Source organism: Siminovitchia jepli, from assembly GCF_047228825.1.
In the GTDB taxonomy this organism is placed as follows: domain Bacteria; phylum Bacillota; class Bacilli; order Bacillales; family Bacillaceae_C; genus Siminovitchia.
Genome location: NZ_JBFEGN010000004.1, coordinates 57672 through 109346 on the forward strand (window position 1 = coordinate 57672; position 51675 = coordinate 109346).

At 41.6% G+C, this 51675-nt stretch carries 45 protein-coding genes and 2 pseudogenes (1 of these 47 cut by a window edge); 36 read left to right on the top strand and 11 right to left on the bottom strand.

Annotated features, from left to right (window positions below):
• Positions 1 to 556 carry the 5' portion of an IclR family transcriptional regulator gene (locus tag AB1L08_RS03835; RefSeq protein WP_413063356.1) on the bottom strand. It extends 212 nt beyond the left edge of the window, so only the first 556 of its 768 coding nucleotides appear in the window; its start codon is at positions 554 to 556; its stop codon lies beyond the left edge, outside the window.
• Positions 557 to 712: 156 nt separating this feature from the next.
• On the opposite strand from AB1L08_RS03835, the gene AB1L08_RS03840 reads away from it, so the two are divergent.
• From AB1L08_RS03840 to AB1L08_RS03850, 3 genes are read left to right on the top strand one after another with little or no spacing between them, the layout of a single operon-like run.
• Positions 713 to 1645, top strand: coding sequence for a fumarylacetoacetate hydrolase family protein (locus AB1L08_RS03840; RefSeq protein ID WP_413063357.1), 933 nt, complete (start codon positions 713 to 715; stop codon positions 1643 to 1645).
• A 5-nt stretch (positions 1646 to 1650) separates the two neighbouring features.
• Complete coding sequence (locus AB1L08_RS03845) at positions 1651 to 2145, top strand: DinB family protein (RefSeq protein WP_413063358.1); 495 nt, start codon at positions 1651 to 1653, stop codon at positions 2143 to 2145.
• Positions 2146 to 2160: 15 nt separating this feature from the next.
• On the top strand, positions 2161 to 3273 hold the full coding sequence (locus tag AB1L08_RS03850) for a cupin domain-containing protein (protein ID WP_413063359.1): 1113 nt from the start codon (positions 2161 to 2163) through the stop codon (positions 3271 to 3273).
• Positions 3274 to 3456: 183 nt separating this feature from the next.
• Here the strand turns inward: AB1L08_RS03850 and AB1L08_RS03855 are convergent, their stop codons facing one another.
• From AB1L08_RS03855 to AB1L08_RS03875, 5 genes are all read right to left on the bottom strand, one after another.
• Positions 3457 to 3891, bottom strand: a complete 435-nt coding sequence (locus AB1L08_RS03855) for a hypothetical protein (RefSeq protein WP_413063360.1) — start codon at positions 3889 to 3891, stop codon at positions 3457 to 3459.
• 192 nt (positions 3892 to 4083) lie between these two features.
• Positions 4084 to 5358: a TRAP transporter large permease gene (locus AB1L08_RS03860; RefSeq protein ID WP_413063361.1), complete on the bottom strand. Its 1275-nt coding sequence runs from the start codon at positions 5356 to 5358 to the stop codon at positions 4084 to 4086.
• A complete protein-coding gene (locus AB1L08_RS03865; RefSeq protein WP_413063362.1) occupies positions 5355 to 5852 on the bottom strand; it encodes a TRAP transporter small permease in 498 nt (165 codons plus the stop codon). The genes AB1L08_RS03860 and AB1L08_RS03865 overlap by 4 nt, the downstream gene beginning before the upstream one ends.
• Positions 5853 to 5865: 13 nt before the next feature.
• A complete protein-coding gene (locus AB1L08_RS03870) occupies positions 5866 to 6903 on the bottom strand; it encodes a TRAP transporter substrate-binding protein (RefSeq protein ID WP_413063363.1) in 1038 nt (345 codons plus the stop codon).
• A 134-nt stretch (positions 6904 to 7037) separates the two neighbouring features.
• Positions 7038 to 7808 (bottom strand): IclR family transcriptional regulator, encoded by a 771-nt coding sequence (locus AB1L08_RS03875; RefSeq protein WP_413063364.1) that lies wholly within the window; start codon positions 7806 to 7808, stop codon positions 7038 to 7040.
• Between the two features lie 193 nt (positions 7809 to 8001).
• Between AB1L08_RS03875 and AB1L08_RS03880 the strand changes: the two genes are divergently transcribed.
• On the top strand, positions 8002 to 9177 hold the full coding sequence (locus AB1L08_RS03880) for an FAD-dependent monooxygenase (RefSeq protein WP_413063365.1): 1176 nt from the start codon (positions 8002 to 8004) through the stop codon (positions 9175 to 9177).
• A 206-nt stretch (positions 9178 to 9383) separates the two neighbouring features.
• Positions 9384 to 10301, top strand: coding sequence for an RpnC/YadD family protein (locus tag AB1L08_RS03885; RefSeq protein ID WP_413063366.1), 918 nt, complete (start codon positions 9384 to 9386; stop codon positions 10299 to 10301).
• A 120-nt stretch (positions 10302 to 10421) separates the two neighbouring features.
• On the opposite strand, the gene AB1L08_RS03890 is transcribed toward AB1L08_RS03885, so the two are convergent.
• Positions 10422 to 11180, bottom strand: coding sequence for an IclR family transcriptional regulator (locus AB1L08_RS03890; protein WP_413063367.1), 759 nt, complete (start codon positions 11178 to 11180; stop codon positions 10422 to 10424).
• Positions 11177 to 11953, bottom strand: a complete 777-nt coding sequence (locus AB1L08_RS03895; RefSeq protein ID WP_413063368.1) for an IclR family transcriptional regulator — start codon at positions 11951 to 11953, stop codon at positions 11177 to 11179. The genes AB1L08_RS03890 and AB1L08_RS03895 overlap by 4 nt, the downstream gene beginning before the upstream one ends.
• Before the next feature lie 311 nt (positions 11954 to 12264).
• On the opposite strand from AB1L08_RS03895, the gene AB1L08_RS03900 reads away from it, so the two are divergent.
• The 11 genes and pseudogenes from AB1L08_RS03900 to AB1L08_RS03945 all read left to right on the top strand — a co-directional run bounded on the left by AB1L08_RS03900 (position 12265) and on the right by AB1L08_RS03945 (position 23855).
• Entirely contained in the window at positions 12265 to 14448 is a 2184-nt protein-coding gene (locus AB1L08_RS03900) for a helix-turn-helix domain-containing protein (RefSeq protein WP_413063369.1), read from the top strand.
• 52 nt (positions 14449 to 14500) lie between these two features.
• Positions 14501 to 14693, top strand: a pseudogene (locus AB1L08_RS22550) (hypothetical protein); the annotation flags it as partial.
• Positions 14694 to 14717: 24 nt separating this feature from the next.
• Positions 14718 to 15350 carry a LysE family translocator gene (locus AB1L08_RS03905; RefSeq protein ID WP_413063402.1) on the top strand — a complete coding sequence of 211 codons (633 nt, stop codon included), beginning with the start codon at positions 14718 to 14720 and terminating at the stop codon, positions 15348 to 15350.
• A gap of 222 nt (positions 15351 to 15572) precedes the next feature.
• Positions 15573 to 16430, top strand: coding sequence for a 3-hydroxyacyl-CoA dehydrogenase family protein (locus tag AB1L08_RS03910; RefSeq protein ID WP_413063370.1), 858 nt, complete (start codon positions 15573 to 15575; stop codon positions 16428 to 16430).
• Positions 16414 to 17217 (top strand): enoyl-CoA hydratase/isomerase family protein, encoded by an 804-nt coding sequence (locus tag AB1L08_RS03915; protein ID WP_413063371.1) that lies wholly within the window; start codon positions 16414 to 16416, stop codon positions 17215 to 17217. The genes AB1L08_RS03910 and AB1L08_RS03915 overlap by 17 nt, the downstream gene beginning before the upstream one ends.
• Before the next feature lie 82 nt (positions 17218 to 17299).
• Positions 17300 to 19003: an acyl-CoA dehydrogenase FadE gene (locus AB1L08_RS03920; RefSeq protein ID WP_413063372.1), complete on the top strand. Its 1704-nt coding sequence runs from the start codon at positions 17300 to 17302 to the stop codon at positions 19001 to 19003.
• Between the two features lie 22 nt (positions 19004 to 19025).
• Positions 19026 to 20201, top strand: a complete 1176-nt coding sequence (locus AB1L08_RS03925) for an acetyl-CoA C-acetyltransferase (RefSeq protein WP_413063373.1) — start codon at positions 19026 to 19028, stop codon at positions 20199 to 20201.
• Positions 20202 to 20282: 81 nt separating this feature from the next.
• A complete protein-coding gene (locus AB1L08_RS03930) occupies positions 20283 to 20534 on the top strand; it encodes an AMP-binding enzyme (protein ID WP_413063374.1) in 252 nt (83 codons plus the stop codon).
• A gap of 60 nt (positions 20535 to 20594) precedes the next feature.
• A pseudogene (locus AB1L08_RS03935) lies at positions 20595 to 21451 on the top strand (3-hydroxyacyl-CoA dehydrogenase family protein).
• A 13-nt stretch (positions 21452 to 21464) separates the two neighbouring features.
• Positions 21465 to 22244 carry an enoyl-CoA hydratase-related protein gene (locus AB1L08_RS03940; protein WP_413063375.1) on the top strand — a complete coding sequence of 260 codons (780 nt, stop codon included), beginning with the start codon at positions 21465 to 21467 and terminating at the stop codon, positions 22242 to 22244.
• Positions 22245 to 22292: 48 nt separating this feature from the next.
• The gene (locus AB1L08_RS03945) at positions 22293 to 23855 is read left to right on the top strand and encodes a class I adenylate-forming enzyme family protein (protein ID WP_413063376.1); all 1563 of its coding nucleotides are present in this window, start codon (positions 22293 to 22295) and stop codon (positions 23853 to 23855) included.
• Positions 23856 to 24216: 361 nt separating this feature from the next.
• Here the strand turns inward: AB1L08_RS03945 and AB1L08_RS03950 are convergent, their stop codons facing one another.
• Positions 24217 to 25818: a response regulator transcription factor gene (locus AB1L08_RS03950; RefSeq protein WP_413063377.1), complete on the bottom strand. Its 1602-nt coding sequence runs from the start codon at positions 25816 to 25818 to the stop codon at positions 24217 to 24219.
• A gap of 208 nt (positions 25819 to 26026) precedes the next feature.
• On the opposite strand from AB1L08_RS03950, the gene AB1L08_RS03955 reads away from it, so the two are divergent.
• The 15 genes from AB1L08_RS03955 to AB1L08_RS04025 all read left to right on the top strand — a co-directional run bounded on the left by AB1L08_RS03955 (position 26027) and on the right by AB1L08_RS04025 (position 43924).
• Positions 26027 to 27220 carry a cytochrome P450 gene (locus tag AB1L08_RS03955; RefSeq protein ID WP_413063378.1) on the top strand — a complete coding sequence of 398 codons (1194 nt, stop codon included), beginning with the start codon at positions 26027 to 26029 and terminating at the stop codon, positions 27218 to 27220.
• 39 nt (positions 27221 to 27259) lie between these two features.
• Entirely contained in the window at positions 27260 to 28183 is a 924-nt protein-coding gene (locus AB1L08_RS03960) for a phosphate/phosphite/phosphonate ABC transporter substrate-binding protein (protein WP_413063379.1), read from the top strand.
• 27 nt (positions 28184 to 28210) lie between these two features.
• Entirely contained in the window at positions 28211 to 29005 is a 795-nt protein-coding gene (phnE, locus tag AB1L08_RS03965) for a phosphonate ABC transporter, permease protein PhnE (RefSeq protein ID WP_413063380.1), read from the top strand.
• Positions 29005 to 29850 (top strand): PhnE/PtxC family ABC transporter permease, encoded by an 846-nt coding sequence (locus tag AB1L08_RS03970; protein WP_413063381.1) that lies wholly within the window; start codon positions 29005 to 29007, stop codon positions 29848 to 29850. The genes phnE and AB1L08_RS03970 overlap by 1 nt, the downstream gene beginning before the upstream one ends.
• 18 nt (positions 29851 to 29868) lie before the next feature.
• The gene (phnC, locus tag AB1L08_RS03975) at positions 29869 to 30645 is read left to right on the top strand and encodes a phosphonate ABC transporter ATP-binding protein (protein ID WP_413063382.1); all 777 of its coding nucleotides are present in this window, start codon (positions 29869 to 29871) and stop codon (positions 30643 to 30645) included.
• Between the two features lie 70 nt (positions 30646 to 30715).
• Complete coding sequence (locus AB1L08_RS03980) at positions 30716 to 31822, top strand: AbrB family transcriptional regulator (protein ID WP_413063383.1); 1107 nt, start codon at positions 30716 to 30718, stop codon at positions 31820 to 31822.
• Positions 31823 to 31969: 147 nt separating this feature from the next.
• Positions 31970 to 33136 (top strand): 2-hydroxyacyl-CoA dehydratase subunit D, encoded by a 1167-nt coding sequence (locus AB1L08_RS03985; protein WP_413063384.1) that lies wholly within the window; start codon positions 31970 to 31972, stop codon positions 33134 to 33136.
• A gap of 24 nt (positions 33137 to 33160) precedes the next feature.
• Positions 33161 to 34486, top strand: a complete 1326-nt coding sequence (locus AB1L08_RS03990; RefSeq protein WP_413063385.1) for a 2-hydroxyacyl-CoA dehydratase subunit D — start codon at positions 33161 to 33163, stop codon at positions 34484 to 34486.
• Complete coding sequence (locus AB1L08_RS03995; protein WP_413063386.1) at positions 34483 to 35700, top strand: CaiB/BaiF CoA transferase family protein; 1218 nt, start codon at positions 34483 to 34485, stop codon at positions 35698 to 35700. Before AB1L08_RS03990 ends, AB1L08_RS03995 begins: the two co-directional genes overlap by 4 nt.
• 48 nt (positions 35701 to 35748) lie before the next feature.
• Positions 35749 to 37344 carry an ABC transporter substrate-binding protein gene (locus AB1L08_RS04000; protein WP_413063387.1) on the top strand — a complete coding sequence of 532 codons (1596 nt, stop codon included), beginning with the start codon at positions 35749 to 35751 and terminating at the stop codon, positions 37342 to 37344.
• A gap of 154 nt (positions 37345 to 37498) precedes the next feature.
• Positions 37499 to 38626 carry a CapA family protein gene (locus AB1L08_RS04005; protein WP_413063388.1) on the top strand — a complete coding sequence of 376 codons (1128 nt, stop codon included), beginning with the start codon at positions 37499 to 37501 and terminating at the stop codon, positions 38624 to 38626.
• A gap of 105 nt (positions 38627 to 38731) precedes the next feature.
• Positions 38732 to 39676, top strand: coding sequence for an ABC transporter permease (locus AB1L08_RS04010; protein ID WP_413063389.1), 945 nt, complete (start codon positions 38732 to 38734; stop codon positions 39674 to 39676).
• Between the two features lie 12 nt (positions 39677 to 39688).
• Positions 39689 to 40585 carry an ABC transporter permease gene (locus AB1L08_RS04015; protein ID WP_413063390.1) on the top strand — a complete coding sequence of 299 codons (897 nt, stop codon included), beginning with the start codon at positions 39689 to 39691 and terminating at the stop codon, positions 40583 to 40585.
• Between the two features lie 19 nt (positions 40586 to 40604).
• On the top strand, positions 40605 to 42692 hold the full coding sequence (locus tag AB1L08_RS04020; RefSeq protein WP_413063403.1) for an ABC transporter ATP-binding protein: 2088 nt from the start codon (positions 40605 to 40607) through the stop codon (positions 42690 to 42692).
• Positions 42693 to 42772: 80 nt separating this feature from the next.
• A complete protein-coding gene (locus AB1L08_RS04025) occupies positions 42773 to 43924 on the top strand; it encodes an MFS transporter (protein WP_413063391.1) in 1152 nt (383 codons plus the stop codon).
• 6 nt (positions 43925 to 43930) lie between these two features.
• Here the strand turns inward: AB1L08_RS04025 and AB1L08_RS04030 are convergent, their stop codons facing one another.
• Both AB1L08_RS04030 and AB1L08_RS04035 read right to left on the bottom strand, forming a co-directional pair.
• A complete protein-coding gene (locus AB1L08_RS04030; protein WP_413063392.1) occupies positions 43931 to 44626 on the bottom strand; it encodes a response regulator transcription factor in 696 nt (231 codons plus the stop codon).
• A gap of 465 nt (positions 44627 to 45091) precedes the next feature.
• Positions 45092 to 46159, bottom strand: a complete 1068-nt coding sequence (locus AB1L08_RS04035) for a DUF1646 family protein (RefSeq protein ID WP_413063393.1) — start codon at positions 46157 to 46159, stop codon at positions 45092 to 45094.
• A 455-nt stretch (positions 46160 to 46614) separates the two neighbouring features.
• Between AB1L08_RS04035 and AB1L08_RS04040 the strand changes: the two genes are divergently transcribed.
• From AB1L08_RS04040 to AB1L08_RS04060, 5 genes are all read left to right on the top strand, one after another.
• Positions 46615 to 47793 (top strand): ABC transporter substrate-binding protein, encoded by a 1179-nt coding sequence (locus AB1L08_RS04040; protein ID WP_413063394.1) that lies wholly within the window; start codon positions 46615 to 46617, stop codon positions 47791 to 47793.
• Between the two features lie 63 nt (positions 47794 to 47856).
• Positions 47857 to 48735, top strand: a complete 879-nt coding sequence (locus tag AB1L08_RS04045; protein ID WP_413063395.1) for a branched-chain amino acid ABC transporter permease — start codon at positions 47857 to 47859, stop codon at positions 48733 to 48735.
• A 12-nt stretch (positions 48736 to 48747) separates the two neighbouring features.
• Positions 48748 to 49773, top strand: coding sequence for a branched-chain amino acid ABC transporter permease (locus AB1L08_RS04050; RefSeq protein WP_413063396.1), 1026 nt, complete (start codon positions 48748 to 48750; stop codon positions 49771 to 49773).
• Positions 49770 to 50537, top strand: coding sequence for an ABC transporter ATP-binding protein (locus AB1L08_RS04055; RefSeq protein WP_413063397.1), 768 nt, complete (start codon positions 49770 to 49772; stop codon positions 50535 to 50537). Before AB1L08_RS04050 ends, AB1L08_RS04055 begins: the two co-directional genes overlap by 4 nt.
• A complete protein-coding gene (locus tag AB1L08_RS04060) occupies positions 50537 to 51262 on the top strand; it encodes an ABC transporter ATP-binding protein (protein ID WP_413063398.1) in 726 nt (241 codons plus the stop codon). Before AB1L08_RS04055 ends, AB1L08_RS04060 begins: the two co-directional genes overlap by 1 nt.
• Positions 51263 to 51675: the final 413 nt, after the last annotated feature.

The window sequence follows — 51675 nt, forward strand, 5'->3', positions numbered from 1 at the left end:
GTTTTTGAATGTTTGGCAATTCCACTTCCAGCTTTTGTTTTGCCTCATTTTGTAAATGTTGAAATCCTTGCTGTTTCCATTCCTTTATATCGACCTCCTCTTTAAAGGCCAGATAAGCTTTTCCGGCCGATGAAAGAACAGGGAGGCGTGTACCAATTTGCGCACCAATATTCAGGCCCGGCTGGCTGTTCCAAATGTTTGCGATGACAGGGCCGTCATGCGTCCATACGGACAGTAATGCGGTAAGCTCCAGCTCCCGGCTGATCTTTTTCAAATACGGAGTTGCCTTGTGAATCAAGTCAACACTTCCGATGGCTGCATTTCCAAATTCGATTAATTTACTTCCAAGTTGGTATGTACCCTGGCCTTTGTCCCGGTGCAGCAAACCTGTAATCGTTAAAGTATTTAAGTATTTATGCAAATTGCTTTTTGTGATTCCTGTAAGCTCCTGGATCTCGGAAAACTTCAGGGGGCGGTCTTCGCTGACAAATAATTCAAGTATGCCAATCCCTGTTTGCAATGATTGTATAACAGGGAGTGTTTTGTTTTTGTCCATCCCAAAAACACTCCTTTTAACTTTTGGAATTATCATGTCATAATTTTATTCATCTGTCCAATTGTTATATTTCCATATTGACAACTGAAAGCGGATACGATACATTTTAACTATGAGAACAATGTTACCTATAAGTGAATTTGAGGAGAGGATAAAATGAAGCTAGTAACTTTTACTCAAAACGGTTTTACAAGAATAGGCGCTATTGAAGGAGAACAAGTCATTGATCTGAATGCAGCTTTTAAAGCAAAATTGGAAGCAGAAGGAAAAATCCGGGCGGAAAAAATTGCTGAAGCGTATATTCCGGCAGATATGGAAGGATTCCTGCAAGGGGGAAAAGAAAGCCTTGCACTTGCAAAAGAAGCTGTTCAATATGCTTTGAATCACGAAAGTGCCGTTCAGCTTGTTTTCGGGAAAGTGGATGTAAAAATTGGCGCCCCTGTAACCAATCCCGGAAAAATGATCTGTGTTGGACATAACTACCGCGAGCATATCCTTGAAATGGGAAGGGAACTGCCGACACATCCGGTTGTTTTCGCGAAATTTGCCAATACGATTGTGGGACCGGAAGATGACATTCCATTTTATCCAATCTCCGAACAGCTTGACTATGAAGCAGAATTTGCATTTGTTGTGGGAAAGCGGGCCAAAAATGTGTCGCAGGAAGATGCATTGGATTACGTCGCAGGCTATACGATTGTCAATGATGTTACATACCGCGACATTCAGCGCAGGACAATTGAATGGCTGCAAGGAAAAGCGGTAGACGGTTCTGCGCCTATGGGTCCGTGGCTCGTTACATCCGATGAGTTGACAGATCCGTCCGGGCTTGAAATTTCCTTGTCTGTAAACGGGGAAGAAAGACAACGCTCGAACACTTCGAATCTCGTATTTACGGTCCAGCGTCTCGTTGAGTTTTTATCTGAATTGATGACACTTGAACCGGGAGATGTTATTTTGACCGGAACACCGGGAGGCGTAGGTGTAGCAAGGGAACCGCAAGCATTCCTGAAAGATGGGGATGTCGTGCGCATAGAAGTCGACAAAGTGGGTGTTCTTGAGAACAAAGTAAAAAGAGTGGAGGGGTGATTTCTATGGCAGGAGAAATTCAACAGCAAGCCATTCGTGATGTGAAAGCTGCAATCGACGAGATGGTGAACACGGTAAAAGACCTTCCTGAAGATACAATCCGCTGGAAGCCGTCAGCCGAAGAATGGTCGATCATGCAAGTGATTGCCCACGTAGCCGAAGCGATTCCTTTCTGGTTGGGTGAAATTCGCCAAATCATGCAAAGCCCCAAAGACGTATGGGGAAGGGACCATACGAATAAAATTCGTTTAGCAGCTGTAGATGAATCGACAGTAGATAAACTGGCAGTTGAAAAAGTACTCAACGATCTAAAACAGATTCCGGCTCAAACAGAGGAAACATTGAGCAAGCTGACAGATGAGCAGCTTCAGACTGTCGCGCCAAGCCGGAATCCGAACTTTGATGGAAAACCTGTCCAGTTCATTATTGACAAACTCATTGTCGGGCATATTCAAGGGCATAATGGACAGATTCAACGCAATTTGTCCAAGTTAAAATAAAAGGGGAGAATCACAATGGCTGAAAAAAATTCTTTTTTTGAAAGCACTTTGGTCCAGGATTTTAACAAAGATATTGAACAGTATCATCTTGGTCCGCTATGGAATGCAATCCCTGATTTAATGAAGCACACTCCCGAGCCGCATGCACAGGCATATCTTTGGAAATACGGCCTGCTGCGCAAAAAGTTGATGGAAGCAACAGAGATCTTTACTCCGGACCGGGGCGGGGAACGGCGCGCCATCTACCTGCAAAACCCCGGTTTGAATTACCGCAAACCGTGGGGGTGGGCATCTACGACGCAAACCTTATATGCGGCTGTTCAATTAATTTTGCCTGGTGAAGAAGCACCGTCCCATCGTCATGTTCAAAATGCGTTACGGTTTGTCATGGAAGGGGAAGGAGCATACTCCATCGTCCAAGGCGAACGGATTTTCATGAAACGCGGTGACTTTTTAACAACGCCAAACGGACTTTGGCACGGCCACGGACATCCTGGAGACAAACCAATGATTTGGATGGACTGCCTGGATATCCCAACGATCTACTATCTCGGCGGAACATTCTTTGAGCCATATCCGGATAAATTGGAGAAATCTTCTTTGCCGGATAACTACTCAGCGCAACGCTACGAAGGCGGAATGGTTCGTCCAATCAGTGACCGCTATGAGAAAAAAGCGCCGCTTGGCAAGTTTAAATGGAAACAAACTGAAGCTGCTATTCAAGGCTTGAGCCGATTTGAGCCGGATCCATTTGACGGATATGCAGTCGAGTTTATCAATCCCTCCAACGGTAAAACAGCTTGCCCGACCATTGCTGCCTGGATGCAAAAGCTGCCGAAAGGATTCCAATCAAAGGCCCACCGCCATACACATGCGTCCATTTATCATGTGCACGAAGGTTCCGGTTACACGGTCATTAACGGCGTCCGCTTTGACTGGGAAAAAGGCGACTACTTTGTCGTTCCAAACTGGGCTTGGCATGAGCACGTTGCAGAAGAAGACACGTACCTCTTCCAAACAAACGACTTGCCAATCCTCGAAAAATTTGGCCTCGAAAGAAAGCAGGAGCTTGATACGAACAACGGCCATCAAGAAGTCAAATCGGAATTTAAGCCTGTCATCGTTTAAGATTTTATCTCTGCCAACGTTTATATATAACATATTGAAATCCATTTCCGAAGCAACATGCTTTGAAAATGGATTTTTTTTACGGAAATTCCAGTATATATAATAGGAAGAAACTCGACTTTTATGTTGAAGATTTGCTGATGTCCGAAAGAGGCTATAACAATAATTTGTAAAAATAATAGGTTAAATGATTTGGCGCAGATCGGCAATGGCCGCTTCTTGGTCTATGGAGCGGCGTGACAATAAGTCAAGAGTCCGTTCGTGTCTTACTTGGGTTGTTTTTATTTTCTTGACTTCTTCGACTGTTTCCATGACGGCTATTTTAATGGCCGGAATTTCGGCCACATCCTCTTTTGTCGCCATCATTTCCTTTATTGAGGAAATATCCTGTTTCATACTTTGTTGTTCGGTTTCCATGCCAGCCATCTTAGTTTCCATGTTTGCCATTCTTGTTTCCATGCCGCTCATTCTTGTTTCCATGTCATTCATTCTTGTTTCCATGCCGCTCATTTTTGTTTCCATGTTTGCCATTCTTGTTTCCAGCATGTCAAAGCGGCTGTTCATTTGTGATTTTAAATCTTGGATTTCGGCAAGAATTTGTTTCATCAGATTTTCCATCGTATCCCCCCTTTTCCTCATTGCGGCTGCGAAATTGCCAGCATTCTTATTACCGCTATTATAGCATCCAAAAGCTTTCTTTTACAGACAAGTTTTGACATGTGATAGGGGCTTACATTATGAGGAAAAACTTTTTTTGCATCAAAAAAGGACTCTCCAGTATGGGGAGCCCCCTTTCAAGTTTCTATTACCCTATTTCGTTATCGACGGCAGCCAAAGCGTCAAATCAGGCCAATACGTAATGACCAGCAAGGCAATCAGTGATGCGATTAAATATGGCCAAATGGCTGCCACGAGGCGCTCGAGTTTGACTTGCCCAAGGGAGGAGGCAATGTAAAGACCTGCTCCTACCGGCGGAGTCAATAAGCCGATTGTTAAGTTGATACAGATGATGACACCAAAGTGGATTGGGTCAATGCCGTAGTTGGCGATTAACGGCGCAAAAATGGGTACAAGGATAATGAGTGCCGCAATCCCGTCCATAAACATGCCGACGATCAGAAGGAATATATTTACGATTAACAGGAAAAGCAGCGGATTTTCAGTTAATGACACCATCCAGGTGGCAATATTTTGCGGAACTTTTTCAAAAGAAAGCATCCAGCCAAACAGGTTGGCCATCGCTATCAGCAAGGTAATCGTTGCTGTTGTTACCGCTGTATTGATAAAAATGGAAGGAAGTTCCTTTATTTTTAATTCTCTGTAAAAGAAAAAACCTACAACAAGCGCCACCACGCAGGCAATGGCTGCTGATTCTGTCGGTGTAAACGCGCCGCTTAAAATTCCGACTACAATAATGACCGGAACAAGGAGTGCCGGAATGACTTTGAAAAAGGAGCTGAATATTTCCGAGAAAAGGGCGCGCTTTTGAGTGGGCCATTTTTGTTTGGTTCCGGTATACCCAATCAGAATGATAAATGAAATGGCCAGCAGGATGCCTGGAAAGACACCGGCCATAAACATGTCCCCGATAGAAGCGCCCGATTGGACACCGTAGATGATAAATAACATACTCGGTGGAATGATAGGCCCCAAAAGGCCTGCCGATGCTGTGGTGGCAGCAGCGAATTCCCGTGAATAACCCTCTTTTTCCATCGAAGGGACCATTGTCCGGCTCATCATGGCAATTTGGGCTGTTGCCGATCCGATAATGGAGGCAAGAAGCATGTTGGCAATGACGTTAACATACGCCAATCCGCCCCGGAAATGGCCTACGAGCGATTTGGAAAAATCGATCAGCCTTTTTGTAATACCGCCGGAATTCATTAATTCTCCGGCAAGCATGAACAAAGGGATTGCAAGCAGGCCGTAGCTTTCCAGTCCGGAATACAGACGCTGCGGAGCAGTGGCCATGAGCCCCATATTAGCCGACACAAAGATGTAGGCAATCGTCGTGATTCCGAGAACAAATGCAATCGGCACTTGCAGCAGCAGCAGAATAATAAAAATAAGAAGTGCAATTGTCACGCTTCATTCCCCCCTTCGCTGCTTTTGAAGTTATTAATGAACAGCTCAAGAGTGTGAATAATCATAAAGAAAAAGCTTACAGGAATGCTGGCATAGGCATAAATCATCGGCATCCCCATCGCGCTGGAACGCTGTATGGCGATGTTCGAAGAAGACAGCCATGTAAGGGATAAATAAAAAATATAAATGAGAAAAGCTGCCAGGACGGCTATCCCAAGACCGAACAACGTTTGGCGGAGCTTTCCTTTCAACTTGTCCATAAAGATGGAAACAGCTGCGGAATCTTGCCGTTTGATGCTCATGCTGCCGCCGATAAAAGTAAGCCAAACAAGAGAAAAAATAGCTGTTTCATCCGACCAGGTAAGCGGTAAGTTGAGGATGTAACGATAAAGAACGCCAGCTGATAATGAAATCAGCATGGCGGAACAAAGGGCAATAGCCAACAGTTTTTCAATTTGATAAACAATATTGCTTAATTGGTGTAACAGTTTCATTTATTTTCCCCCGTTACTTTTTTGCTTCTTCGAGGAAAGATTTGATGACCTCGGATTTGCCCTCATACTTATCAGTGATTTGTTTCGTGATGGCATCAAAGGAAGAAGGATCTTTCAATTCTTCGACTTTTACCCCAAGTTTCTTCAATTCTTCAAGGTTTTTGTCTTCCCGGGCGACGGCTTCTTGAATTCCCCAGTTAACAGCATTTGTCATCGCTTCCTTGACAGTTTTTTGGTCCTCTTCAGATAGACCGTCATATACCTGCTTACTCATAACAATGACCGTAGGGAATGTCATATGGTTCGTTAATGTCAAATTCTCGGCGTTTTCATAATACTTTTCCGTGACGAGTGCATCCAGATCAATGTCAATTCCGTCGATAACTCCGGTTTGCAATGAAGTATACACTTCAGAAAGAGGCATTGCAGTTGGCCCTGCACCTACGCCTTCCCAGAAATCCTGCATGGCCGGGCTGCCGATGATTCTGATTTTCTTGCCTTTTAGGTCAGCAGGGGAATTGACTGCTCCGTCTTTCAAAAGTACGTGGCGGTTACCCGCAAACATGAAGTCCAATCCGACCAGGCCTTGGCTGTCCAGTTCTTCAAGCATTTTTTTCGCTGCATCAGAATCTCTCATCGCCGCAGCTTCTTCCAGATTTTTAAAGGTAAACGGCATGAACCATGCGTTTAATGAATCTTGGCGTGTGCTCATGTAGGCATTTGTTAAAAATCCAAATTCTAATGAACCCGTTTCCAATTGTTGTACCATGTCTTTCTCTAAACCTAGCTGGGAAGCAGGATAGATTTCCACATTCATTCTGCCGTCAGACAGCTTTTCCAATTCCTCGCCAAACTTTTCGGCCGTTTTATGCCAGACGTGGGATTCTTGTGTCACATGAGAAATTTTGAATGTTTTTGTTTCCTCTTTTTTAGACTGATCCGCTGAATCACCGCTGCTGCTTTTTCCACCTCCGCAAGCCGCGAGCGCCAGTATTGCAGAAGCAATAAAAGATGTTTTTAAAAGCGCCTTCATTTTACTAATTTTGCTCACTTTCATTCCTCCTTGTGGTTCTGGGTGTTTAGCAAGCGAAACGCTCCTATTCACTTTTGGTGAACCATTTTCACTAATTGTATAAAACTATTAAACTGCTTGTCAATTCATTTTTCAATCTTTTTTTAAAAAAACTAGTACTTTTTTCCTTTATAACCAAAGGACTTTGAAATTATGAAAGCCGTCTTTTTCACGTATTCGCTAATTTCGTCCGTGGCATTCCTTGGTATCAGGGGGGTAAATCCTACTACAGTCAATGCCCCGATCAAGTCACTGTTAAAATCAAAAAGAGGGACGCTGAAAGAAGAAATATGCTTAATCAGCGGTTCCGTAGAATGCGTAAATTTTTCTTTTTGTATTTTTTTCTTTTCGGCCAGGAATTGGTTTCGTTCTTTTTCCGATAACGGTTTGAGTTCATTTTCCAACCATTTTCTTTGATCGCTGCTGTTTTTAAAAGTAGAGAATATTTTTCCTGATGAAGAAAGCAAGGGCAGAGTCGCACCCATTTGGGCTCCGATATTGATTCCGTAGTCCGCATTTCTAATGCTGGCGATAACAGGGCCTGTATGTGACCAGACAGCAAGTAAACTCGTCAGGGAAGTATGATCGCTGATTTCTTTTAAAAAGGGATTGACGCGGCCAACAATGTCAAAGTCGTTTAAGGCAGCGTTTCCATATTCTATCAGGCGATTTCCAAGCATGTACGTGTTTTCGGTTGTATCGCGATATAAAATGCCCGTTTGCGTCAACGTATATAAATATTTATACAGATTGCTTTTCGTCATCCCGGTCAAAGATTGGATTTCCGTAAATTTTAATGGCCTTCCCTCTTCAAGGAAGAGATCGAGGATGGAGATTCCGAGCTGCAATGATTGAATGCCTTTATGATTTGTTTGTTTTGTCATTTGTTTAATTCACCTTTTTTTGAATGATTTTGAACTTTAGTGTATCAGCAGCAGAAACAAAACAAAAGAAATTTTTTATAAAATAATAGATTGACAGTTTTAAAAAAATATTTTAAAGTTATCCATAACTAGTATACTTTGTTCCCTATTAGTGGAATAGATTGAAAAAATACATCAAAAAGGGGATCTTCATATGAGTAATGTAAGCGATGTAATGGTAGTTGGCGGAGGAATTGGCGGGTTGGCTGCAGCTTTGGGAATTGTTGAATCAGGAAAATCCGTTGCGGTTCTTGAGCAGGCCCCGGAATTTGGAGAAGTGGGTGCGGGAATTCAGCTTGCGCCAAATGCGATGGCTGTTTTGGATCGTTTTGGCGTCCTGGAAGATATTTTTGAATTGGCTGTTTTTCCAAAAAGGCTCGTATTAAAAGATGTCTATACAGCAAAAGAGTTGGCAACATTGGATTTGGGTAAAGAATTCCAAGAGCGCTACGGATACCCGTATATTGTTGTGCATCGATCTGATTTGCACAGCGTTCTATTGAATGCATGTAAAAAGAAGCCCGAGCAAATCAAACTATTTAATAACCAGGTAATCCAAACGGCTGAAGAATGTGAAAGCGGTGTCGTTGTCACCAATCAAAGCGGTGAAACATTCACTGCACAGGCGATTGTTGGAGCCGATGGACTTAAGTCCAATATCAGAAAGCTGTTCTCTGATGATGAACTGATTTGCTCGGAGTATGTCGCTTACCGGGGAACGATTCCCATTGAGGAAGTGTCAGACGCCAACTTGGATGACGTTGTCATGTGGATTGGACCACATCTCCATCTTGTACAATACCCTGTCCGCAGGGGAGAATTGTACAATCAAGTAGTTGTGTTTAAGTCCTACAACTACAAGCCTGACTCTGATGATTGGGGTACTCCCGAAGAAATGGACAAGCGTTTCAAAGGCGGGCATCCGCTTGTGGAAAAGGCAATTTCCTTTATCGAACGCCAAATTCGCTGGCCAATGTACGACCGCCTGCCGTTGGATAATTGGACAAAAGGCAACATAACACTTCTGGGCGATGCAGCTCATCCGATGCTCCAATACTTGGCACAAGGCGGCTGCCAGGCACTGGAAGACGCTTCCGTACTTGCCGACAATTTGAAGCAATCCGATAACTATCATACAGCTTTTCAAAACTACCAGGAAGAACGGATTCCGCGGACAGCCAAAGTCCAAGCAAACGCCAGGTTATGGGGAAGATTTTTGCACGCGGAAGACCCGTTGACTTTAATTATGCGTGAAAAAATATTCAAGGAGCATACACCGAAAAGCTACCAAGTTACCGACTTTTTATATGGATACCATAAAAGAAGATAGAAAAAACTAGCCGCGCTGCCTGAAAAGTAGTGCGGCCTTTTTACAAGAAAGCATAGATTCTGCGGACATAGATCGTTTGCCACGGTTTATAATCATCAGTGCTTTTAAAAAGATATTTTTATGGTGGAATAAGAAGGATTTAGAAGAAGTGTGTCGAATAAAGTAATTTACAAAATCAAAAAATCAATAGAAAGGTGTTGGTGTTATTGGAGTTTCAGCGTCCCAATTATGATCAACTGTGGAAAGATGTAATTACCGAATTGTTTGAAGAATTTCTTCTATTTTTCTCCCCTGAACTGTTTGAGCTTGCAGATTTTACTATCCCGCCTCAATTCCTCGAACAAGAGCTCCAAACCATTTTGCCCGAATCCGAAAGCAGCCAGCGTGTCGCCGATAAACTTGTTCAGCTTCAATTGAAAAACGGAGACAATCAATGGGTGTACGTCCATATTGAGGTTCAGGGAGACTATAAAAAGATCTTTCCAAAGCGGATGTTCCAGTCCTTTTACAGGATTATGGACCTTTATGATGAACAAATTTACGCCCTTGCACTGTTCACTAGTGACGATGCCAAGTATAATGCCGATCAATACAACTATGAATTCCTCGGGACAGAACTGACCTACCGTTATCATACCTACCGGATCGCTTCCCAGTCAGAATCCACTCTCCTAAAATCACAAAATCCCTTTGCATTGGCCGTTTTGGCCGGACTGTATGTAATAAAAAGCAAAAAGAATGTCGATAGGAAGTATCAGTACAAACGAAAATTGATGAGATTGCTTTTACAGGATAAAATGATAAGTAAAGAGATGAAACGGGAATATATTCAAAAACTGTTTGTATTCATTGATCATGTTCTCAGGCTGCCGGAGGAAACGGAATGGAGGCTGGTCAATGATCTGAAACCAATTATTCAAAAGGAGGCGGTACAAATGGGACTTTCCATGAAAGATACGTTTTTGGCGAAGTATTATATGAACGAGGGGGAGAAGAAAGGAAAGATTGAAGGAAAGATTGAAATTGCTGTCAGGCTCATGGAAAAAGGGTATTGTGTTGAAGATGCAGCGGACATTACGGGTCTCTCAATCGAGGAGATCAAACGGATTAAGGACAGAAAATAAAACGTCCCTTGAAAAGGAGGGTGCTCAAAGGCACCTCCCCGGGAATTGCCATATACTTGTCGGGGCTGAACAAGGAGTTTCCCCATTTCGTTCAGTCTTGTTCGTCGATACACTTTTGTTCTAATAATGGCCTAAGTGTTCGGATATTTTTGCTGCCGCTTCCTGAATCTTGCGAATAAAGCGGCCCTTCTTTTTATCCGTGATACGGCTTGAATGCCCGACGACCGAAAGGGAAGAAACAACTGCTCCGGTATAGTCGCGGATTGGGGCGGCGATGCTCGTATAGTTTTCATAATAGGCATCTCTTAACAGGCAATAATCGTTTTGCCGGATATCGGAAATAAGGGCAAGAAGTTTGTCCGGGTCTGTCGGTGTACATGGCGTAAAAGAATATAACTTCGACTGGAGCAGCTGGTTGATTGTTCCTTTATCTTGGAAAGCCAATATGCAAAGACCTTCACTCGTACAATGAATCGGATTTTTTCGCCCGATTTGGGTTAACAGACGATCCGGATGCCGGCTTTCCACACGAAACAAATAAACAACTTCCATATTTTCCATTAGGCATATATGGGCGGACTCATCCAATGTTTCCGAGAGCTCTTTTACAATGGGAAGGGCTTCTTTATATAATTCACGGTGGCTGAAAATAACGCCGCCAAGGCTTAAAATGGCCAGCCCCAGGCGATAGTGATTCGTCCGTGGATTTTTGGCGAGAAATCCTTCCTTGACCAGAACAGCAATGACACGATGGGCGCTGCTCTTGGGAAGATTTGTGAGCCGGACAATGTCCGTGAAGCTCAGTTCCTTTTGCTTTGGCGTAAACAGCCGAAGGATTCGCAGCGCATTTGTGACGGAGGATAAGGTGGAACCGCTCATTTTACATCACTTCTTTTTCTCATTTTAATCATGTCCGTCAACTTTTCGGATGCTTCCCAAAGAAGTGAAACATATCTTCTTTGTATTCTTGGCGACGACACCCTTTTTGATAATGCGGTAATGCTCAGGGAAGCCATAACCTTCCCCTTACCGTCATATACCGGAACGCCAATGCCTGTAATGCCGTTACGGTATTCTTGATCGCAGATGACAAAACCATCTACACGTACGCTGTTTAACTTTTTAAAAAAAGTTTCCGGGGAAATAATTGTATTTTTTGTATAAGGACGCAATTGGGTTGAGGCCCGCTCCGCCATCTCCGGTTGAAAAGCCAGGATCGCCTGTCCGGCGCTTGTGCAAAAAGCGGGCTTTCGATTGCCCAAATGAATATAGTCCACAGATGAGTAAGCCCCGTCAATGGTTTGCAGGTAAACAACATCCAATTCTTCCAATATGGCCAAATGGGCGTTCTCCCCGATTGTTTCAACCAGCATGTTTAAAATGGGCACCGCCTCGTTGGAAATGTGGATTTGCGAATTAACAATGTTAACCAATGATAAAATGGAAGATCCCAGGCTGTAAAGATTGGAATGAGGATCCTTATAAACAAACCCCTCAGATGCCAAGGATGACAAAAGGCGATGGGCTGTGCTTTTTGCAATTTGAAGCTTTCTCGAAACGCCAGTTACGCTTATTTCCGGTTCGTCCATCGAAAAGAGCTTCAACACGTGCAAAGCATTTTCCAGGGAAGTTCTTTTTTCTTGTTCCGGCATTTGCTCACCTTTTTCAAAAACTTTGTTTTTTTATCATTTTAAGGCCGGGCTTTTAATTGGTCAAACTGTCCAAGTCGGATTTGCTTTTTCTTTTCGGGTGAAAAAGTACCAGTTTTATAAAGTTTAACATATTAAACGAAGGGATTTGCTGTCCCCGCCCCTCGAGGTCATAACAAAAACTCCGGAGAGTGGGGCCTCCTGCATGTTTTGACTTATTTGCCCGTTCTAGGCGCTTGCGCTTTTCTTTAAACCCTCTCTTTTTTCTTATGCTCATCTTAACTATAATAGAGTGTAAGAGAGGAGTGTTGTTCATGGCTGAAGCCCAAAGGGAAAAAGTAATCAGAAAAATTGAACAGCATTTGCGAAAAACATCGCGGCAGTTGATTAAAATAGATACGGAAGAGCAGGCACTGCAATATTTGAGTGATTCGTTTCGGGCCAAGCTGTACTGTGATTTCGTTGGAGTCGTGTTCGTTGAGGATGACCTGTTTGTTCCAAAGACCTGGAGCGGCAATGTCAATGAAGTGCGGGATACATTTCCGCTAAGGGTGGACCATTGTTCCAAGCAGTTGCTTGAACATAGTTTGACAGACAAAGAGGTCGGTTTAGCAGTCGATGAATGCCAGCTTTTTTCCTTGTTAAAAAAGGCAGGGGTCAAAACATGGTTTACGGTGCCCATCAAGGACGAACTGCATACGTTTGGCTTTTGTATGATCGGCTTTTTGAGTTATGTTCCTCTGCTTGAAATGGGAAAGCATTTTGATGAATTTGGACAGGATGTGGCAGTGGCCATTTCCATGACAAGAAACAGGGAAATGCAGTTAAAAAAGATCGAAGGGATAGAATGGATTACGAAAAACCTTTCCATTGACGCTCCATTTGAGGAAAGTATTGAAGAAATTACCACGAGGGCAGGAAAAGGGACGAATGCCGAATTTGCCTGTATTTATCTATACAATGACTATGACAACTGCTTTATTTACCAACCCCCTTCATACGGAGAAATGAAGGCTCCAAAGCAAGTAAGGATCGAACATAACTACATATTGAAAGAGCACTTCCCATTTTTGGAAAAAACGGGCGGAAACCAAATGACGATCCCGATATCCATGGATTTAAAAACCATCGGCGTGCTTCATGTTGAGCGAAAGCGATCCGGCGTTTTCATGGATGAAGATTTGCAAATATTACGGTTGCTCAGTAATCACATAGCCACCATCCTAGAAAATGCGAGGCTTTACAATAATGAAAAAGAAAACCGAAACCGTTTGCATTTTTTGCTGGAATATCAGCAGGCACTAGTGAAGGAAACCGTCAAACATGAGGGATTCGACGGGATCATTTCAATGCTGGGAGAACTGTTCAATGAATCGGTTGTGTTGTTTGACCGCTTTATGCGGCCATTAACATATACCATGGATCGAGAAGAGGAAGTTCTCATTCCCCAGTTGCGGGCAGAAGCAGAAAAGGCAAGGAGAAAGGTGAACCCCCACATCGTCCTCACGGAATACAGTCAAACTTTTTCCATTTGGCCCATTAACAGTGGAGGCGATTTACTCGGATATTTGGCGGTTCGCATGTCGGGGAATGAATTGAATGATTATGACCAGATCATGATTGAAATGGCCCGAAATATTTGCTCCATCCAATTTATAAAGCAAAAATTGGTGTTGGATGCCACTGAGCAGGCGAAGGAAAACTTCATCAGCAAGCTGCTTGTGGAAAACGTTGAAAATCATGAGAGTATACTGCAATATGCGAACTTGTTTATGTGGGATTTGTACAATCCACATCGTGTAGCACTGCTATCCATTACACTTCGGGAAAATGAGCTGGAAGGATGCAACTTGCTCGAACAGCAAGCAAAAAAAGCCGTTGTTTGGGATTATATTAAAGTTTTTGCAGTGGAAAAAACAAAAGAAATTTTGGCGGCCATGTTTAAAGAACAGTATTTATTCATTGTCCCCGCAGAAAAAGGCGTCCAGGAATTTTGGCCGCAATTTTATAAAGATATTCAAGAAGCAGGCAAAAGAAGCGGCATACATTGTGATATATTACTCGGAGTAGGCGGAAAAACGGACAATTTACATGATTATTATGCAAGCAGCGAGCAGGCGAGACAGGCGCTGAATATTGTACAAAGCCGCTTTAAAGAAAAGGGCTACGCGTTTTTTGAAGAGCTTGGATCCTATACAATTTTGCATCAAATCGATAACGAGAAAACGACCGATTTATTTTTGGAAAATCAGCTTGGCCCTCTGGAAAAATATTCCCAGGGGAAAAATATGGACCTGATTCATACGTTAAGAGTGTATTTGCAAAATAACGGGAACGCAAAAAGTACAGCGGAAGAATTGTTCATCCATCGAAGTTCATTATTATATCGCCTGGAAAAAATAGAATCCTTGCTTGAGTCAGATCTAAGTGATGCTGAAGTGCGCTTCAACTTGCTGATGGCTTTCAAGCTGTATGATATGAGAGGCAAAATGAGCTGAATTCATCATTGTTGGAATAGAGTCGGGATATCCCTGCTTTTGTTAAAATAATAAGAAAGCTAAAGTAACACCTGGAATTATTTCGGGACTCCACACATTTGGCTCAAAAGTGAAATTCAACCCACCTGTTCTTCATAGTTACAATGGAGGATAACGGAAAAGGGAGAGTGGAAACAGTTCGTCGACCGGCGATTGGAATCAATCGGATTGAGGCATATGACGGACAATTTGCTACTTTTAAATACAACTTGGAAAGGTGGTTCATAAAAATGGAGAACTTTTATTTGTTTTTAATTATGTGTATTTTTCTCATCCTTTTACCTGGTCCCGATACTGCTATCGCTACAAAAAATACCCTCACTGTTGGAAGAACAGGAGGATTTAAAACGATGTTGGGTACTTGTTGTGCTTTACTCATCCATACAATGGCAGCTGTTGCGGGTCTTTCAGCAATCATTGTGAAATCGGCTTTATTATTTTCTATCTTTAAATACTTCGGTGCAGTGTACTTAATTTATCTGGGCATCAAGACATTATGGGCACTAAAGAACAAGAAAGCAGAAACCATCACCGAAATGACTTTTGAAAGTAAGTATGAAAGCAAGTCTTGTTTTAAACAAGGTTTCCTTACCAACATCCTAAATCCAAAAGTGGCTATCTTTTTTCTCACCTTCCTGCCGCAGTTCGTTGATTCGGGAAGCAATACTTTTATACCGTTCCTTATAATGGGAATAACTTATTCCGTATTAACCGCCGTATGGTTTTTGTTCTATATCTATTTACTTAACCAGATTAGTGCTTTTATGAAAAAGCCTGGGACCCAAAAGTTTATTGAAGGAATAACAGGTACTATACTGATAGGTTTTGGTGTTAAACTGGCTCTAGAAAAGGCTTATCATTAGAATGATTTTTCAGACCCTTGGATTCTGATCAAGGGTCTTTTCTCGTGCAAGAAAATAGGTGAAACTGATCTCTATTAGGGGCAGCGATCGTAAAGGAAAGATTAAGTTTAGAACAAATGACGAAATCAGAATGATCTTTTCCTACAAAGTGTATGTACATTATCACGATTACAAGTTTTATAATTCAAGTAACACTATCATAGATAAAGAGGAGATGGAATGATGTCAATACAAACAATTGGGATAGTTGGAGCCGGCTCGATGGGAGCAGGGATTGCCAACCTGGCTGCCATAAATGGTTTTCATGTGATTTTACAGGATATCGAAGACCGCTTTTTGGATGGGGCAATGTCCCGGATGGATAAGTTTATGTCCAAAAGTGTTGAGCGGGGAAAAATGACGGAAGAGCAAAAACGGGAAGCACTTGACCGGATTCAAACGACCACAAACCTGGAAGATATGAAAGATGCCGATGTTGTTATTGAAGCTGTCATTGAAAATATGGGGTTGAAAAAAGAAGTGTTTTCGCAACTGGACAAAATCACACGCCAAGATGTGATTTTAGCGACGAATACTTCATCCCTGTCGATCACGGAAATTGCTTCCGCAACAAAACGTCCGGATCGGGTCGCAGGCATGCACTTTTTCAACCCGGCCCAGCTTATGAAACTCGTAGAAGTAGTCCGCGGGTTCGAGACAAGCGATAAGACTGTAGAAGAGTTGAAAGCGCTGTCCGCCCGCTTGAAAAAAGAAGTGGTGGAAGTGAAAAAAGATTCTCCGGGCTTTATCGTCAACCGGATTATGATTCCGCAGTTTATTGAAGCGATCCGCTTGTTGGAGGAAGGAGTGGCTACAGCGGAGGATATTGATAAAGCTGTAAAATTCGGTTTGAACTATCCGATGGGGCCATTTGAACTGCAGGATTTTGCCGGTGTTGATATCGGATACCATGTCATGGAATATTTCCAAAAAGAATTCAATGATTCCCGCTTTGCTCCTCCGCTTCTCATGAAGCAAATGATGAGGGCAGGAAGATACGGGAAAAAGACGGGAGCTGGTTTTTATGACTACAAAAAATAAGGAATGGACCGATTTGGAGTTTTTGCTATATGAAGTGGAAGATCACGTGGCCGTTGTGACAATCAACCGCCCGCCGGTCAATCCTTTGAACACGCAGGTATTCAAGGAACTTTCAACGTTGTTCAGCCAACTGGATGAAGATGACAATGTCCGGGCCATTGTTTTGACAGGAAGCGGGGAGAAAGCTTTTGTGGCAGGAGCGGATATTAATGAAATGGCGGGACTTGACCTTGTAGGCATTAACAAAATGAACAAGGCTTCCAGAAATGTATTTACGCAAATTGAAAACTCCACCAAGCCGGTGATTGCGGCCATTAACGGTTTGGCCCTTGGCGGCGGTTTCGAACTGGCCCTCGCCTGCGACCTTCGGATTGCATCAGAAAAAGCCAAATTTGCCTTCCCTGAAGTGGGATTGGGAATTATTCCGGGCGGTGGCGGAACGCAGCGTCTTCAAAAAATAGTGGGGCAAGGTGTTGCAAAAGAGCTTCTTTACTTTGGCGATATGTTTGATGGAGCCCGTGCCCATGAATTACACATTGTCAACAAAGTTGTACCGGCAGATGAAGTACTGGCCGCAGCAAAAGAGTGGGCAGCAAAACTTGTCCAAAAACCTCCGATTGCACTGCAAATGCTGAAAGTTGCAGTAAATGCGGGAAGCAATACAGACATTGAAACAGGCTTAACGATTGAAAACACATGCTTTGGCAATGCGTTTTCAACAGAAGACCGCAAAGAAGGATTAACCGCCTTTGTTGAAAAAAGAAAGCCTGTATATACCGGACGGTAATGTGAAGGAAGCATCCGGATGTACACCCGTCCGGTCATCCAGAGTGCTTCTTTTTCAACAGATTTTAGAAGGAGTTGAGCGCATGGCAACAAAAAATGCAGGCTTGAAACAATTCCTGGACGGCAACATTCTGCCGGAAGATATTTTTACGCCGGAAGATTTTACGGACGAACATAAAATGATTGCTGATACGGCTGAGAAATTTGTCGTTAACGAAGTGATGCCGGCTTTGGAAAAAATTGAAACCCAGCAATTTGATGAAACGGTCCGGCTTATTAAAGAAGCAGGAGAACTTGGTTTAATCGGAGCGGACATTCCGGAGGAAGCCGGCGGATTTGATCTGGGCAAAGTCAGTGGAGCCATTATTGGTGAGAAAATGTCCTTGGGACGTTCATTCTCCATTACATTTGGCGGACAAACCGGAATTGGCGCACTGCCGATTGCCTACTTCGGAAATCAGGCACAGAAAGACAGATATTTGCCGGAGCTTTTAACGGGAGAAAAAATAGCAGCTTATGCATTGACAGAGCCTTCATCCGGAACAGATGCCATGAGTCTGAAAACAACAGCCGTTTTATCCGAGGACGGCACCCATTATATATTAAACGGCGAAAAGCAATGGATTACCAACTCCGCTTTTGCGGATGTATTTATCGTTTACGCAAAAGTGGACGGAGAAAAAATGACCGCCTTTATTCTTGAAAAGAACTATGAAGGATTGTCTACGAGCCCGGAAGAGAAAAAAATGGGCTTGAAAGGATCATCCACCCGTTCGCTAATCTTGGACAATGTAAAAGTTCCAGCAGAAAATGTGATCGGCGAAATCGGCCGTGGCCATATCATTGCGTTCAATGTTTTGAATATGGGCCGCTTTAAAATTTCTGCATCTGCCCTTGGTTCTTCCAAAAGAGCCATTGAGCTTGCAGCAACATATGCAAATGAAAGAAAACAGTTTGGCCGACCGATATCCTGTTTTACATTAATTAAACAAAAGCTTGCCGACATGACGATCAAAACATATGCAAATGAAAGCGCGGTATACCGAACAGCAGGTGCCATACAGGAAGGCTTTGAGGAAATGAAGGCCAATGGCGGTGAGTACGGAAAAACGATTGCCCGCTTTGCCGTCGAATGTTCCATTAATAAGGTGATGTCAACGGAAGCGCTTGATTTTGTCATCGATGAAGCTGTTCAAATTCACGGCGGTTACGGATACATGGCTGAGTATGAAGTGGAAGCCATTTACCGTGATTCCCGCATCAACCGGATTTTTGAAGGTACGAATGAAATCAACCGGATTATTATCGCATCCACTTTGCTGAAAAATTATAAACCACAAGGTGAAAACAAACTATTGAAGAACGGTCCTCTTCAACAAGAAAAGCAAACCCTCCAGCTTATGAAAGATTACTTTCATTCCACGGTCCAGGCCATTCGGCAGGCAGGACTTGACGATATTAATGAAGAACAGGAAGCAGCAGCGTTTCTGGCCGATCTCGTCATTGCCGTTTATACTGGTGAAAGCGCCGTTTTACGCGCCGAAAAATCCATTGCGAATTCAGGTGAAAAACGCAGTGCCCAGATGATTGATTGTGCTAAAATGTATGTTCATGAAACAGCTCAATGGTGTGCAGTTCAAGGCTTGAATATTCTTAATCATCTTAATAACCATGAATCATTTTCTCACACAGTCGGCCGCCTGATCAGCAGCAGTCCGGACAACATTGTGGAAGTGAAACGCCGTATTGCGGACAGGGTGATTGCAGCTGAAAAATACACTGTTTAACAAAAAGAAAGAGGTGCAAACAATGAGTCAAATTGTACTGATAGAGGGAGCACGGACGCCTTTTGCAAAAATATCCGGATCTTTTCGGAACATTACAGCTACTGAATTAGGGGTCATTGCCGCGAAAGAAGCGATTAATAAATCAGGAATCAGCGCGGAAGATATTGATCAGGTTGTTTTTGGAAATGTTCAGCAGTCCAGCAAGGATGCCCACTTGCTTGCAAGACACGTTGGCTTGAAGTCGGGTACACGTTTGGAAGTACCCGGTGTAACGATTAACCGGGTATGCGGCACCGGAATTGAAGCAATACTGACTGGTGCAAGATATATATTAACCGGCGAAGCGAATGTTGTATTGGCGGGGGGGACAGAAAACATGAGCCAGGTGCCCCATGTAATTCGGGGAATGAGATGGGGAAGCCCGCTCGGCGGCCCTGTTGTTGAGGACTGGCTTTGGGATGGGCTTCTCGATACTAATTGCGGATACACGATGGCCGAAACAGCAGAAAATTTGGCGGAGAAATATCAATTAACACGCGAAGAAGTGGATGAACATGCATTGGCAAGCCACAACCGCGCGATCCGGGCAAGAGATAAAGGATACTTTAAGGAAGAAATTGTTTCGGTAACCGTAAAAGGGAGAAAAGGAGACGAAGTCGTGGACAAGGATCAGCATATCCGCGAAACGAGCATGGAACAGTTGAGCAAGCTTCCTGCCAGATTTGTTGAAAATGGCGTCGTTACGCCCGGAAACGCCAGCGGAATGGTAGATGGAGCCGCAGCGGTTATTATTACTTCCAGTGATTATGCAGAAAAGAAAGGATTAAAGCCAATCGCTCGTCTTGTCTCCTGGGATGTTGTCGGAGTGGAGCCGAAATATATGGGAATCGGTCCGGTTCCTGCCATTCAGGGCGCCTTAAAGAAAGCTGATTTACAGTTGGAAGACTTGTCTTTGATCGAGATCAACGAAGCATTTTCCGCCCAATATTTAGCCTGTCAAAAAGTACTTGGATTTAACCCTGAAATCGGAAACGTAAACGGCGGCGCCGTCGCGTTGGGACACCCATTGGCGGCAAGCGGCACAAGAATTTCCTACACACTCGTCAAAGAGTTAAAAAGAAGAAATGAAAAATACGGTGCATCTGCTGTTTGCATCGGCGGCGGACAAGGAATCGCAGCCATTTGGGAAGTGCTATAAAGCTTTAAAGTTCAAAAAAATCCATTTTAAAAAAAGAATGCTGAGATTCAAGAAAAGCTCTTAGAGAAAACAGGTGAGAAAATGAATCAATTGCAAAAAACGCTTAATGTCAGCCATACATTAAAGGAAACCGCCAGAAAATTTAACAATAGGGAAGCCATTGTGAGCGACGAAAGAAGAATCACCTACGGCGAACTTGAGATTGTCCATGCTGCCGTCATTGGCCTGCCGGATGAGATATACGGAGAAATCTCATGTGCCTGTGTGGTCCTGAAAGAGACATCCTCACTTTTACGGAAAAGCATCTATTCTTTTCCTTTACTTTGTAGGTAGTAGTCCCAATTTACTGTATTTATAATGAATATAAACAATTCAGTCAGGAGAGATGTGTCAGTGGCTTTTCAAACGATAGGTGTTGTAGGCGCCGGTTCCATGGGTGCCGGAATTGCCAATCTTGCGGCAATGAATGGCTTCAATGTGATTTTAAGAGATATTGAAGACCGCTTTTTAGAAAGCGCTTTACAGAGAATGAATACATTTATGGCTAAAAGTGTCGAACGAGGAAAAATGACGGAAGAGCAAAAAGAGGCTACTCTTGGTCGCATTACAACAACGCTCAATCTGGAAGATTTAAAAGACGCAGATGCAGTGATTGAAGCAGTCATCGAAGACATGGAGCTGAAAAAAGAAGTTTTTTCAAAGCTGGATGAAATTGTCAGGGAAGATGTCATCTTGGCGACCAATACTTCTTCCATGTCAATTACCGAAATTGCCTCCGCAACGAAACGTCCGGACCGTGTGGCCGGCATGCATTTTTTCACCCTGCACAATTGATGAAGCTTGTAGAGGTTGTACGGGGATACGAAACAAGCGATGATACAGTAGAACAATTGAAAGCGTTGTCCGGCGATTTAAGAAAAGAAGTGGTGGAAGTAAAGAAAGATTCTCCCGGCTTTATCGTTAACCGCATCATGGTTCCGCAGTTTATTGAAGCGATCCGCCTGCTGGAAGAAGGAGCGGCCGCTGCTGAAGACATAGACAAAGCCGTCAAGTTTGGCTTGAACTATCCGATGGGTCCATTTGAACTGCAGGATTTTGCAGGAGTAGATATAGGTTATTACGTGATGGAATATTTCCAGGAGGAATTCAATGACGCCCGGTTTGCACCTCCGCTTCTATTAAAGCAGATGATGAGAGCCGGGCGGTTTGGCAAAAAGTCCGGTGCGGGCTTCTATGATTATGAAAAATAATGGAGGAAACCAAATGAATTACAACACGCTTTTATGTGAAATCGACAATCATGTGGCAGTTGTTACGATCAACCGCCCGCCGGTGAATCCGCTTAATTCACAAGTGTTCTGCGAATTATCAAATGTATTTGCAAAACTGGACGAGGATGACAGCATCCGTGCCGTTGTTTTAACCGGAAGCGGAGAGAAAGCCTTTGTTGCTGGTGCAGATATTCATGAAATGGCAAGCCTGGATTTGGTGGGAATCAATAAGATGAACAAACTTTCCAGATCCGTTTTTACTCAACTAGAAAACAGCACCAAACCGGTAATCGCCGCTATTAATGGCCTTGCTTTGGGCGGAGGATTTGAACTGGCATTGGCTTGTGACTTAAGAATAAGCTCTGAGAAAGCCAGATTTGCTTTTCCGGAAGCAGGACTTGGAATCATTCCGGGCGGAGGAGGAACGCAGCGTCTTCAAAAGATTGTCGGGCTGGGCGTTGCAAAGGAGCTCCTTTACTTCGGGGCTATGTTTGATGCTCAGCAAGCTTTTGATTTACATATTGTAAACAAAGTTGTACCAGCAGAAGAAGTGTTGACGAAAGCCAAGGAATGGGCACAAAAACTGGCACTAAAGCCTCCTGTTGCATTGCAAATGTTAAAAACAGCCGTGAATGCAGGCAGCAATACAGATATAGAATCGGGTTTGACGATCGAAAACACTTGTTTTGGAAACGCCTTTTCGACAGAAGACAGAAAAGAAGGGCTCAATGCCTTCGTTGAAAAGAGAAATCCGGTCTTTACGGGAAGGTAGTTAGGGAACTTTTTTCTACTTCGACGACTTTAAGGAGGGGCATAAAAAATGGCCTCAGACACAAATCAATTATCGGTTTACAGACTTCTTAAAGAGGCAGAAGCCAAATTTGGACAAAATGAAGCGGTTTATGATCTGACCCACAGGGTTTCCTACAGTCAGCTTTTACAAGATGCAGACCTTATCGCAGCCTCCTTACTGGAAATGGGCTTGAAAAAGGGAGATCGGATTGGAGCGGCACTTCCCAACTGGTACGAAACAGCTGCCCTATTCTTTGCCGTTGCAAAAATAGGAGCGATTCTTGTTCCTTTTAACCCGGTCTATCAATTTCACGAAATTAAATATATTTTGGAGAATTCAAAACCAAAAGCACTCTTTATAACGAAGCGGTTTAACCGGCAAATATTATCGGAGCTCGATTCACCAATATCTTTTGTTATATCTGTTCGATTTAAAGCGGAAGGATTAATCAATTACAACGAATTGCTGATGGGATCTTCGGTCATCGAAGAAACACCCGTAGACGTGAATAATGACGTTTACTGTATTTTGTATACATCGGGAACGACAGGAGTACCCAAGGGAGTCATGATTACCCACCGAAGCGTTGTCCAGTCGGGCAATACCATTGCGGGAGAACTGTATTGTACAAATGAAGACGTTTTTATTATTGCTGCACCATTATTCCATATTTTTGGTATGGCCTGCAATTTGTTCAGTGTCGTTTCGGTCGGCGCCAGAATGGTGTTAAAAGACAAATTCCATCCAAGAGAAATGCTGGAGCTCATTGAACAGGAAAAGGTTACGATTCATCAGGGAGTACCGACCATGTTCCTGAAAGAACTTGCGGTGGAAGACTTTGAACAGTTTGATGTGTCTTCGTTGAGGGCAGGGATGGTGGGAGCTTCACCGATCCCGGCCAATAAAGTCAAAGAAATAAGGGACAGGCTGGGAATGAACCTTTGCCAGTCATATGGCATAACCGAAACGGGATCTGTCACAATGACTCCTTACAACGATAGTGAGGAAAAAATTACAACTACGCTTGGGAAAGCCATCCCCGGCGTAAAACTAAAAATTGTCGATGAAGGAAGAAATGAATTGCCGCCTGGAGAAATAGGCGAAATAGCTATCCACAGCTTCGGAAACATGAAGGGCTATTATCAAATGCCCAAAGAGACTTCGGGCGTCCTTGATGATGAGGGCTGGTTTTACACGGGTGATCTGGGAAAGCTCGATGAAGAAGGATACCTCTATTTTATCGGCCGTGCCAAAGAAATGATTATCCGCGGAGGATTCAATATTTATCCGCAGGAAATCGAAGCTTTGCTCTCAAAACATCCTGCTGTTGATACCCCTGCAGTCATTGGGCTTCCCGATGAAGTACTGGGTGAAATTGTTTGTGCCGTTATCCAATTAAAAAGCGGAGCGGATTGTACGGAAGATGAATTGAAAGAATATTTGAAAGAGAGATTGGCAACTTACAAAATTCCTGAAAAATTTGTGTTTACAAAAGACTTCCCTGTCACGGCAAGCGGGAAAATCCAAAAAATGAAATTACGGGAGCAGCTGGCGGCGAAGGAGGGGGCTTCACTTAACGGTAGACTTTAATCATAATGAAGTGTTTAGAAGCTATATAATTACTAAAAACTAGAAATACAGTAGTAACCGCAAAAAAAATATTTCTAAATCCTAAATAAATGACGGGGGATAAAATGCATTCCCCGTCATTTATTATTTAAACTTCATTACCCAGTAGTTTGTTACTTTTTCATAATTTTTCAACTAAAAATTTGTTCAAAAAATTCGGATATTATCAGCTTTGGATAAATTTATAAAAATATCTAAAAACATTGGTTATCATACAAAGATTTTGGCTATTTTGTACTTTGGCTTTATTTGATAAATTTATATTACATGAAAGGAGGAAGAATAATCAACATCAAACTGAAAGCGATTTCTGTATACTTATTCAATTTTCTCTAAATTTTTGAGGTGTTGTTCCGTGGTAATCCCTAAACAATTTAATAAAGTAACTAATTTTAAAATAACCTAACTCCTGAGCTATTTCGTACACTTTCTTATCGGTTTGCTTTAGCAACAGAGCAGCTCTTTGCATTCGAATGCGGAACAAATAGTCACTTAAATTTTCACCTGTTTGATCCTTATAAAGCTTTGATAGGTAACTTTGATTTAATTTTAGGTGATTGGAAATGGTTTGAAGGGACGCTTTCTCTATATGTTCATAAACAAAGTCATGTACTTTTTTAACCAGCAGTGACTGAGAATTTTGTATCTCTTTATGTTGAGAGCTCTTGAAAATTTCCAGTGTGTCATAAGCCCATTTCTGCAATTGGCTAATCGTGTGGAAGTAATCCAGATTTAACATTTTGTCGTAATTTTCTCCCAGAGCTTCTTTCATTAATTGATTATTTCTGTGTACATAATACGAAAAAGCTCCAGCGATATGAAAATAGGTTTCAAGTAAATGCTCATGCGAATCACGCCAGCAATTGTTCAGTTCCGTAAAAATGGTTTCCAGCTTATTGAAGGCGCTTTTCCATTGGCCTGCTTCTAATAGATGATTAAGCAAAGGCGGGGAATAGATACTGGATAAATGCTGAACACTTTCCAAAGAGGTATGTTCAGAGTCCTTCAGAATGACTTCCTGATCTTCGGATATTTTTTGTCTGAACGCATTAGCCGACTGATGATAAATAGTTGAAAGTTCATCGGGGAAAATACCTGTTTTGCTAATCAGTACAGATAAACTGATGGATAAATAGCGCTTCGCGTAATGTTGAAGCTGCAGTAACCCGCGTTCAACCGGCTCATATTGGAATGTTTCTTCTTCCGGGGTTTTTGCTTTTTGTGAAATCATGACCACCATGTAATCGAAATCATCTATGCAGTAGTATATATTGAAATCGGATTCAAACAGCTCTTTAAGAATATTGTAAATGGCCAATTCAAACAGTGACGTATGATGATGGTTAAATTGCCCCAGTTGATCATCGATCCTGATTAACAATAAACACATTGGGCGGTCAATTGCATCCGAAAACTCCAAAATGTTGGCTGAGCGTAAAAATTGCTTATTCGTCAGTAATTTATCCTTTATACGGCCTCTTAAAAAGTATTTTTGCAATATAGGGAGATGATCTTCAAATGTTATTAACTCCCGTTTTTGATAGATAATATCTGTCCATTTTTTTTCGATATTTTGAATGGTTTTTTCAACCAATGCCAATAAATCCCGGCTGGAGAAAGGCTTGCCAAGGATAAATGCATTGTTGCAGCTGACCATTTGAATGCCTGCGTCATCTAGTAATATGCAAGAAATATAGTTGGCAAAGCGGTGAATCAGTTTTATTAATTCATTACCTCCGGGCAAACTTTCCGGGAAGTGATTGACTATCAAAATATCAATGGGATTTGTCTTGATAATTTCCAAGGCTTTATCTATTGAAAAAGCTTGATGAACGATATTGATTCCAATGTTCTGCCATGGAAGTTTTATAAGCTCATCCTGTGAATCATCAAGATCGTGATTCATGATAAGTAGGTTATGCAAACGATGTCACCCCTCGAAAAATTATGAAACACAGGCAATTACATTATTTGATATAAACATTATATCATTTTAAATTTTTCAACGGAATATAATCAAATCTGCTCTTCAGCAAAATAAATGTGCAAATGACTGTTTTTATTCTTTTTGTTAAATCTGTTTCAAAACCATTCTAATACGATAGCTTTAGAGTAATGAAGGAGGAACTTTTTTGCCGAATCAAGAACTTGCAAATGATTTTACACCGACTGATCATAAGACAGAGACATTTTATGAAGCGCATGAAATGTTTAAGGAAATGCGTGCCAAATGCCCCGTAGCCCATAGTGAAGAGTTTAATGGTTACTGGGCATTGTTCCGATATGAAGACATCGTAAATGTTCTAAAAGACCCAAAAACCTTTGTTACCTCTGTTCAAAATGTGGTTCCAAAGGTAGCAACAACAGGCAGGCGGCCCCCTTTACATTTAGACCCGCCTGAACATACGCCCTATAGACGCACGCTTGATCCGTTTCTTCAAGATGAGAAGATGGAGAAGCTTGAGCCATACGTTCACGATACAATTGTAGAACTGGTAGAAAAATTTTTGGCAAAAGGTGGGGGAGATATCTCGGAAGAGCTATTTCACAAACTGCCGGGATACGTGATGGCACACTTCTTTAACTTGTCACCGGATTTATCAATGAGAATTCGGGAAGTAACAAAACGGTTTGCAGGCTCGTTATACGAAGTGAAAAATGAATCAGTTCAAGAAGCGAGTCTGGAGCTTTACGATATTGCAAGAACACTGATTGATATGCGGAAAGTAAATCCGATGGATCCCGCAGAAGATGTCATCAGTGCTTATATCAATCGCAAATATAAGGGCGAGCCCTTGCCGGATGAATTAATTTTGGGAACCATTCGCCAGTTGATGGTTGTGGGGATGATCGCCCCGGTTGTATTTTCAGGAAGCATGATGTTTCACCTTACAGAGCATCCGGAAATTCAAAATCAGCTGCGAAATGATTTAAGTCTTGTTCCAGCAGCCATTGAGGAATATTTGAGGCTGTTCACTCCTTACAGGGGATTTGCCAGAACGGCAAAACAAGATGTGGAAATTGGCGGCAAAACAATCAAAAAAGATGAGCCAATAGCCATTGTATTTGCCTCCGCAAACCACGATGAATCTGTATTTCCAGACCCTGATAAGTTCATGTTAAATCGTCCCAATATAAAAAAACACATTGCTTTTGGTTTAGGTCCCCATCGGTGTCCTGGAGCACCGCTTGCAAGACTCATGTTAACAATCACTCTGAAAGAGCTTCTTGCCCGTACGAATTATATTGAGAGGACGGGAGAAGTGAAAATGGCCGGCTGGCCCGAGTGGGGAGTGTTATCTTTGCCGGTTAAAATTTCATCATAATGAACAAAAAATTTAACAAAAAAAGGGAGTATATAAGTTATGAAACGAAAAATGATATTATTACTTACAACAGCTTTAGCCCTTATACTGCTGGGGGGCTGCGGAACAAGCAAAAATTCCGGCAGCGGAAACAGCGATAAAGGCGAAGCCAAGCTGGATAAATTTGTCATGGCCTATCTGCCCATTGAAGGTGCTGAAGGTGTCCAGAAAACAAATAAAGAATTTGAAGAAGAACTATCAGAAATTATAGGGGTGCCTGTAGAAGCATTTCAAGCGACAAGTTATAATGCAGCCATTGAAGCCATGAAAAATAAGAAAGCCGATATGGTCATCATGCCTCCGTTTGCCTATATTCTTGGAGCGGAAAGAGCCAATATTGAAGTGATTGCCGGAGTCAAGCCTGCAAAAGGTGTTCAATCCTATATTGTGGTTCCAAAAGATTCGGATATTCAAAAGCTTGAAGATTTAAAAGGGAAAACATTTGGATTTGTTGAACCCTCTTCCTCTTCCGGACATTTGATTCCCAAAACCATGCTAGTCAAGGAACTGGGTATAACAGTAGAGGAGCTGGAAAAAGACTTTTTTAAAGATGTTCAGTTTGCCGGAAATCAGGAAGCAGTCGTCATTGGAGCGGTTAACGGGCAATATGACGCAGCGGCAGTAGCTTCTCCTATTCCGGGTGCATTGGCAGAGCGCGGTGTTATTAAAGAAGATTCATACCGTGTAATAGCTGAATCCGAAGAAACTCCGCCAGTCCCGGTAACAATTCGCTCAGAAATTCCCGATGATACAAAAGCAAAAATAAAAGATTTCCTAATTAACTATGATCAAGGTCCACTGTTTCTGGAGAACCTTTTGGGCATGAAAGAAGCGTCATTTACTGAAGTCACCGACAGCAATTATGATTTCTATAGAGACATATCCGAGTTTTTGGGGATGAGCCCGGAGGAGCTTATGAAATAATAAGAAAAAAGAGGAGGCTTATCTCAAATGCATCATTTGAATACAAAACCGGCCCAATTCCAGCGGAGAAAGATGAAGCGATTTTTATCGCTTATCTTCTTTGCTGTCGTTGTTTTTATGGCCATGCGCTATGTTAGCTTTAATTTTGTTGAACTATTTCAAAGTATTCCGGCTTTCATCACCTTTATTTTCGTGGATTTTTTTCCTCCCAATGTTTCCGATATTAAAGATTATGCAAAGCCAGTTCTTGACACTCTTTTTATAGGTGTAGTCGCCACCTGCATTTCCTCTTTTTTGGCTATGGGTGCCGGATTGCTTATGGCCCATAATACTACACCTCATCCTGTCATTCGTTTCGTTTCTCGTGGAATTGTCACATTCTTTCGGAGCATCCCATTTCTTCTGTGGGCATCGGTATTAGTAATTATTTTGGGTGTCGGTGTATTGCCGGGAATGATTGGCCTCATTTTGTTCGGCAGTGCATTCCTGGCCCGCGTGTATGCGGAATCAATTGAAGAAATCAGTTCTGAATCACTGGAAGCCCTTGATGCGGCCGGGGCGACCTATGGGCAAAAAATAAAGCATGCCATTATTCCGCAATTTTTGCCCAGTTTTATCTCTTGGACGTTGTTTATGTTCGAGATTAATATCCGTGCCTCGGCCATATTGGGTATTGTAGGGGCAGGCGGTGTAGGCATATTAATAAAGCAGACAATGGATCTCTTTCAATACAGCAAGACAGCCACGGTCATAACCATTATGATTGTCCTCATCCTGACAGTGGAATTTATTACTAACCGTTTAAGGGAGCGATTAATTTAATGATGGAAGGTAAGTATGCAGCCAATTCTCCCGATATTCATCAATTACTTGAGTCAAAAAAGAAAATATCAATTGCCCATAAACAAACTCAAAGACAACAAAGAATTTTTTTTATCAGTATATTGATATTGTTTGTGATTTCACTTTCTTTTATTAAGGTGGATTTTCAAGCGGTTTCAAAAGGAATGGAGCGCATTCCGGCCATTCTGAGCGAGATGACTCAACTCTCTCTCTCTAATCTTAGTGATTTAATGGCCGCAATGCTGACAACGATTGTGATAGCTTTTTTGGCGGTCCTTTTCAGTTTGGTCGTTTCATTTTTTCTTTCTTTTCTGGCAGCCAATAACACAACTCCAAATAAGGCATTGGGAATGTTTATCAGATATTTTGTCATGATTATCAGGTCGATTCCCACTCCTATTTGGGTGTTGATTGCGGTAGCCAGTATAGGATTCGGACCGATGGCTGGTATTATTGGCCTGCTTTTTCCAACCACTTCTTTTCTCGTAAAAGCATTTACTGCTCAAATTGAGGAAGAGGGGGAAGATGTAATAGAAGCGATTCAATCAGTGGGGGGCACCTGGTGGCATGTCATTTTTAAGGGACTGGTACCAACCTTATTTACGGGGTTAATTGCAACCCTTGGTGTTCGTTTTGAACTGGACGTACATGAGTCCGTTATTCTGGGCATGGTTGGAGCAGGCGGAATAGGTTATTTATTGCAAAGCTACATTCAATATTATCACTTTGCCAACTTAACACTCGGTATTCTGCTCGTTTTTATTACGATGTTTTTATTGGAGCTATTTATCAATCAAATTCGAATTCGTATTGGAAACAGATAAATGGAGAGAGGAAAAAACATGGAAACAATATTAAAAATACGAAATTTGGTCAAGCGATATAATAATGAAACATTGGCTTTAAACGGAATCAGTTTGGACATATCCAACGGAGAGTTTATATCGGTTATCGGTCCCAGCGGTGCAGGAAAATCAACTTTTCTGCGCTGCCTTAACCGCTTAATCGATCCAACGGAAGGTACAATTGACTTTTTGGATTATAGCGTTGAAAAGGCGAATAAAAAAGAACTCCGAAAAATAAGAGCGAAAATTGGAATGATCTTTCAGCACTATAACTTAGTTTCCCGATTAAGTGTCCTTGAAAATGTCCTGCATGGACGTTTGGGATATATGAGTTCTTTTGCCGGCATCTTTAATTTGTACAGAGAAGAGGATAAAAAGGAAGCAATTGAGTGGCTTTGTAAAGTAGGACTGGAAAAAGAAATTTATAAAAGGGCAGATGAGCTGTCCGGCGGACAAAAACAGCGGGTTGGTGTTTGCAGGGCCCTGGCTCAAAAACCAGAACTGATACTGGCGGATGAACCAATCGCATCTCTGGACCCAAAGTCATCAGCTACGGTGATGGATACAATTCATAAAAACTGCAAGCAATTAGGTATCGCGTGCCTCGTAAACCTTCACCAGGTAGAGGTTGCCAAAAACTATTCAACGAGAATTATTGGAATAAAAGATGGAAAAGTGGTTTTCGATGATGTTCCGGAAAAGCTTACAGATCAAATGATTAAATATATTTACGAAGGAAAAGAAAGTGAAATGTATCAAAAGGCAATCCCTTGATATGTTGTAAAATGGGCGCGGGCTATTTACAAGGTCCCGCCTCTTTCTTTTCGATTGGGTGGATGAATTTATGAAATCGGTTGAGAAAAAATGGCTGTTAAACACTTTCTTTATTTCCTTATCGGGAGCCGTTTTGTTTTATTTATTGCATTTTCCAATTCCGTGGCTGCTTGGACCGCTTGTTACCATATTGATTGTAAAGTCTGCCCTTAAAAAGCCGCTATATTGGCATCCAACGCTTCAATACGCAGGCTTGGCCATTATCGGATATATGCTGGGCTCTTCTTTTACTCCCGATAACGGATATCAAATTCTTTCCCACCTGCCGTCCATGGTGTTCATAACAGTGTTTTCAATTCTCTTTAGTTTATTAATGGGGTACTTTGTTGCATTAGGGTCAGGGATTAGTGTGCGTTCAGCAATCCTTGGCAGCATTCCGGGCGGCCTTTCCCAAATGGTTGCATTAAGCGGTGAAATAAAAGGAGTCAATACGTCAACTGTTGCAACGATGCAGATAATCAGGATCCTTTTTGTCATTTTTATCGTCCCTTTTTTAGTCATTCATGGAATGGCAGGAGAAAAAGAATACTATGATTTAGTCATAAAGAGCAGCGGCAGCTTGGAAGGCATTCCCTTTAAGGTGCCATGGTACAGCTATCCCATCACCTTTTTCGGATTATGGGTAGGTATTCGAACGGCTATTTTCTTAAAATTTCCCACACCATATTTGACGGGGCCGATGATGGCTGCGATCATGCTGACACTTTCAGGGATTCCGATATCCCCGCTTCCAACTATAATTTTGATTATGGGACAATTGTTTTTTAGTACATATTTAGCTGTTCAAATGGATTTAAGTGAATTAAGGAATAACTGGAGCAAGCTGTTGCTATATGTCATTATCTCATGCCTTTTGTTAATTTTATTTTGCTTTGGAATAGCTGTTTTGTTAACCAAATGGAAAGGTCTTGAAATGGTTTCAGCCTTTTTAAGTACAGCTCCTGGCGGTTTGGATGTGATGGGGATCACTGCGAAAGAAGTGGGTGCAAACTTGCCCTTAATAACCGCGTACCAAATGTTCAGGATGTTTTTTATCATATTAGTTGTGCCGCCTGTATTAAAACTCATCATGAATCGAAAAAAAGCCAAAAAGCCTGCAAGTTTGGGTAAATCATAAGTTTACAAGGAAAGAGATTTTTTTAAATTGACAGGAAAAAATTGTCTGGCTCCCCCAAAAAAAGGGGGGACACCTCTTTTTGTGGGAGTATTCGAACCTCCTCTATTCTAATACAATGAGCATGAGTTGAGGAAGGAGGAGGTATACTTGTCTGTTCAATCTCACCATGCCTTCGAAGTATTTGAAAACGTTTACGATAAGAGAGATTCAGAGGCCAATAAATGGAAGGAAAATGGCGGAAAAGTAGTTGGCTGCTTAGGAAGTGACGTTCCTGAAGAATTATTAATCGCTTTTGGTTTTCTGCCTGTCCGTATATTTGGCAACCCTAATGCAACATCTGCATTGGCGGATGTTTATCTTGAAAATGGTTTTGATCCATTAATCCGTGCTCAGTTTACCAGGATTATTGATGGCTCTTATCAATATTTAGACCGTCTTATTATTTCCAACTCATCGGATGCTGTTATCCGAGTCTTTTATTATTTAAGAGCCTTAAGCCAAACGGAGAATGAATTACATGTACCCGAGTTATACTTTTTTGACTTTTTACATACTCGTTTTAGAATATCTGCGCTCTACAATCGACATAGAACGGAGGAATTAATAAGTGAGCTGGAGAACTGGTCGGGACGTTCCTTAAATGAAAGTGACCTTAGGAGATCTATCAATGTATGTAATGAAAATAGAAAACTGCTGCAAAAGCTTTCGACTTTTCGTCATGCTGAAAATGTCCGTGTTTCAGGTGCCCAGGCTTTAAAAATAATTGGTTCTTCCATGTTGATGGAAAAGGAAAAGCATAATGAACTGCTTAGCAGCTTATTAGAACGAGTGGACGATATGCCCATGCTCCAGGGTATCAAAATTTTTGTTACAGGAAGTATGCAAGACCACTCCGAGTTTTACGAACTGGTTGAATCTTGTGGAGCAGTGATTGTAGGGGAAGACCATGATTTTGGGTTAAGACACTATATCGGGGAAGTAGATACAAGTGTTGATTTAATTGATGGAATTGTTGATCGTTATCATTTGCGATACTTGCCCTCCAGTCAATCAACAGTAACAGAACGGGTGAAGTCGTTAATTGAAAATGTAAAAGCTGTCGGTTCCGAAGGTGTCATCTTTTTTATTCACCAAGCGGATGATGCTCCTTCCTGGGATTATCCCGAACAGATGAAAGCATTGAGAGAATTAGGAATCCCCTCCCTCTTAATTGACCGGCAATCTTACTTGTTAAAAGAGAAAGAACATGTACGCCGGAAAATCACTGAATTTATTAATTTCATTCAACATAGGGAATCTGTTTTAGAAAAATAAATGAAAAGTAAAGAGGTGCTTAATATGGGGGAAAAAAGCGATACAATGCTGGCAAATAAAAGAATGCAAGCAAAAGGTAAAGCCAGTGTAAAACGATTAGAAACCACTAAAAAAGCCACAGCTTTTCAGCGCAAATGGTTTCAAGGGCTGAGGGAACGGGTTGAAAAAGGAGAACCATTGGCATTTGTAAATGCTGATGTCCCGCAAGAGATATTTCGGGCAATGGATATTCCGTATATCGTGAATCAATGGTGGTCATCACTGTGTTCAGCAAAGCAGATGTCTTCTTACTATCTTGGTCTAATTAATGATAATGGGTATCGTAAAGATCTTTGTCGATATTGTTCCCTATCCTTGGCATCGGCGTTTGACCCGGAACCCGAAAATGGGCCATGGGGAGGACTTCCTAAGCCAACTGTTGCAGTAACACGGCTTACTTGTGATTCTCAGGCAAAAATTTTTGAGCTTTGGTCCAGAAAATTTGGAGTCCCGTTTTACCCATTAGAAAATACAGTCCCCAGAGCCATTCCCGACAATTGGTGGCAAAAAGCTCCAAGGCAATGGGAGGACTTGTTTGAACCTCATCGTTTGGACTTTATGGTTGAAGATTTTAAAGGGCTGATCCGTTTTCTGGAAACACACACAGGAAAAGTGTTTAGTGAAACAAAATTCAAAGAAATCATGAATCTGGTCAATCAGCAAGCTTATTATAATCAATTAACCCGTGATTTAATTGCACAAACAAGCCCTTCCCCGGTGAGCATTTCCGACATCGTTCCAGCCGTAATGGTACCGCAGTGGCAAAGGGGGACTCAGTGGGCAGTAGACATAGCCCGCTCACTTTACGAAGAAGTCAAGGACCTTGTAACCTGCGGAGAAGCTGTTTGCCAAAATGAAAATGTCAGGCTCATGTGGCTCGGCAGGGGGCTTTGGTTCAATTTAGGTTTCTATCAACATTTTGAAAGAAAATATGGCGCAGTTTTTCTTTGGTCCATTTATCTCGGATTGGCTGCCGATGCTTATGCCAGATATGGAGAAGATCCGCTTCGAACCCTTACAAGCAGATTTGTAGGGATGGAAGATATGCTGCATATGCCGCCTTGGAACAGTGACTGGTACATCAAAGAAGCGAAGAAAAATAAGATTGATGGTGTTGTTCATCTCATATCTGACAGTTGTACCCAGTCCGCTGGCGGGACTTATTTTATTAAGAAAGCATTTGAAAAAGCTGGTATCCCACTTTTACAGCTGCACGCTGATCCTGTTGATGCAAGGGGATGGGATGAATCGGCAATGATTTCAAAACTTGATGAATTTATTACAGACAGAATCGGAGTGAAGCCGTTATGAATAAAGGGCCCCTTGATGGCGTTATGGTATTGGACTTTACTCAGTTTGAAGCAGGTACTGTATGTACGCAGACGCTTGCTTGGCTGGGCGCAACGGTTATTAAACTGGAGAAGCCTGAAATTGGTGAGCAGGGAAGACGTTCTTCTGCCGATAAGCCGGGACAGGACTCCTATGGTTTTATCATATTAAATTCAAACAAAAAGTCAGTGACGGTGGATGTAAAGAAACCCGAAGGAAGAGAATTAATTTATCGAATGGTAGAAAAAGCGGATGTTTTTGTTGAAAATTTTTCACCAGGCGTTATTGAACGGCTTGGATTTGATTATGAAAAACTCAAAGATATAAATCCCGGGATTATTTATGCCCAAATCAAAGGATTTGGAAGTGATGGCCCATATGCTGAATTTCCGGCTTTTGATGCGATAGGGCAAGCAGTGGGAGTAGTAATGAGTATTACTGGTGAAAAGGACGGCCCTCCCATGCATGCGGGGACCAACTTGGCAGACAGCGGAACAGGTTATCATTGTGCAATCGGTATTTTGGCCGCTCTATATGAAAAAGAAATCACGGGGAAAGGACAAAAAGTCGAAGTGGCCATGCAAGATGTCATGATTAACTTCAGCCGTTCGGCTTGGGGAAGACAGTTAATGACAGGTAAAGATGCGCCACGGGTCGGAAATGAAATGCCGATGGCTCCGGTTGCTCCATGTAATGTATATCCTTGTAAGCCTGGCGGTCCAAATGACTATGTATTTATATATACTTCCCGCATGCCAACAAGTCCTCAATGGAAAAGATTGCTGCAGGTGATTGGCCGTACAGATCTTGAGGACGATCAGCGGTTTGCGACGCCTGAATCCAGATATGAGCACCGTGAAATCATCGATGAAATCATATCTGAATGGACGAAAAAAAGAACGAAAAATGAAGCAATGGAAATGTTGGGAAGAGCGCAAGTGCCTGCAGGAGCAGTATTATCCACGACTGACGTTACAAATGACCCTTATTTGAATAAACGAGGAACAGTCGTTACGATAAAGCATCCGCAAAGAGGGGAAATGAAAATACCTGGCAATTCTATCAGACTTTCAAATTCTACTGTTTCAATTCAGCCTGCTCCTCTTCTCGGGGAGCATAACGATGAGGTATATAGAGGTTTGTTTGAACTATCGCAAAAAGAGTTGGAGGAGTTGGAACAGAAAGGAGTGATATAAGGGAAACTCATATTCCATATTAGGAAAAATTTAAAAGGGGGATTTTTAATGAAAATGAAATTCAAAACAGTATTCATTTTTGCAACCATGCTGATGATGGTTCTCTCTGCATGCAGCAATAACTCAGGTTCAAACACAGCCTCCAACGGAGATGATTCTGGAGGTAAAACAAATGAGGAGGATAAATATGGCGGTGTGTTAAAGATTGGGGCGCTCACAACATTACAAAACCTGGGCCTGGCTTCAGAATTGCGCGCAGTGGATGACTTTTTTATAAGTGAACCGGCACTGGAAAAGTTAGGACGGTTTGATGAGGACGGGAGTATGCAGCCGTTATTGGCGGAACAATGGGAAGAAGATCCTGAAAATGCAAAGATCACCTTCAAATTGAGAAGCGGCATAAAATTCCATGACGGTACAGACTTAAATGCTGAGGCGGTTAAGTGGAATATTGAAGAATTCATGGAATCCGGCCGTTCTGAATTCAGTGACATCGAATCAGTGGAAATGCCGGACGAATACACAGTTGAAGTTAACTTAAAAGAATGGAACAGCAGTATGCTGGAGGCTATTTGCAACTTCCTCCCTATTTCTTCCCCAACTGCCTATAAAGAGAATGGCAGAGAATGGGCAATGGAAAATCCGGTCGGTACAGGTCCTTTTAAATTTGTCAGCTGGACGAAAAATAAATCGGTTAAATATGAAAAGTTTGATGATTACTGGCAAGAGGGAAAACCGTATTTGGATGGCATAGAATTCCACCTTTATGCCGATTCTACAACAGCGACCGCATCAATGCAGGCAAGAGAAATAGATGGATTTATCCAAGGTCCTTCTCTTTTGGCCAAGGATTTGGAAGAAGTTCCGGATATAACCATTTTGACAAATGAAACAGGATTGGGAAGCCAAATGAAAGGGTTTCTCTTTAATAGTCTAGATAAAGATTCGCCATTCCATAACCCTCTTGTCCGGCAGGCTGCTTCTTTGTCAGTTGATAGACAAGCCATTGTCGACACTTTTATTTACGGGTATGGAATCGTTTCAAACCAGTGGGGAGCACCTGGCTCGAAATCCTATAATGAAGCCCTGGACATTGATTATAATCCGGAAAAAGCAAAGGAATTACTAAAAGAAGCTGGTTATCCGAATGGTTTTGAAACCACATTTACATTAAGGAACGATCCGGGAGAAGTAGAAATAGGAACCGCCATTGCAGGATACTTGTCTGAAATAGGCATAAAAGCCGAATTAAATGTCATTGATTCCGGATTATGGCAAAAAATTACCCATGCTTCAGGTGAACAGTTTAAAGATCTTATTTTTCTGACTGGAAGATCCGATCCCGACTTGGCCATGTATATGCCAAGAAACTTCTCATCAAAAGGGGTTATTTATTCCCATGGCTTGGATATCCCGAAAGAAATTGATGAGATGTATCCTAAATTAAAGGCATCAACTGACGATAAAACGAAAACGGAACTTTCACATGAGCTTCAACAGTTGGTTTATGAAAAATATGCGCTCGCTGTTCCTGTATATGTATCGGCCCAGCCGGTTCCAATATACAATTATGTTCATGATTCCGGAATAAACAAGGCGCATGGAAGTGAATGGACTCCTGAGGATACATGGTTAAAAAAGTAGTGCACAAACCTTAATCATCCGTGTCGTTCCTTATAAAGAAAGCTTTCTGCATAAGGAGCGGCATATCAACCAAAAAAAATTTGATATAAGAACAAATATTTCACAGCAAGATTGTTCGTGTTTTACTTGTCTATCAGCTTTGAGGAGAAGAAAAATGAAAAATAAGAACTTAACTCTGTTATGTGTTGGAGACATTATATTAGGGGACAATTCAGAAGCTTATTTTGAACATGTTCATTCCGTATTGGCTGACGGAGATATCGTGATGGGCCAGCTGGAAGTACCTTATACGGATAGAGATGAGGAAGCCATAAAATTAGAACGCCATCCTGACAATCTATCTCCATTAGTTTCAGTAGGATTTGATGTTTTAACATTAGCGGGCAACCATATATCAGATGCGGGTGATGCCGGAATTGAAGACACGGTTAATTGGCTGCGCGGCAACCATATTTGTACAGTGGGAGCAGGAATGAATTTGGCGGAAGCAAAACAACCTGCGATTGTTGAACGGGAAAAAACTAAAATAGGTATTTTAAAATACAATTGTGTTGGACCTTCAGAAACATGGGCTGCCTCTAATAAACCAGGGTGTGCTTATGTTAAAGTGTTAACTCATTATGAGCTGGAACATGCAAATCCCGGCGGTCCTCCATCCATTTATACTTGGGCCGAACCACAATCACTTCATTCAATGATAAACGATATTAGGGAATTACGGACAAAATGTGATGTTCTTATCGTTTCGCTTCATAAGGGACTGGTTCATCAGCCGGTTAAAATAGCTGAATACGAAAAGCAATTATCATATGCAGCCATAGATGCTGGAGCAGATTTAATTATTTCGGAACATGCGCATCTCCTCAAAGGAATTGAGATTTATAAAGGGAAAACCATTTTTCATGGTTTGTGCAACTTTGTTGCATATGTCCCAAGCTTATTCCCAAAATCGGATGAAGACAGTGACGCATGGTTAAATAAGAGAATGGAGCTGTTTGGATTTAAACCGGACCCTCAATATCCTACTTACCCATTTCATTCTGAAGCAATTTATACCATCATCGCTAAATGTATAGTGAGTGACGGCAGAATAACTCAGTCCAGTTTCATCCCCTGTATTGTTAATAAAGAGGGAAAACCTGTACCTGTTGAAAAAAGCAATGGCGGTCAAAGAGTTTTCGATTATATGAAGGATATTACACATAAAGCAGGACTTAATGCCAGCTTTAAGTGGGGCGCAGATGATGAAATCATCATCTTTGAATCCATTCATAATGATTAATCGAAAGAGCATGAACTTATTTTGAAAGTGAAAAAGTACTTGTTTTCTTAAATGATGAATGTATTAGCAAAATATAAATGCAAAAGTGAAAAAGGAGTCATTCATATGGTGCAGTTTATATTACAAAGGACAATTCAAACTATTTTTGTACTTTTCCTGTTAAGCATGCTCTGCTTTTTTATTTTACACCTCATACCCGGGGATCCGGTTCTTTCCATACTGGGGGAAGAAGCAACACAAGAGGAGATTGAAAAATTAAGAGAAGAATTGGGGCTGAACCGTCCTGTAATTGTTCAGTATTTTTATTGGCTGGGCGGAGTTTTACAAGGAGATTTAGGTACTTCCATTATATATAGAGAAAGTGTTTCGTCCTTAATTGCCTCTCATATACAACCAACTATACATATTGGCATTATTGCCTTTATCACAAGTGTGGTTGTAGGTGTTCCCATGGGGGTCATTGCGGCTGTTAAGCGGGGAGGTTGGGTTGACAGTTTTATCACAACAACAGCCAACCTTGGCATGGCTGCCCCGCACTTTTGGCTTGCAATACTAGGAATTTACTTGTTTAGCTTGAAGCTAGGCTGGCTGCCTGTTCAAGGATATACTTCATTGTTTGATAACTTTTGGTTAAATACAAAACAAGTCATCATGCCCTCATTGGTATTGGGATTTTCTACTATGGCCATCTTGGCGCGCCAGGCAAGATCCAGCATGCTTGAAGTAATCAATCAGGATTATATCAGAACAGCCCGTTCCAAAGGAATGAAAAAAAATAATATCATCAGGAAACATGCCCTTAAAAACGCAATGATACCTGTAATTACATTGAGCGGCCTCATGCTTCCCAATGTTGTCGGCGGTTCAATTGTAATAGAAAAGGTTTTTAATATTAATGGAATGGGCCGGCTCATGCTGGATTCGGTATTTGATCAAGATGTGGTTGTCGTACAGGGATGTCTAATTATCATTGCAGTGGCTGTTTCTTTAGCAAACTTACTCGTTGATATATCTTATGGCTTTTTCGATCCGCGTATACGCTATAAGTGAGGAGAGGTTTAAATGACAACGGAGACAGTAAGAACAGTAAACAATATGGAATTGCCCTCAAAAAATCATGAATTACGCCGGTTTTTTAGAGTGTTTTTAAGCCGAAAAATTGTAATTATTTATGGAATGATCATCTTGGCAATGTTTATCATGGCTTTGTTCGCAGAGTTCATAGCCCCCTACGACCCTTATCAGCAAAATTTATCAAAAGCTCTTCAAAAGCCTTCGATGGAACATTGGCTGGGCACGGATGGTTTAGGCCGCGATGTCTTGAGCCGTATTATTTATGGCGCACGCATATCATTAATTGTCGGATGTGTTTCTGTATTGGGAGCAGCGCTGATAGGGATATTATTAGGCTTAATATCCGGCTATTTTGGCGGGTTTTTAGATCTCGTTATTTCAAGAATAATTGATGCACTGCTTTCATTTCCTTCTCTTGTTTTGGCTCTTGCTATTGGAGTTGCATTGGGCTCGGGAATGTGGACCGTCATCATTGCTTTAATATTCGGTTTACTGCCTTCATTTACCAGGGTCATGAGGGGACAGGTTCTGTCTGTTAAAGAATCCGACTATATTAAGGCAGCAGAAGTAATAGGCTCCAATAATTTCAGAATCTTAATGAAACATGTGCTCCCGAACTGTATATCTCCCATCATTGTACTTATTTCTCTCAACATGGGAATAGCTATTCTGTCAGAGGCTACTTTGAGCTTTTTAGGGGTAGGTATTACAGCACCCGAAGCTGCTTGGGGTGCTATGGTAAGTGAAGGGCAACGATATTTATTAAGAAACCCGATTCTTTCATTCGCACCGGGTTTATGTATCATGTTGGTTGTTTTGGCATTTAATATGGTTGGAGATGCCCTGAGAGATGCTCTTGATCCGAAATTAAGAGGAACGATCTAAAGAAATTTTGAATAACATTTTGGTCACTGAGCAGAGGAGGTTTTTAAATATGAAGCATCTTTTGGAAGTCAAAAATCTTAGAACAGAGTTTCATATAGATGGAAAAAGAATACAATCTGTTGATGGAGTTTCTTATTATATTAATGAAGGAGAAATAGTCAGCTTTGTTGGAGAAAGCGGTTCGGGAAAATCAGTAACACAAATGTCCGGACTCCAGCTCATACCTACACCACCTGGCAGAATCACCGGCGGAGAAGTTCTATACAAAGGGATTAATCTATTGAACCTTCATCCTGAGAGTGAAGAGCTGCGGTCCATCAGGGGCGGTGAAATCGGCTTTATTTTTCAGGAACCAATGACTTCTTTAAATCCGGTATTAACAATTGGAGAACAAATAATAGAGTCTGTCATGCTGCATTTGAAGCTGAGTAAATCAGAAGCAAGAAAACATGCGATTGAAATGATTAAAAAAGTTGGAATTCCGGATGCAGAGGCAAGAATAGATGACTACCCGCACCAATTTAGCGGAGGAATGAGACAAAGGGTAATGATCGCCATGGCCCTTTCAGTAAATCCAAAAATCATTATTGCGGATGAAGTTACTACGGCACTGGATGTAACAACCCAAGCTCAAATACTTGAGCTGATGAAAGACATCGTTAAAAGCACGAATACTTCCCTGTTAATTATCACACATAATTTAGGTATTGTTGCCCGGTATGCAGAAAGAATTTATGTCATGTATGCCGGTACAGTGGTAGAAACAGGTACGAAAGCCGAAATATTTAACAACCCGCGCCATCCTTACACCATTGGTCTCATGAATGCCATTCCGAGGCTCGATGATCCAAAAGAGCGGAAACTCACACCCATTGAGGGAATGCCGCCCAACTTAATAAACAAGCTGAATCAGTGTCCGTTTTTGCCCCGATGCTTATATCGAACCGAGAAATGTACCGACTACCCGATGCCTGTACTCACATATAATGGGGGCGAACATTATATCGCTTGTTATAATAATGTTACAAAATCGGAACGCTTGTTAAGTGAAAATAAGGGGCATTCCCGTTCGAAGTATGTTCAAGACAGGATAAACAGGATGGGCCAATCTTTTCAAAAGAATGATAGAAATGAAGAAAAGCCAATTTTGGAGGTTAAAAATCTAAAGGTTTATTTCCCGGTTACAAAAGGGCTCATCCGCAGCAAAGTGGGAGAAGTTAAAGCTGTAGATGATGTGAGCTTTCAACTGAAGAAGGGTGAAACACTGGGATTGGTAGGGGAAAGCGGGTGCGGCAAGACAACGGTGGCCCGTACGGTTATGCGCTTATACAATCCAACGGCGGGCCAAATCTTGTTTAACGATCAGGATATTTCTACATTATCGAAACGAAATCTGCGGCCAATCAGAAAAAAGATATCGATGATTTTTCAAGATCCATTCAGCTCTTTAAACCCGCGCCAAAGCGCCGGAAGTATTGTAGGGGAACCGCTCATTATTCATCATTTAATTAGCAGCAAAAAAGAATATGAAGAAAAAGTAGAAGAATTATTTCACATGGTTGGACTTAATCCGGAATTAAAGCACAGGGTTCCTCATGAATTTAGCGGCGGACAGAGACAGCGGATAGGAATAGCACGGGCTTTGGCCAGCAATCCTTCATTGATTGTGTGTGATGAAGCAATTTCAGCTCTTGATGTATCTATTCAGGCACAAATCATCAATCTTCTGGAAAATCTAAAAGAGGAGCTGGGTCTGAGCTATCTATTTATTGCTCATGATTTATCGGTTGTACGGCATATTAGTGATCGGGTGGCAGTGATGTATTTAGGACGGATTGTTGAAATGGCTGATTGGAAATCTCTTTATGAAAATCCTCTTCATCCCTATACAAAGGCATTGCTGGAAGCAGTTCCTATTCCGGATCCGGGTATAGAGGAACAAAGGGAAAAAATAGTATTACAGGGGGAACTCCCCAGTCCTTTGAATAGACCAAGCGGCTGCAGCTTTTATAATCGCTGCCCTCTTGCATCGGAAAAGTGTAAAGAAAGCGATCCGCATCTGAGAGAAGTAGAAAATGGCCATAGTGTTGCCTGTTTAAAAGTATAAAGCACTTCAAACGTTTTTTTCTATTAATTTCCTGGGAGGGATCGTATATCGCCCGAGAAAAAAAACTGGCGCAAGAAAAGTTGTGGAACAAAAATTTGAGCTTTATCATATTGGCCAATTTTTGTTCCTCCCTTAGCTTTCAAATACTCACCCCCACTCTGCCATTGTACATTCAAAAACAAGGGCATTCACAAACGATGATTGGATTTATTGTGGGGATATTAACTTTTACTACAATCATCTTTCGTCCTTTTATGGGCAAGGCAGTCGACACGTGGAGCAGGAAACACTTTTTTATAATAGGTATGGCAATATTGTCCGTTTCTATTTTTTCTTATCAATTTTCGGAGTCAATTTTGTCACTGACCATATTGCGCCTTTTCCACGGGGTGGGATGGGGGATGGTTACAGCTGCTGCAGGTACGATCGCCGCTGATTTTATCCCTAGTCAACGTATAGGAGAAGGAATGGCTTACTACGGGTTAAGTACAGTATTCTCCATGGCTGTAGCTCCCATATTGGGGTTGAATTTAGTTGAATTTTTAGGCTTTCAATCATTATTCATCACTACAACCTTATTTACCATTTTAGGTATTATTTTTGGTTCTTTGCTTAATTACAAAGGAGTCAATCTTGATAAAGAAATATTTAATGTGTCAAGGTCCTTGTTTGAAAGAAGTGCATTTAAGCCCTCGGTCATCAATTTTTTTATATCGTTAACATTCAGCTCAATCACAACTTTTATAGCATTATACACTGCTGACTTGAACATTCGTAATATTGGTTCGTTTTTTACTGTCCTTGCATTAACGCTTATTATAATAAGGCCAATTACCGGTAAATTTGTTGATAGAAAAGGTTTTCATTTTGTGATGCTGCCGGGTTTAATTGCCCTTTTTTCTTCCATAGTCATCATAACTGCTGCAAAAGGGCTACTATCTTTCCTGGCCGCTGCCATTATTTATGGGATCGGATTTGGGATATTACAGCCGAGCTTGCAAGCGCTGGTAGTGTATCGTATTCCACCTCGCAGAAGAGGGGCTGCCAATAGTACTTTTTTATTGAGCTCCGATCTGGCTTTTGGGGTTGGAGCGATATTATGGGGTTTCATTGCGGATTTTGCAGGTTACAGGACCATGTATATGTATGTTTTAATCCCTGTGGTTTGTGGCCTGATAATCCTTTTATTTATGAAAGAAAATGAGACTGGCTGTACATATAGTAAAAGTTGAATCAGTTTAAGCAATGATTCCTTTTCTTATTAATACAACAACCGCATGCAGTCTGTTTTTGGCTTTTGTCTTTCTAACCGCTGATTTGATATAATCTTGTACTGTATGCTCACTAATGGTTAGTGTATACGCTATCTCCTTTACACTATATCCATACGCCAGCTGCTGCATGACTTCAACTTCGCGTTTGCTAAGCGAATACTGAGGATGAAACACAAAATTCTTTTCAAATAATTTCCCGAATCTTTTTCCATAAAAGGTTAGTAAAGATAAAAGCTCTTCATTAACAGAAAAGTTGTTAGGGAAATGCGTGCTGATAATGTATCCCGCCACGTTTGCACTTAAGCAAACAGGAATAATCATCATAGATGGTACAAGGGCTTTGAATGGGAACTTTGAGCTGTGTGTAAGATAAGATTCATTTGAAATAAATGCAGCTCGCCGGTTTTGGATTGATGAAAGTATTGAAGGTAAAGACCTTAGATCATCATTGACAGAACTAATTGATTCGATTTGCCCTTGTTCATCTAAATAGATGATCCCCTGGCTTAGAAAACCGATGGGAGAATATCTGAAAAAATAAGCATCTTGAAGAGGAAAAAGCTCAGTTAACCCACGAATAGCCATGATAAACTTGTCTTCGTGACTTTCAATACACTCTATTTTACTCATATGTTTTTCTATATCCAAGATATTGGTCATTATATGCCTCCTTAAAAATTCATATGTATTCCTGTGAGTCTTTACAAGTTGGAAAAAAGTATGGGACTCTAATGTTGGTAACCGAACCCTGAATAAAGGATAAAATGTACACCTAATAATTCAATTTCTACATCTTTTCCCAAAATCCTTTCCTATCATTTGAACAAAAATTCTCGATTTAATTCCTACACTTTATAGGTATAATTTCCTGTATACATACTGTAATATTTTATCCCAATATACAAAAGTAAACTTAATAAAGTGAGGACTCGACATGAGAAGTTTTGTAAAACTTGATTCCAGATGTAACTTGAGAGCGGAAAGTTGGATATATTTTTCCTTCTCTAAAATGAATGGACCTTGAATTTCCAATTATTTAAATAAGTAAAGACTCTCCTAATACAGCGATAATATCCTGTTTTAGGGGAGTCTTTTATTATTTTTCCATGGGGTTCCTATACGCCATCACCCTGCAATTAAGATGATGACAAAACAAATGACCATAAAAATCAATCCGATTGGAAAAGCGAAGCGTGCATATTCCAAGCTGGTAATTTTCAGTTTACCAGCTGCGATGATATTCGGAATATTACCCGGGATCAGCATTCCACCGCTGATTAGCAAACCGAGCAGCAAATCGCGAATCGTTTCCTCTTCCATGAGCGGACTAACTTCCGCGGCGGCCAGTGTTGCGTTATCTAAAACGGCAGAGAGCATATTGATCCAATATAATATAAGTGGATTCAGGTCAAGCAAGAATCTCTCGATGAAAGGCTGGAACCCGGCACCAAGGAATGTCAATGCCATTACGAACAGGTAGATTTTAAAACTTCGGAAAATGATTTCTCCATACGATTCCGTTTCCGTGACCGTTAAAGGTTGAGCATTTTCTCCATTGCCATTGTCAGCTGTTACGGCGGCAAAATCATCATGGGGTGCATCGTTTTTTTTCGGTTTGACTGCCAAAGCAGACAGGATGCCGAATATGATCACTCCCGGAATCACATATATGCCTAACAGGCGCAATAGGTAGAAAAAGTCTTCGTTCAGCTTGCTGACAACAATCGTCGACAGCGGTTCGCCAATCGGGGTCAAAGCCGCCCCAAGTCCAATTGCATAGCTTGCCAATACCACCAGGCGGATTTCCGATTTGCGGTCCATCTGCAGTACACTGATCACAGCCACAAGAATGATGGCAGCGATGATAGCGGTAATCATACTGGAAACCAGACCAAGAATGATGACAAATAATGCAATGAACAACTGATATGGCATGGCTTTGCTGATACCGAGGATTACTTTTTCCAACGGAGCTTGAAGCCAGCGGAATAATAAACCTGCAATCAAGACAGCCAGTGTAATGTTTATCGGATGGACAAGCGCTTCTTTTAATAAATCCGCACTCCATACTTGGCTGACAAATACTGCCAGAAGTCCCATGATGAACAGAAATATTTCCAGGTTCTTTTCCACCGGTTTTGTGAAAGGTAAGAATAAAACAAGCAGTAAAATGATCGTTAAACCTATAATCATATAGACATCTCCTCCTCATTTTCGTTAAGTTCATTACCAATTTTCCATCAGTTTAAAATGCAAACGCTCCATCTCCACAAATGTCCTGTGCAAACGAAAAAGGAGCCTGTTACCTCAGGACACACTTGTCCCTTGGTGACAGACTCCTCCAATAGCACATTTATTATTCGACTTTCATCATCAGCATTACTATAGCATGCTCCATTCGTTATTTGCAATGTTTTTTTGATTTCAGTCTCAAATTTTTTGATGTCCTCCTCTGCTTTCTTACAATTGAAGCAAAAGCTCCAATTCAATTCCTACACTTTGTATGTATAATTTCGTGTTTCCATGATGTAATATATTAATCAAACGAATTGAAAAGGCTTACAATGACAAGGGGGTGTCTTATACATAACCGATGAGGTCAATAGTATATAAAATATTTTAAAAATTGGAAACAAGGGGGGATCTCAATGTCAAGAGCAATGAAGAAATTTTTGGCAGCAACATTTTCTTTGGCATTATTATTTGGACTGGCAGCCTGCGGGCCGCAAACATCCAGCAGTGATGAGAAGAAAAACGGCGGCGGTTCGTCAGATTCTGAAGAATTAAAGATCGGGTTGGTATTGGCCGAAACGGGACCTGCATCTACATTGGGACTGTCTGAGGTTCAAACAATGAAGCTTTTGCAGGAGCAGTTGGATAAAGAAGGACCAATCGATGGTAAAACAGTCAAGTTGGTTTTACAAGACTATGAAACAGATGACACAAAAGCAGTAACTGCCATGGACCGGTTAATTTCTGAAGGAGTCGTAGCGGTTGTCGGTGCGACGCAAGTTAGTACAACAGCTGCTATTTTACCTAAGACCGTTGAAGCTGGCTTGCCTTTTGTTACCGTCGCTCCAGCCGATACAAAAAATGAAAACGTTTTTGTGACAACGCCAAGCTCTAAAACAGTTGCTGAAGTGATGATTGACTGGCTCAACAAGAAAAATATTAAAAAAGTGGGATGGATTAATGCGAGTGATGCGTTTGGAGTGGAAGGCCTTCCGCACTTTGAGGAACTGATCAAAGACACCGATATTGAAATTGTTGCCCATGAAGAATTTGATGCTTCTGCTACGGATATGACTGTTCAATTGACAAAAATCAAAAAGGCCAGCCCTGAAGTGGTCATTGTCTGGTCCAGAACGCCTGGTGCAGGTGTAGTGGCAAGAAACTTTAAAGCGCTTGATTTTGATATTCCGATGATTCAAAGCACCGCTGCGGCCAACCAGGGATTTTTGGACCAGGTAAAAGATGATAACGATAATATTTTTGTTGTTGGAAGCAAGATTAGTGTTGTAGATCAGCTTTCTGATTCCGATCAAAAGCAAAGACTCAAAGCGTATCGCGATGCTTTCCAAGAAAAGTTTAATGCAATTCCGGATCTATTCGCTGCCCATACACATGACGCGATTTCCATGATTGTTGAAGCCATTAAAGCCGGAAGCACAGAGCCGGCAGATATTACGAAATTCTTGACAAATGAAATGGGCGAATATCCTGGGATGACGGGAACATTTAATTACGGGGAAGACCGTTCCACGGCCCAGCCTGACGGTTTGGCGATTTTGGGAATCGAAAACAATGAATGGAAGCTAAGCGAATAATTTGATTTAAAATCTATGGCAGACTCATTCTGCCATAGATTTTCAATAGAAAGGAGAAACAACATGGAATTTGCCCAATTTACCCAATATCTTTTTACCGGGCTGACGATAGGCAGTATATATGCTCTGTTGGCGATAGGGTTTGTTACGATCTATAATACGACAGGAATTTTGAACTTTGCCCAGGGCGAGTTTGTCATGATTGGTGCATTAACAACGATTTCCCTTATCAATATGGGGCTCCCCATGGCTGTTGCGATGATTGGCGCCATTCTGATTACAGCTCTTTTGGGATTTGTCATTGAAAAATCAATTATCAATCCTGCCAGGAACACGTCTATTGTTACCTTGATTGTCATTACAATTGGGCTTTCTATATTTTTAAAAGGAATGGGCCTCATCATTTGGGGAACATACCCGAAAACATTATCACCGGTTATCAGCAAGGGATCGATTTCATTTATGGGCGCTGTTATTAACTCTCAAAGCCTGTTTATTTTTGGCGTGTTAATTATAATGTTGATTTCACTTTACGTCTTTTTTGATAAGACGTTTATTGGTTCCGCTTTAAAAGCGAGCGAAAAAAATCCCCGTGCGGCCAGTCTAATGGGAATAAATATTAAGACAATGTCGGCTTTGTCATTCACTTTAGCGGCGGCTTTGGGTGCCATTGCGGGAATCATCATTACACCATTAACCGACGCTACATATGATATGGGCTTTTTTATCGGTTTAAAAGGATTTGTTGCAATGGTCATCGGGGGAATGAACAGCGTATCCGGCGTCGTCATGGGCGGCTTGCTATTGGGTGTGGTGGAATCATTCTCAGCGGGGTTATTTTCAAGCACCTATAGTGATGCCATCACATTTGGCGTTCTTTTATTGGTTTTATTCTTCCGGCCGATTGGATTATTTGCCAGGGCCAGCGGCGAGCGGGTATAGGGGGAGCATAAAATGAAAAGATTGGATACAACGTTGTACGGGAACCGATGGAAGTCGTTTGCGTTTTTTATTGCCCTTATTTTGGCGCTGCCATTTTTTGTTCATGAACCTCATCTATTTACCATTTTAACCTTAATCGGTTTATACTCTGTCATTACAGTCGGCTTAAGTCTGTTGCTTGGATATGCCGGACAAATCTCATTGGGACACGCTGCTTTTTTTGGGATTGGCGCCTATGTTTCCGGAATTTTAACGACCAAAACGGCTATTTCTCCTTGGCTTGTTATTATATTGGGAATGGTGGCCACATTTTTGTTGGCTTATATAATTGGAATCCCCATTTTAAAGTTGAAGGGTCACTTTTTGGCACTGGCTACAGTAGGTTTAAACATTATCGTTTACGTACTGATCGTCGGATTGTCGGATATCACCGGAGGGCCGTTGGGGCTTCAAGGCATCCCCAAGCTTTCATTGTTGGGAATTGACCTGGGCGATCCTTTGTATTTTTACTATTTCATTTGGACCATTGTTGTGCTTGTTACCTTTGTATCTACCAATATCGTCAGGTCCCATGTCGGAAGGTTATTAAAAAGTATAGGTGACAGCGAAATCGCGACTCAGACGTTGGGTGTAAATGTTGCAAAATATAAAGTGTCCATTTTTGCACTCAGTGCTGCTTATGCATCATTAGCCGGCAGTTTATATGCCCACTTTATTAGTTTTATCGCCCCTCCGACTTTTAATGTCCATTTTTCCATTATCCTGTTAATCATGGTGATGATTGGGGGAGTACACTCTATATGGGGAGCCATTTTGGGTACTGCCTTGATTATGTTTTTACAAGAACTGATTAAGTTTGTCGGGGATACGTATTTTCAGATCAGTGGACCGATTGAGAATGTTGTATACGGATTAATCGTCATTATTGTTATGATTTTTATGCCGCGCGGTTTAATTTCGATCTTATCTTTGGGCTGGAATCGGCTTAAACCGAATAAAGTAAAAATTTCTGCCAAAGAGGAAAGGAATTTAACATGAAAAAACTACTTGAAGTGAAGCAGCTGACGAAGAGATTTGGAGGAGTCACGGCAGTAGACAATGTTGACTTTCATGTGAACGATGGTGAAATTGTAGCTGTCATCGGTCCGAATGGTGCAGGAAAAACAACACTGTTTAATATGATTTCTTGTTTTATACAGCCTACTGAAGGCGAAGTTTTTTACAAAGGGCAGAAATTAACCGGCAAAAAAATAAATGAGCTGGCATCCCTCGGTATTTCCAGAACATTTCAGAACCTGCAAATTTTTAAAAGTCTCACTGTTTTGGAGAATGTCATGATGGGTACCCATGTGAAGTTAAAAACAAATGTCATTAGCGCTGGCTTTCGTCTTCCTGTTGTAAGACACGATGAAGAGTTATCATACAAGCTTGCAATGGATACTCTAAAAATGGTCGGTTTGGACCATTTGGCCTATGAAACGGCAAGCCAGCTTTCCTATGGGCTGCAAAAGCAATTGGAGTTTGCACGTGCCATTATTTATAATCCCGATTTAATCATGCTGGATGAGCCCATGGCCGGCTTAAATGACAATGAAACAAATAAAATGGCCGGTTTTATCAAAGATTTAAAAAGCAAGGGGCACTCATTTTTATTCGTTGAGCATAAAATGGCTACCGTCATGGAACTTGCGGATCGGATCGTTGTTATAGATTTTGGAAAGAAAATTGCCGAAGGCACTCCGGATGAGATACAGAGCAACGAGAAAGTAATCAGTGCTTATTTAGGACAGGAGGCGATATAATGTTCCAGGTTGAGAATCTATCAACGAGCATCGGCAAAATACAAATCCTCCATTCCATTGATTTCCACGTGAACGAAGGAGAAATTATTTCTATTATCGGAGCAAACGGGGCGGGAAAGAGTACGCTGTTAAATACATTAGCCGGGCTTTACAGGTCATTTGAGGGCAAGGTTACTCTTCGTGATGAGGTTATTACCGGCTTGCCAGCTTATAAAGTGGTAGGAAAGGGACTCAGTTTGGTGCCTGAAGGACGCCAGGTTTTCCCCAACCTGACAGTAAAAGAGAATCTTCTTCTCGGAATCTACACAAAGTACTATAAGGACAAGAATCTTGTAAACAAAAATTTGGAAAAAATGCTGGAACTGTTCCCCGGACTAAAAAAGCATTACAATAATTTGGGTGGAAACCTAAGCGGCGGGGAACAGCAAATGCTAGCCATCGCCCGCGGATTAATGTCCAACCCGAAAATCATTTTGCTGGACGAACCTTCCATGGGGCTGGCACCGATCATCGTTGCGGAAATTCTTGATATTTTGGAGATCATCAAGAAGGAAATGGGTACCATGGTCATCTTGGTAGAACAAAACGTAAGGGCTGCTTTAAAAGTAGCCGACCGTGCCTACGTCATGGACCAGGGAAGGTTCATCATGGACGGTCCGAGAGATGAAATCAGTGCCAATCCGCTGGTGAAGTCTGCATATTTGGGGATAAAGGCGACTGGATGATCAAGTTTTATTTTGAAGGGCTGATCTATTAAAAATAATGGGGCAGCCTTTTTTAAATTGATCGCAAATTGAAAAGTTGTATTTAGATTTTCAATCAGTCTTTCTTGGATGACCAAAAAAACCCTTAAATATTTCAGTCTGTGAGCTGAATCAGCGGTTTCAAACGATTGTTCAAACAACCATTCAGTTTTTAATGGTAGAACAAAATATTTCCCTGGCTTGTGCTGCAGCAGATGAAATATTAATTATGAACAGGGGTCAAATTATATGGAATGGTACACCGGATGAACTGATGGACGATGAAGAAATACAGCGTCAATATTTAGGTATTTAGGAGAATCAATTTCATAATTGCTCTTTATAAAAATTTAATCTTATCCCAGATGAAAAAAAGTACTGCTATGTTTATTTTT

Coding starts and splice junctions, on each gene's coding strand:
- AB1L08_RS03905 (WP_413063402.1), top strand. CDS start 14,718: ATGGAGAACTTTTATTTGTTTTTAATTATGTGTATTTTTCTCATCCTT.
- AB1L08_RS04035 (WP_413063393.1), bottom strand. CDS start 46,159: ATGATTATAGGTTTAACGATCATTTTACTGCTTGTTTTATTCTTACCT.
- AB1L08_RS04000 (WP_413063387.1), top strand. CDS start 35,749: ATGAAAATGAAATTCAAAACAGTATTCATTTTTGCAACCATGCTGATG.
- AB1L08_RS03855 (WP_413063360.1), bottom strand. CDS start 3,891: ATGGAAAATCTGATGAAACAAATTCTTGCCGAAATCCAAGATTTAAAA.
- AB1L08_RS04045 (WP_413063395.1), top strand. CDS start 47,857: ATGGAATTTGCCCAATTTACCCAATATCTTTTTACCGGGCTGACGATA.
- AB1L08_RS03960 (WP_413063379.1), top strand. CDS start 27,260: ATGAAACGAAAAATGATATTATTACTTACAACAGCTTTAGCCCTTATA.
- AB1L08_RS03925 (WP_413063373.1), top strand. CDS start 19,026: ATGAGTCAAATTGTACTGATAGAGGGAGCACGGACGCCTTTTGCAAAA.
- AB1L08_RS04005 (WP_413063388.1), top strand. CDS start 37,499: ATGAAAAATAAGAACTTAACTCTGTTATGTGTTGGAGACATTATATTA.
- AB1L08_RS03900 (WP_413063369.1), top strand. CDS start 12,265: ATGGCTGAAGCCCAAAGGGAAAAAGTAATCAGAAAAATTGAACAGCAT.
- AB1L08_RS03940 (WP_413063375.1), top strand. CDS start 21,465: ATGAATTACAACACGCTTTTATGTGAAATCGACAATCATGTGGCAGTT.
- AB1L08_RS03995 (WP_413063386.1), top strand. CDS start 34,483: ATGAATAAAGGGCCCCTTGATGGCGTTATGGTATTGGACTTTACTCAG.
- AB1L08_RS03930 (WP_413063374.1), top strand. CDS start 20,283: ATGAATCAATTGCAAAAAACGCTTAATGTCAGCCATACATTAAAGGAA.
- AB1L08_RS03840 (WP_413063357.1), top strand. CDS start 713: ATGAAGCTAGTAACTTTTACTCAAAACGGTTTTACAAGAATAGGCGCT.
- AB1L08_RS03920 (WP_413063372.1), top strand. CDS start 17,300: ATGGCAACAAAAAATGCAGGCTTGAAACAATTCCTGGACGGCAACATT.
- AB1L08_RS03915 (WP_413063371.1), top strand. CDS start 16,414: ATGACTACAAAAAATAAGGAATGGACCGATTTGGAGTTTTTGCTATAT.
- AB1L08_RS03895 (WP_413063368.1), bottom strand. CDS start 11,953: ATGCCGGAACAAGAAAAAAGAACTTCCCTGGAAAATGCTTTGCACGTG.
- AB1L08_RS04055 (WP_413063397.1), top strand. CDS start 49,770: ATGAAAAAACTACTTGAAGTGAAGCAGCTGACGAAGAGATTTGGAGGA.
- AB1L08_RS03875 (WP_413063364.1), bottom strand. CDS start 7,808: ATGACAAAACAAACAAATCATAAAGGCATTCAATCATTGCAGCTCGGA.
- AB1L08_RS04060 (WP_413063398.1), top strand. CDS start 50,537: ATGTTCCAGGTTGAGAATCTATCAACGAGCATCGGCAAAATACAAATC.
- AB1L08_RS04050 (WP_413063396.1), top strand. CDS start 48,748: ATGAAAAGATTGGATACAACGTTGTACGGGAACCGATGGAAGTCGTTT.
- AB1L08_RS03845 (WP_413063358.1), top strand. CDS start 1,651: ATGGCAGGAGAAATTCAACAGCAAGCCATTCGTGATGTGAAAGCTGCA.
- AB1L08_RS04010 (WP_413063389.1), top strand. CDS start 38,732: ATGGTGCAGTTTATATTACAAAGGACAATTCAAACTATTTTTGTACTT.
- AB1L08_RS03890 (WP_413063367.1), bottom strand. CDS start 11,180: ATGAGCGGTTCCACCTTATCCTCCGTCACAAATGCGCTGCGAATCCTT.
- AB1L08_RS03850 (WP_413063359.1), top strand. CDS start 2,161: ATGGCTGAAAAAAATTCTTTTTTTGAAAGCACTTTGGTCCAGGATTTT.
- AB1L08_RS03880 (WP_413063365.1), top strand. CDS start 8,002: ATGAGTAATGTAAGCGATGTAATGGTAGTTGGCGGAGGAATTGGCGGG.
- AB1L08_RS04040 (WP_413063394.1), top strand. CDS start 46,615: ATGTCAAGAGCAATGAAGAAATTTTTGGCAGCAACATTTTCTTTGGCA.
- AB1L08_RS03910 (WP_413063370.1), top strand. CDS start 15,573: ATGTCAATACAAACAATTGGGATAGTTGGAGCCGGCTCGATGGGAGCA.
- phnC (WP_413063382.1), top strand. CDS start 29,869: ATGGAAACAATATTAAAAATACGAAATTTGGTCAAGCGATATAATAAT.
- phnE (WP_413063380.1), top strand. CDS start 28,211: ATGCATCATTTGAATACAAAACCGGCCCAATTCCAGCGGAGAAAGATG.
- AB1L08_RS03970 (WP_413063381.1), top strand. CDS start 29,005: ATGATGGAAGGTAAGTATGCAGCCAATTCTCCCGATATTCATCAATTA.
- AB1L08_RS04015 (WP_413063390.1), top strand. CDS start 39,689: ATGACAACGGAGACAGTAAGAACAGTAAACAATATGGAATTGCCCTCA.
- AB1L08_RS03945 (WP_413063376.1), top strand. CDS start 22,293: ATGGCCTCAGACACAAATCAATTATCGGTTTACAGACTTCTTAAAGAG.
- AB1L08_RS03990 (WP_413063385.1), top strand. CDS start 33,161: ATGGGGGAAAAAAGCGATACAATGCTGGCAAATAAAAGAATGCAAGCA.
- AB1L08_RS03865 (WP_413063362.1), bottom strand. CDS start 5,852: ATGAAACTGTTACACCAATTAAGCAATATTGTTTATCAAATTGAAAAA.
- AB1L08_RS03980 (WP_413063383.1), top strand. CDS start 30,716: ATGAAATCGGTTGAGAAAAAATGGCTGTTAAACACTTTCTTTATTTCC.
- AB1L08_RS04030 (WP_413063392.1), bottom strand. CDS start 44,626: ATGACCAATATCTTGGATATAGAAAAACATATGAGTAAAATAGAGTGT.